Origin of the sequence: Mycobacterium sp. 852014-50255_SCH5639931 (assembly GCF_001665605.1) — a bacterium.
In the GTDB taxonomy this organism is placed as follows: Bacteria; Actinomycetota; Actinomycetes; order Mycobacteriales; family Mycobacteriaceae; genus Mycobacterium; species Mycobacterium paraffinicum.
Genome location: NZ_LZSV01000009.1, coordinates 1 through 57,671 on the forward strand (window position 1 = coordinate 1; position 57,671 = coordinate 57,671).

Annotated in this window: 50 protein-coding genes, 1 tRNA gene and 2 pseudogenes (1 of these 53 running past the window's edge); 27 read left to right on the forward strand and 26 right to left on the reverse strand. The window is 64.2% G+C overall.

What is annotated here, in order from left to right:
- Both A5758_RS04135 and A5758_RS04140 read right to left on the reverse strand, forming a co-directional pair.
- Positions 1-303 (reverse strand): annotated as a pseudogene (locus tag A5758_RS04135) (ABC transporter); the annotation flags it as partial.
- Positions 304-383: 80 nt separating this feature from the next.
- The gene (locus A5758_RS04140; RefSeq protein WP_067736844.1) at positions 384-857 is read right to left on the reverse strand and encodes a MarR family winged helix-turn-helix transcriptional regulator; all 474 of its coding nucleotides are present in this window, start codon (positions 855-857) and stop codon (positions 384-386) included.
- A gap of 116 nt (positions 858-973) precedes the next feature.
- Here A5758_RS04140 and A5758_RS04145 point away from each other — a divergent pair, with 116 nt between their 5' ends.
- From A5758_RS04145 to A5758_RS04160, 4 genes are read left to right on the forward strand one after another with little or no spacing between them, the layout of a single operon-like run.
- Entirely contained in the window at positions 974-3,022 is a 2,049-nt protein-coding gene (locus A5758_RS04145) for an ABC transporter ATP-binding protein (RefSeq protein WP_082939571.1), read from the forward strand.
- Complete coding sequence (locus tag A5758_RS04150; RefSeq protein WP_067736851.1) at positions 3,019-3,870, forward strand: CbiQ family ECF transporter T component; 852 nt, start codon at positions 3,019-3,021, stop codon at positions 3,868-3,870. The genes A5758_RS04145 and A5758_RS04150 overlap by 4 nt, the downstream gene beginning before the upstream one ends.
- A gap of 21 nt (positions 3,871-3,891) precedes the next feature.
- A complete protein-coding gene (locus A5758_RS04155; protein ID WP_067736855.1) occupies positions 3,892-4,353 on the forward strand; it encodes an SRPBCC family protein in 462 nt (153 codons plus the stop codon).
- Positions 4,346-6,163: a sulfatase-like hydrolase/transferase gene (locus A5758_RS04160; protein ID WP_082939580.1), complete on the forward strand. Its 1,818-nt coding sequence runs from the start codon at positions 4,346-4,348 to the stop codon at positions 6,161-6,163. The genes A5758_RS04155 and A5758_RS04160 overlap by 8 nt, the downstream gene beginning before the upstream one ends.
- Before the next feature lie 66 nt (positions 6,164-6,229).
- On the opposite strand, the gene A5758_RS04165 is transcribed toward A5758_RS04160, so the two are convergent.
- A complete protein-coding gene (locus tag A5758_RS04165; protein WP_067736863.1) occupies positions 6,230-6,676 on the reverse strand; it encodes an Lrp/AsnC family transcriptional regulator in 447 nt (148 codons plus the stop codon).
- A gap of 111 nt (positions 6,677-6,787) precedes the next feature.
- On the opposite strand from A5758_RS04165, the gene ddaH reads away from it, so the two are divergent.
- The 4 genes from ddaH to A5758_RS04185 are packed head-to-tail and all read left to right on the forward strand — an operon-like array spanning position 6,788 to position 11,212.
- Positions 6,788-7,633: a dimethylargininase gene (ddaH, locus tag A5758_RS04170; RefSeq protein ID WP_067736868.1), complete on the forward strand. Its 846-nt coding sequence runs from the start codon at positions 6,788-6,790 to the stop codon at positions 7,631-7,633.
- A complete protein-coding gene (rocD, locus tag A5758_RS04175; RefSeq protein ID WP_067736871.1) occupies positions 7,630-8,865 on the forward strand; it encodes an ornithine--oxo-acid transaminase in 1,236 nt (411 codons plus the stop codon). Before ddaH ends, rocD begins: the two co-directional genes overlap by 4 nt.
- A 26-nt stretch (positions 8,866-8,891) precedes the next feature.
- Positions 8,892-10,337, forward strand: a complete 1,446-nt coding sequence (locus A5758_RS04180; protein ID WP_156622492.1) for an amino acid permease — start codon at positions 8,892-8,894, stop codon at positions 10,335-10,337.
- Positions 10,334-11,212: a universal stress protein gene (locus A5758_RS04185; protein ID WP_067736878.1), complete on the forward strand. Its 879-nt coding sequence runs from the start codon at positions 10,334-10,336 to the stop codon at positions 11,210-11,212. Before A5758_RS04180 ends, A5758_RS04185 begins: the two co-directional genes overlap by 4 nt.
- On the opposite strand, the gene A5758_RS04190 is transcribed toward A5758_RS04185, so the two are convergent.
- Genes A5758_RS04190 through A5758_RS04200 form a run of 3 tightly spaced genes read right to left on the reverse strand, consistent with a single transcriptional unit; the run spans position 11,209 to position 14,217 of the window.
- Positions 11,209-12,531: a sugar ABC transporter substrate-binding protein gene (locus A5758_RS04190; RefSeq protein ID WP_067737051.1), complete on the reverse strand. Its 1,323-nt coding sequence runs from the start codon at positions 12,529-12,531 to the stop codon at positions 11,209-11,211. The two genes, A5758_RS04185 and A5758_RS04190, sit on opposite strands and share 4 nt — an antisense overlap.
- Before the next feature lie 14 nt (positions 12,532-12,545).
- Positions 12,546-13,361 (reverse strand): carbohydrate ABC transporter permease, encoded by an 816-nt coding sequence (locus A5758_RS04195; protein ID WP_067206794.1) that lies wholly within the window; start codon positions 13,359-13,361, stop codon positions 12,546-12,548.
- Entirely contained in the window at positions 13,348-14,217 is an 870-nt protein-coding gene (locus A5758_RS04200; RefSeq protein WP_156622497.1) for a carbohydrate ABC transporter permease, read from the reverse strand. The genes A5758_RS04195 and A5758_RS04200 overlap by 14 nt, the downstream gene beginning before the upstream one ends.
- 73 nt (positions 14,218-14,290) lie before the next feature.
- On the opposite strand from A5758_RS04200, the gene A5758_RS04205 reads away from it, so the two are divergent.
- The 5 genes from A5758_RS04205 (at position 14,291) to A5758_RS04225 (ending at position 19,605) form a co-directional block, all read left to right on the forward strand.
- Positions 14,291-15,808 carry a TldD/PmbA family protein gene (locus tag A5758_RS04205; protein WP_067737055.1) on the forward strand — a complete coding sequence of 506 codons (1,518 nt, stop codon included), beginning with the start codon at positions 14,291-14,293 and terminating at the stop codon, positions 15,806-15,808.
- Positions 15,805-17,178: a TldD/PmbA family protein gene (locus tag A5758_RS04210; RefSeq protein WP_067736890.1), complete on the forward strand. Its 1,374-nt coding sequence runs from the start codon at positions 15,805-15,807 to the stop codon at positions 17,176-17,178. Before A5758_RS04205 ends, A5758_RS04210 begins: the two co-directional genes overlap by 4 nt.
- A 40-nt stretch (positions 17,179-17,218) precedes the next feature.
- Positions 17,219-18,085 carry a carboxymuconolactone decarboxylase family protein gene (locus A5758_RS04215; protein ID WP_067736894.1) on the forward strand — a complete coding sequence of 289 codons (867 nt, stop codon included), beginning with the start codon at positions 17,219-17,221 and terminating at the stop codon, positions 18,083-18,085.
- Between the two features lie 401 nt (positions 18,086-18,486).
- Positions 18,487-18,909, forward strand: coding sequence for a hypothetical protein (locus A5758_RS04220; protein WP_067736897.1), 423 nt, complete (start codon positions 18,487-18,489; stop codon positions 18,907-18,909).
- Between the two features lie 255 nt (positions 18,910-19,164).
- Positions 19,165-19,605, forward strand: a complete 441-nt coding sequence (locus A5758_RS04225; RefSeq protein ID WP_197503747.1) for a hypothetical protein — start codon at positions 19,165-19,167, stop codon at positions 19,603-19,605.
- Positions 19,606-19,768: 163 nt separating this feature from the next.
- Here the strand turns inward: A5758_RS04225 and A5758_RS04230 are convergent, their stop codons facing one another.
- A complete protein-coding gene (locus A5758_RS04230; protein WP_067736900.1) occupies positions 19,769-22,390 on the reverse strand; it encodes a cation-transporting P-type ATPase in 2,622 nt (873 codons plus the stop codon).
- A gap of 206 nt (positions 22,391-22,596) precedes the next feature.
- On the opposite strand from A5758_RS04230, the gene A5758_RS04235 reads away from it, so the two are divergent.
- A tRNA-Ile gene (locus tag A5758_RS04235) sits at positions 22,597-22,670 on the forward strand.
- A 331-nt stretch (positions 22,671-23,001) separates the two neighbouring features.
- Positions 23,002-23,859, forward strand: a complete 858-nt coding sequence (locus tag A5758_RS04240; RefSeq protein WP_156622493.1) for a site-specific integrase — start codon at positions 23,002-23,004, stop codon at positions 23,857-23,859.
- A gap of 12 nt (positions 23,860-23,871) precedes the next feature.
- On the opposite strand, the gene A5758_RS04245 is transcribed toward A5758_RS04240, so the two are convergent.
- Positions 23,872-25,185 (reverse strand): cytochrome P450, encoded by a 1,314-nt coding sequence (locus A5758_RS04245; RefSeq protein ID WP_067736908.1) that lies wholly within the window; start codon positions 25,183-25,185, stop codon positions 23,872-23,874.
- Positions 25,186-25,406: 221 nt separating this feature from the next.
- Here A5758_RS04245 and A5758_RS04250 point away from each other — a divergent pair, with 221 nt between their 5' ends.
- Positions 25,407-25,997, forward strand: coding sequence for a TetR/AcrR family transcriptional regulator (locus A5758_RS04250; protein ID WP_067737062.1), 591 nt, complete (start codon positions 25,407-25,409; stop codon positions 25,995-25,997).
- Between the two features lie 264 nt (positions 25,998-26,261).
- Here the strand turns inward: A5758_RS04250 and A5758_RS04260 are convergent, their stop codons facing one another.
- From A5758_RS04260 to A5758_RS04290, 7 genes are all read right to left on the reverse strand, one after another.
- A complete protein-coding gene (locus A5758_RS04260) occupies positions 26,262-26,657 on the reverse strand; it encodes a nitroreductase family deazaflavin-dependent oxidoreductase (protein ID WP_067736911.1) in 396 nt (131 codons plus the stop codon).
- 52 nt (positions 26,658-26,709) lie between these two features.
- A complete protein-coding gene (locus tag A5758_RS04265) occupies positions 26,710-27,627 on the reverse strand; it encodes an SAM-dependent methyltransferase (protein WP_067736913.1) in 918 nt (305 codons plus the stop codon).
- Entirely contained in the window at positions 27,624-28,037 is a 414-nt protein-coding gene (locus tag A5758_RS04270) for a limonene-1,2-epoxide hydrolase family protein (RefSeq protein ID WP_067736916.1), read from the reverse strand. Before A5758_RS04270 ends, A5758_RS04265 begins: the two co-directional genes overlap by 4 nt.
- A 132-nt stretch (positions 28,038-28,169) precedes the next feature.
- Entirely contained in the window at positions 28,170-29,285 is a 1,116-nt protein-coding gene (locus A5758_RS04275) for an NDMA-dependent alcohol dehydrogenase (RefSeq protein WP_067736919.1), read from the reverse strand.
- The gene (locus tag A5758_RS04280) at positions 29,282-29,482 is read right to left on the reverse strand and encodes a ferredoxin (RefSeq protein ID WP_067736922.1); all 201 of its coding nucleotides are present in this window, start codon (positions 29,480-29,482) and stop codon (positions 29,282-29,284) included. Before A5758_RS04280 ends, A5758_RS04275 begins: the two co-directional genes overlap by 4 nt.
- A 3-nt stretch (positions 29,483-29,485) precedes the next feature.
- Entirely contained in the window at positions 29,486-31,834 is a 2,349-nt protein-coding gene (locus A5758_RS04285) for a CaiB/BaiF CoA-transferase family protein (RefSeq protein ID WP_067736925.1), read from the reverse strand.
- A gap of 216 nt (positions 31,835-32,050) precedes the next feature.
- Complete coding sequence (locus tag A5758_RS04290; RefSeq protein ID WP_067206739.1) at positions 32,051-32,740, reverse strand: TetR/AcrR family transcriptional regulator; 690 nt, start codon at positions 32,738-32,740, stop codon at positions 32,051-32,053.
- 361 nt (positions 32,741-33,101) lie between these two features.
- Between A5758_RS04290 and A5758_RS04295 the strand changes: the two genes are divergently transcribed.
- The 6 genes and pseudogenes from A5758_RS04295 to A5758_RS04315 all read left to right on the forward strand — a co-directional run bounded on the left by A5758_RS04295 (position 33,102) and on the right by A5758_RS04315 (position 37,189).
- Positions 33,102-34,325 carry a cytochrome P450 gene (locus A5758_RS04295; RefSeq protein WP_067737065.1) on the forward strand — a complete coding sequence of 408 codons (1,224 nt, stop codon included), beginning with the start codon at positions 33,102-33,104 and terminating at the stop codon, positions 34,323-34,325.
- 268 nt (positions 34,326-34,593) lie between these two features.
- Positions 34,594-34,898, forward strand: a pseudogene (locus tag A5758_RS04300) (CbbQ/NirQ/NorQ C-terminal domain-containing protein); the annotation flags it as partial.
- 13 nt (positions 34,899-34,911) lie between these two features.
- Entirely contained in the window at positions 34,912-35,043 is a 132-nt protein-coding gene (locus tag A5758_RS26375; RefSeq protein ID WP_255360824.1) for a hypothetical protein, read from the forward strand.
- A complete protein-coding gene (locus tag A5758_RS04305; protein ID WP_067736929.1) occupies positions 35,040-35,786 on the forward strand; it encodes a hypothetical protein in 747 nt (248 codons plus the stop codon). Before A5758_RS26375 ends, A5758_RS04305 begins: the two co-directional genes overlap by 4 nt.
- A 12-nt stretch (positions 35,787-35,798) precedes the next feature.
- Positions 35,799-36,230 (forward strand): hypothetical protein, encoded by a 432-nt coding sequence (locus tag A5758_RS04310; protein WP_067206735.1) that lies wholly within the window; start codon positions 35,799-35,801, stop codon positions 36,228-36,230.
- 140 nt (positions 36,231-36,370) lie between these two features.
- Positions 36,371-37,189 (forward strand): mycofactocin-coupled SDR family oxidoreductase, encoded by an 819-nt coding sequence (locus tag A5758_RS04315; RefSeq protein ID WP_067736934.1) that lies wholly within the window; start codon positions 36,371-36,373, stop codon positions 37,187-37,189.
- Between the two features lie 72 nt (positions 37,190-37,261).
- On the opposite strand, the gene A5758_RS04320 is transcribed toward A5758_RS04315, so the two are convergent.
- From A5758_RS04320 to A5758_RS04355, 8 genes are all read right to left on the reverse strand, one after another.
- Complete coding sequence (locus A5758_RS04320) at positions 37,262-38,071, reverse strand: SDR family NAD(P)-dependent oxidoreductase (protein WP_067736939.1); 810 nt, start codon at positions 38,069-38,071, stop codon at positions 37,262-37,264.
- 82 nt (positions 38,072-38,153) lie between these two features.
- Entirely contained in the window at positions 38,154-40,007 is a 1,854-nt protein-coding gene (locus tag A5758_RS04325; RefSeq protein ID WP_067736943.1) for an NAD(P)/FAD-dependent oxidoreductase, read from the reverse strand.
- Positions 40,004-41,326 (reverse strand): cytochrome P450, encoded by a 1,323-nt coding sequence (locus A5758_RS04330; protein ID WP_067736946.1) that lies wholly within the window; start codon positions 41,324-41,326, stop codon positions 40,004-40,006. Before A5758_RS04330 ends, A5758_RS04325 begins: the two co-directional genes overlap by 4 nt.
- An 18-nt stretch (positions 41,327-41,344) precedes the next feature.
- Entirely contained in the window at positions 41,345-42,970 is a 1,626-nt protein-coding gene (locus tag A5758_RS04335) for an AMP-binding protein (protein ID WP_067736950.1), read from the reverse strand.
- On the reverse strand, positions 42,967-43,335 hold the full coding sequence (locus tag A5758_RS04340) for a nuclear transport factor 2 family protein (protein WP_067736954.1): 369 nt from the start codon (positions 43,333-43,335) through the stop codon (positions 42,967-42,969). Before A5758_RS04340 ends, A5758_RS04335 begins: the two co-directional genes overlap by 4 nt.
- A gap of 42 nt (positions 43,336-43,377) precedes the next feature.
- Positions 43,378-44,232, reverse strand: coding sequence for an enoyl-CoA hydratase/isomerase family protein (locus A5758_RS04345; protein ID WP_197503749.1), 855 nt, complete (start codon positions 44,230-44,232; stop codon positions 43,378-43,380).
- A 26-nt stretch (positions 44,233-44,258) separates the two neighbouring features.
- Complete coding sequence (locus A5758_RS04350) at positions 44,259-45,431, reverse strand: acyl-CoA dehydrogenase family protein (protein ID WP_067737068.1); 1,173 nt, start codon at positions 45,429-45,431, stop codon at positions 44,259-44,261.
- Positions 45,415-46,413 carry an acyl-CoA dehydrogenase family protein gene (locus tag A5758_RS04355; protein ID WP_067736962.1) on the reverse strand — a complete coding sequence of 333 codons (999 nt, stop codon included), beginning with the start codon at positions 46,411-46,413 and terminating at the stop codon, positions 45,415-45,417. The genes A5758_RS04350 and A5758_RS04355 overlap by 17 nt, the downstream gene beginning before the upstream one ends.
- Positions 46,414-46,474: 61 nt before the next feature.
- On the opposite strand from A5758_RS04355, the gene A5758_RS04360 reads away from it, so the two are divergent.
- Positions 46,475-47,893, forward strand: a complete 1,419-nt coding sequence (locus tag A5758_RS04360) for a MaoC family dehydratase N-terminal domain-containing protein (RefSeq protein WP_231987223.1) — start codon at positions 46,475-46,477, stop codon at positions 47,891-47,893.
- 16 nt (positions 47,894-47,909) lie between these two features.
- The gene (locus A5758_RS04365; protein ID WP_067736969.1) at positions 47,910-49,625 is read left to right on the forward strand and encodes a class I adenylate-forming enzyme family protein; all 1,716 of its coding nucleotides are present in this window, start codon (positions 47,910-47,912) and stop codon (positions 49,623-49,625) included.
- A gap of 56 nt (positions 49,626-49,681) precedes the next feature.
- Here the strand turns inward: A5758_RS04365 and A5758_RS04370 are convergent, their stop codons facing one another.
- Positions 49,682-50,362 (reverse strand): TetR/AcrR family transcriptional regulator, encoded by a 681-nt coding sequence (locus tag A5758_RS04370; protein WP_231987224.1) that lies wholly within the window; start codon positions 50,360-50,362, stop codon positions 49,682-49,684.
- Positions 50,363-50,729: 367 nt separating this feature from the next.
- Between A5758_RS04370 and A5758_RS04375 the strand changes: the two genes are divergently transcribed.
- Positions 50,730-51,737, forward strand: coding sequence for an oxidoreductase (locus tag A5758_RS04375; protein ID WP_067736975.1), 1,008 nt, complete (start codon positions 50,730-50,732; stop codon positions 51,735-51,737).
- Between the two features lie 262 nt (positions 51,738-51,999).
- On the opposite strand, the gene A5758_RS04380 is transcribed toward A5758_RS04375, so the two are convergent.
- Complete coding sequence (locus A5758_RS04380) at positions 52,000-53,619, reverse strand: MFS transporter (protein ID WP_067207886.1); 1,620 nt, start codon at positions 53,617-53,619, stop codon at positions 52,000-52,002.
- Positions 53,620-53,885: 266 nt separating this feature from the next.
- Positions 53,886-55,223, reverse strand: coding sequence for a TetR/AcrR family transcriptional regulator (locus tag A5758_RS04385; protein ID WP_082939576.1), 1,338 nt, complete (start codon positions 55,221-55,223; stop codon positions 53,886-53,888).
- A gap of 599 nt (positions 55,224-55,822) precedes the next feature.
- On the opposite strand from A5758_RS04385, the gene A5758_RS04390 reads away from it, so the two are divergent.
- Complete coding sequence (locus A5758_RS04390) at positions 55,823-57,463, forward strand: nitric oxide reductase activation protein NorD (protein ID WP_082939577.1); 1,641 nt, start codon at positions 55,823-55,825, stop codon at positions 57,461-57,463.
- Between the two features lie 162 nt (positions 57,464-57,625).
- Positions 57,626-57,671: the start of a CbbQ/NirQ/NorQ/GpvN family protein gene (locus tag A5758_RS04395; RefSeq protein WP_067736983.1), read on the forward strand. It continues 806 nt past the right edge of the window; the window shows 46 of its 852 coding nt (coding positions 1-46); it begins with the start codon at positions 57,626-57,628; its stop codon lies beyond the right edge, outside the window.

Below are 57,671 nucleotides of genomic sequence, written 5' to 3' on the forward strand. Positions count from 1 at the left end.
GATGTGTATAAGAGACATCGCCTGACCGTCGCGAATGTTCACCGTCGATGCCCGTGCACCGTCGACGAAGATGCCGTTGTGGCTCAAGTCGATGGCCACCCAGTGGGTGCCGGCGAAACGTAACACCACCTCAGGCCGCGGCGGTGGCGGCGGCGACGCCGGATTCAGGAACCGCTCGAGGGCGATGTCGCTGCCCGGGCCGTAGCCGACGATCACGTCTCGGCCCGGGGCGAAGTCGAACCTCATCGACCCGACCCAAACGGTCAACGGGGAGGCTCTGAACGCGGAAGCCTCGGGCCGCATGGCCGCCACCTTTCGTCACGCCGGTCAGCTCGACCTAGTGTCTACCCGCCGGTCGCCGTCCATCCACCGGGGTCCTGCGATCACAGCGTGTTACGCCGGCCGCCCACCGATGCATTGTCGAGAACCCGGCGCAATACCTTGACCGCGTCCGTCAGCACTTGGCGGTCCACCGGCTCGAGCAACGCCAGTTGCGGTTCGATCGCGGCGGCACGGTCGGCGCGAACCGCGTTGAGCGTGCGCTTCCCCTGGGGGGTGATGCGGATCCGGACGGCGCGGGCGTCGCCCGGGTCCACGGTTCGGGTGACCAGCCCGGCATCCTCGAGCCGGCGCACCTGCGTGGTCATGGTCGGTTGCGAGCAGTGATCGACGGCGGCGAGGTCGCCGATCCGCGCCTCTCCGTGCGCTTCGATCGTGGCAAGCAGCCTGGCCTGGGCCGCAGGCAAGGGCATCTGGATCCGCTGGGTGGCCAGCCGGTTGAGCCGCGCCACAACGGCGAGCAAATCCGCGCCCAGCTGTTGGGCCTCGATGTTTGCGGTCTCGACAACTCTGTCCATGTATCCATAGTTCCATAGCTTTGCTAAGTGAGACGAGTGGCGGCCGACCGAACCGGGTCGAAAGTTACTCAGTGTGATGAAGCGACTTGGCGCCGCGCCCTGGCACAATCAGTGAAGTGAATGCCCGTCGCCCCGTCCGTTCGCGCCGTCGGGGTGGTCCTCTACAACCGGCCGAATTGGCACAGGCATCGGTCATGGGGGCGCTCTGCGCGGTAATCGCGATCATCGCCGGGGTGATTCCGTTCGCCCAGGGATTGGCGCTGCTGGGCACCGTGCCGATAGGGCTGCTGGCCTACCGTTACCGGCTGCGAGTGCTGCTCGCCGCGACATTTGCTGCCGGAATGATCGCCTTCCTCATCTCCGGACTGGGCGGTTTCCTGACCGTCGTCAACTGTGCATACATCGGCGGGTTGACCGGGTTCGTGAAACGCAGGGGCAGGGGCACCCCAACGGTGCTCGTCTCGTCCTTCGTCGCCGGGGTCGCTGTCGCCATCGCAACGGTCGGCATGTTGATGGTGCTGAATCGGCTGCGACATCTGATTTTTCAGGTGATGACGGCCAACGTGGATGGTGTTGTCGCATTCCTCAGCCGGGTGGACCTGCAATGGCTCGGCGCCGACGTGAAGCGATGCTTCGAATTCGGGCTGCATTACTGGCCGTGGCTGCTGCTCGGCTATGTCACCTACGGTGTGATGTTCTCGTCGTTGATCGGTTGGTGGGCGCTTTCGCGCCTGCTGGACCGGATGGGCAACGTTCCGGACGTGCATAAACTCGACGCTCCGGACGAGGCGCCCGGCGCCGCGATCGGGCCGGTGCCGGTGCGGTTGGAAAAGGTGCGGTTCCGCTACCCGCACGCGAAGCAAGACGCGCTGCGCGAAATCAGCCTCGAACTCCAAGTCGGAGAACACGTTGCCGTCATCGGCGCGAACGGTTCCGGAAAGACGACGTTGACGCTGATTTTGGCGGGTCGACAACCGACGACGGGCACCGTGCAGCGCCCGGGCGCGGTGGGCTTGGGCATGTTGGGCGGCACGGCGCTTGTTCTGCAGCACCCGAAGAGCCAGGTCTTGGGAACCCGGGTCGCCGACGATGTGGTCTGGGGGCTGCCGCCGGGCACCGAGGTCGATGTCGACCATTTGCTCCGCGAAGTAGGCCTCGAGGGTTTTGCCGAGCGTGATACCGGCAGCTTGTCCGGCGGAGAACTGCAGCGCCTGGCTCTGGCCGCGGCGCTCGCTCGGGAACCGGCGCTTTTGATCGCTGACGAGTTCACCAGCATGGTCGATCAACAGGGCCGTAGCGTCCTGTTGAATGTGCTCTCAGGGCTGCCCCAACGGCATCGGACCGCGCTGGTGCACATCACGCATTTCGACAACGAGGCCGCGTCGGCGGACCGGATCATCAACCTCAGCGATTCCCCGGATAATGCCGGCATAGTCGAGACGCCCCCGCCCCCGTCGCCGGCCATCGCAGTCAAGCGGGCCTTCACCAAGCCGGTACTCGAAATCGTCGACGTCCGACACGAATACAACAGCGGCACACCCTGGCAGAAGACCGCGCTGCGCGGTATCAGCTTCGTAGTGGAACAGGGCGACGGGATTTTGATCCACGGCGGCAACGGGTCGGGCAAGTCGACGCTGGCGTGGATCATGGCCGGGCTGACCGTTCCCACCGGCGGTGCCTGCTTGCTTGACGGCGAGCCCATCCGTGAGCACGTCGGCGCGGTGGGGTTGTCGTTTCAGACGGCGAGGCTGCAATTGATGCGCAGCCACGTCGGCCTGGAAATCGCTTCCGTGGCAGGGTTTTCGGAGCGTGACGTGAACCGCGTGGCCGCTGCTCTGGGCGCGGTCGGACTGGAACCCGCGATGGGCAATCGCCGCATCGACCAGCTCAGCGGTGGCGAGATGCGACGGGTGGTGCTGGCCGGACTGCTGGCGTGTTCGCCACGGGTGTTGATCCTCGACGAGCCGTTGGCCGGGTTGGACATCGGCAGCCAGCGGGGCCTGCTGCGTCTGCTGGCCGATCTGCGCCGTCACCGGGGCCTGACCGTAGTGGTTATCTCGCATGACTTCGTCGGTTTGGAAGAGGTGTGCCCGCGGGTCTTGCATCTGCAGAATGGCGCGCTGCAGTCTTTGTCGGCCACCGCCGCGGCCGGGGGTGTGGCGTGACCGCAACCTCATCCTCCGCATCAGGTAGAAAACGGCGCAGTTCTCGTCCGGTGGTGCTGCTGGTTCCGGTTCCCGGAAGGTCGGCCATTCACAACTTGTGGGCCGGCACCAAACTGCTGGTGGTATTCGGTGTTTCGGTGTTGCTGACCCTATATCCGGGTTGGGTGACCATCGGGGCGGTGGCCGTGCTCGTGGTGGCGGCGGTCTGGATCGCACATATCCCGCGGGGTGCGGTTCCTTCGATTCCGCGGTGGCTGTGGGTCCTCCTGGCATTGGGTTTTGTGACCGCGGCGTTGGCCGGCGGTAGTCCGATGATCTCGATTCACGGCGTCAACATCTGGGTCGGCGGAGCGTTGAACTTCCTGCGGATCACCGCGCTGTCGGTCGTTCTGCTCGGGCTGGGGGCCATGGTGTCCTGGACCACCAACGTCGCCGAAATCGCGCCGGCGCTGGCCATTTTGGGCCGCCCGTTCAAATGGCTGCGGATTCCGGTCGACGAGTGGGCGGTGGCCTTGGCCCTGGCGCTACGCGCCTTCCCGTTGTTGATCGAGGAATTTCAGGTGCTCTACGCCGCTCGTCGATTGCGGCCCAACCACATGCCGCAGGGTCGCAAGGCTCGGGTTCGGCAGACGACGGGCAACTCGATCGACTTGGTTGCCGCCGCCATCGTGGTGACCCTGCGGCGTGCCGATGAGATGGGCGACGCGATCACCGCTCGCGGCGGCATCGGTCAACTCTCCGCCGATCCGGCGCGGCCGAGATTCGGTGATTGGGCGACGCTCGCGGTCGCCCTGGCGATCGGCGGTGCCGCGGTGGCGATCGAGACGATATTCCACCTGACTCGCTGATCATTCGCGTAGCGTGAGCGCGTGGCCGACATCCACCGGACTCGCACGATCGCGGCTCGCATCGGTGACATATGGGAGACGCTCGCGGACTTCGGGGCGATCAGTTCGTGGGCCGGCAATGTCGACCACTCGTGCATCTTGATTTCCGCACCGGACGGAGGTTCCGTCGGGACCGCCCGGCGGGTGCAGGTCAACCGCGACGCCCTCGTCGAGCGCATCACCGAGTTCGACCCGCCCCGCGCCCTCGGCTACGACATCGAAGGCCTGCCCAGGCGCCTGCGCAGGTTGTCCAACCGCTGGACGCTGGCCCCCGGCGCCGGCGATTCGGCCGCCGCGACGGCGGTGACCCTCACCAGCACCGTCGAAATCGGGCCCCACCCAATGCAAAAGCTGGCCGAACGGGTCCTGTGCCGTGTCCTCGCGCGACAGTCCGAATCAACGCTCGCCGCGCTTGCGAATCGATTGGAGCATGCTGGTGTCTGATCGACCCGATGTCATCGTCGTCATGACGGACGAGGAGCGCGCGGTGCCGCCGTACGAGGCTCCCGACGTGCTCGCCTGGCGCGACCGGGCGCTGACCGGTCGTAAGTGGTTCGACGACCACGGCGTCAGCTTCACTCGGCACTACACCGGCTCGTTGGCCTGCGTGCCAAGCCGCCCAACGATTTTCACCGGGCACTATCCCGACTTGCACGGCGTCACCCAGACCGACGGCATCGGAAAGACCGCAGGCGATTCGCGCATGCGCTGGCTGCGCCAGGCCGAAGTGCCCACGCTGGGCAATTGGCTGCGGGCGGCCGGCTACGACACCCACTACGACGGCAAGTGGCACATCTCGCACGCCGACCTCACCGACCCGAGGACCGGTGGGCCGCTGGCGACCAACGATGAGAACGGTGTCGTCGACGCCGCCGCGGTGCGGCGCTACCTGGAGGCGGATCCGTTGGGGCCGTTCGGATTCTCGGGGTGGGTCGGCCCGGAGCCGCATGGGGCGGCGCTGGCCGACGCCGGTATCCGCCGCGACCCGCTGATCGCCGACCGGGTGGTCGCGTGGCTCGCCGACCGCTACGCCCGGCGCCGCGACGGCGACCCCGCCGCGCTGCGCCCGTTCCTCCTGGTCGCCAGCTTCGTCAATCCCCACGACATCGTGCTGTTCCCGACCTGGTCGCGGCGGAGCCCGGTCAAGCCGTCGCCACTCGACCCGCCCGCGGTGCCCGCCGCGCCCACCGCGGCCGAAGACCTGTCCACGAAACCGGCGGCACAGATCGCCTTTCGCGAGGCCTACTACTCCGGCTACGGCCCCGCGCCCGCCATCGAGCGGACCTACGGACGCAACGCGCAGCGCTACCGCGACCTGTATTACCGGCTGCACGCCGAGGTGGACGGACCGATCGACCGCGTCAGGCGGGCCGTCACCGAAGGCGGCTCGCGCAACGCTGTTTTGGTGCGCACGGCCGATCACGGCGACCTGCTGGGCGCCCACGGCGGTCTGCACCAGAAGTGGTTCAACCTCTACGACGAGGCCACCCGCGTCCCCTTCGTCATCGCGCGCATCGGTGAGCGCTCGACGCGGCCACGGGTGGTCACCGCACCCACCTCACACGTCGACCTGGTCCCCACGCTGCTGGCGGTGGCGGGCGTCGATGTCGCGGCGGCGACCGCCACGCTGGCCCCGTCGTTCTCGGAAGTGCATCAGCTGCCCGGGCGGAACCTCATGCCCATCGTGGACGGTGCCGCGGCCGACGAGACCCGCGCCGTCTATCTGATGACCCGCGACAACATGCTCGAAGGGGACAGCGGCGCTTCGGGATTGGCTCGCCGCCTGAAGCGGACCGTCGATCCGCCTGCGCCGCTGCGCATCCGGATCCCCGCCCACACCGCCTCCAACTTCGAGGGGCTGGTGGTCCGCGTCGACGAGGCGACGGCTACCGGTGGCGCAGGCCATCTCTGGAAGCTGGTGCGCACTTTCGACGACCCGAGCACATGGACGGAGCCAGGAGTGCGGCACTTGGCGGCCAATGGGCTCGGGGGAGAGGCCTACCGGACTTCCCCGCTCGACGATCAGTGGGAGCTATATGACCTCACCGCGGACCCGATCGAAGCGATCAACCGTTGGACCGACCCGGATCTGCACAGCGTGCGTCAGCATCTGCGGACCGAGCTCAAGCAGGCCAGGGCCAGTTCCGTCCCGGAGCGAAACCATCCGTGGCCCTATGCGTCTCGCCGGCCGCCGACGCCGCGACCGTCGAGGCTGAAGCGCCTCGTTCGAAAGGCGCTGACGCCGCGAGCGTAACGGGACTGCGAATGATCGACTGGAATTTCGCCGTGTCGTTACGCGCGCGCTGCGCGCGACCGCGTCTCAAGTTCGCATCCGGTCGATGAGGTTCGACAGCACGACGATGCTTTCGCTGCGTTCGATGTCCGCGCTCGAGCGGATGCGTTCGAGGGCCGCCTCCAGATGACGCATGTCGCGGGCCAGCACGTGCAGGATCGCATCCGACGTGCCGGTGACTGTTGCCGCGCTGACCACCTCGGGCATGTCCACCCACGCCGCCCGGAGCCGATCGGGCTCGATCGTGCCGTGGCAGAACACCTGCACGTAGGCCTCTGTCTTCCAGCCGAGCGAGCTAGGGTCGACGACCGTTGTGAAGCCCCTGATCACCCCATCGTCGAGCATCCGGTCGACGCGGCGCTTGACCGCCGGCGCCGAGAGGTTCACCGTCTGGCCGATTTCCGCGAAGGTGGCCCGTGCATTTCTGGTCAACTCGGCGAGGATGCGCTCGTCCGTCTCATTCAAGCGGTCCATCCGTGACTCCTTAATAAATCGCCGTGACACGCGCTATCGCGCAATAAATCGACTATAGACGCGCAAGAAACGTCGTTTGCTTGTTTGCGGTGGCGGAAATACCGTTGATCTATGACGGATTCGTACGTGTCGGCACCCGCGACTGCCAAGCTCGTGCGAACGCCGCGGGCCCGCCGGTACGCGATGACGCCGCCGGAATTTTTTGCGGTGGAGTACGCGATCAACCCCTGGATGGACATCGCCACGCCCGTCGACGTCGGTGTCGCGGTGGCCCAATGGGATGCCCTGCGCAGAACCTACCTGCGGTTGGGGCACCGGGTGGAGGTGGTCGAGCCCGTGCCCGGGCTGCCGGACATGGTGTACGCCGCCAACGGCGGATTCGTCGCGCGCGACGTCGCGATCGTCGCGAGGTTTCGATTCGCCGAGCGGGCGGGCGAATCACGTGCCTACGCCGAATGGATGTCCTCACTCGGGTACCGGCCGGTGTCCACCCGGCATATCAACGAGGGGCAGGGCGACTTGCTGATGATCGGGGAAACGGTGTTGGCGGGCTACGGCTTTCGCACCGACCGGCGTGCGCACCCGGAAATCTCCACGGCGCTGCGGGTGCCGGTCGTCTCGCTCGAGTTGGTGGATCCGCGCTTCTATCACCTCGACACCGCGCTCGCGGTTCTCGACGACCGCACCGTCGCGTTCTACCCGCCGGCGTTCAGCGCGGCCGCGCAGGACCAACTGCAGGCCCTGTTTCCCGACGCGATCGTGGTCGGAAGCGCCGACGCGTTCGTGCTCGGCCTCAACGTCGTCTCCGACGGCCTGCACGTCGTCCTCCCCGCCGCGGCAACGGGTTTCGCCGCACAGCTGCGTGAGGCCGGTTTCGAGCCGGTCGGCGTCGACCTGTCCGAGCTCCTCAAGGGCGGTGGTTCGGTCAAGTGCTGCACATTGGAGGTGTTTCCGTGACGATCCTCGACGCACGGACTTCGACCCAAACCGAGACGGCGATCGGCCTGGTCGAACGCTATGCGGCGCACAACTATTCGCCGTTACCCGTGGTGGCGGCCAGCGCCGAGGGTGCGTGGATCACCGACGTGGAGGGCCGGCGCTATCTGGATTGCCTGGCCGCCTATTCGGCGGTCAACTTCGGCCATCGCAACCCCGAGATCACCGCGGCGGCCCACGCCCAGCTCGACACCGTCACGTTGGTGAGCCGCGCGTTCCATTCCGACACCCTCGGCCCGTTCTGCGCCGCCCTTGCCCGGCTGTGCGGTAAAGACCTGGTGTTGCCGATGAACTCGGGCGCCGAAGCCGTGGAGAGCGGTCTCAAGGTCGCCCGCAAGTGGGGCGCCGAGGTCAAGGGCGTTGCCGACGGGCGGGCCAACATCATCGTGGCGGACAACAACTTCCACGGCCGCACGATCAGCATCGTCAGCTTCTCCTCGGATCCCGCGGCGCGGGACGGATTCGGACCGTTCACCCCGGGATTCCGCTCCGTGCCCTTCGGGGACGCCGCCGCGCTGGCCCGCGCGATCGACGACGACACCGTCGCGGTCCTGCTCGAGCCGATCCAGGGCGAGGCGGGCATCGTCGTTCCGCCCGACGACTACCTGCCGACCGTGCGTGCCCTGTGCAGCGAGCACGACGTGCTGATGATCGCCGACGAGATTCAGTCCGGCCTCGCGCGCACGGGGCACACCTTCGCCTGCGATCACTGGGGCGTGGTGCCGGATATCTACCTGCTCGGCAAGGCGCTGGGCGGCGGCGTGGTTCCCTTGTCGGCGGTGGTCGCCGACAAGGAGGTCCTGGGGGTGCTGCATCCGGGCGAACACGGCTCCACCTTTGGCGGTAACCCGTTGGCGGTCGCCATCGGCACCACCGTGGTTTCCATGCTGGGCCGCGGAGAGTTTCAAGCCCGCTCGGCGCAGTTAGGCGCGCGCCTGCACGCGCGCCTGCGCGAACTGATGGGCCACGGCGTGCTGGCGGTGCGCGGCCTGGGACTGTGGGCCGGCGTCGACGTGGACCCCGCGCTCGGGAGCGGCAAGCAGCTGAGTCTTCGGCTGGCCGATCGTGGTGTGTTGGTGAAGGACACTCACGGGTCGACCTTGCGGTTCGCGCCACCGCTGGTGATCGGCGAGCAGGAGATCGACTGGGCGATTGAGCAGTTCGCTATGGCGTTGCGGGAGGCTGGCCCATAATCAGCTGATCGAGCAAGGAGGGGCCATTGCCACCCACGTCGATCAGCCTGACAGAGCAGATGCTGCGGCGCCGCCCGGTCGTCGGCACGCCCGTCGCCCATGGGGCCGCGGACCACCTCAAGCGGACCATCGGCACCTTTCAGCTGACCATGTTCGGGGTCGGATCGACGGTCGGGACGGGCATCTTCTTCGTCATGTCTCAAGCCGTGCCGGAAGCCGGTCCCGGAGTGATTCTGTCGTTCCTCATCGCCGGACTCGCGGCCGGACTCGCGGCCATCTGCTACGCCGAATTGGCTTCCGCGGTGCCCGTTTCCGGCTCTTCCTATTCCTATGCGTACACAACTCTGGGCGAGGTCGTCGCGATGGGGGTGGCGGCCTGCCTGCTGCTCGAATACGGGGTGTCGACCGCCGCGGTCGCGGTGAACTGGAGCGGCTATCTCAACAAGCTGCTCAGCAATGTCTTCGGTTTCCAGTTGCCGCATGTCTTGTCGGCCGCGCCGTGGGATGCGCGGCCCGGCTGGTTGAATCTCCCGGCGATCATCTTGATCGGGATGTGCGCACTGCTGCTCATCCGCGGCGCCAGCGAGTCAGCCAGGGTCAACACGATCATGGTGCTGATCAAGCTGGGGGTTCTGGTCATCTTCGCGATCGTCGCGTTCACCGCCTTCGACGCGAGCCATCTCCGCGGCTTCGCGCCATTCGGCGCTGCCGGCATCGGCTCCGCCGCCGGCACCATCTTCTTCTCCTATATCGGCCTTGACGCCGTGTCTACCGCCGGAGACGAGGTGAAGAACCCGCAGAAAACCATGCCGCGCGCGCTGATTGCGGCGCTGGTGACGGTCACCAGCGTCTACGTGTTCGTTGCCCTCGCCGCACTGGGCACTCAGCCGTGGCAGGACTTCGCCGGGCAGCAGGAGGCCGGCCTGGCCACCATCCTCGACAACGTCACCCGTGGCAGCTGGGCCAGCACGATTCTGGCCGCGGGCGCTGTCATCTCGATATTCTCCGTCACCCTGGTCAGCATGTATGGGCAGACCCGCATCCTGTTCGCAATGGGACGCGACGGGCTGCTGCCAACGCGCTTCGCGCGCGTGAACACGAACACCATGACGCCGGTGGGCAATACGGTGATCGTGGCCATCGCAGCCTCTGCGCTGGCCGCCTTCATACCGCTGGAAAAGTTGGCGGACATGGTGTCCATCGGGACACTCACCGCGTTCGTCGTCGTATCCGCCGGAGTGATCATCTTGCGGGTGCGCGAGCCCGACTTGCCGCGGGGCTTCAAAGTTCCCGGTTATCCCGTCACGCCCGTCCTTTCGGTGCTGGCCTGCGGGTACATCCTCGCCAGTCTGCACTGGTACACCTGGATCGCGTTCAGCGGCTGGGTCGCGCTCGCGTTAGCCTTCTACTTCGTGTGGGGCCGCCATCACAGCGCGCTCAACAGCGAAGCGCTCGAGCGGGACGCGCTGTGACCGTCGTCGTCGGCTACCGTGCCGGCAAGGTGGGGCTCTCGGGTTTGCACCTGGGCGTGCGCATCGCGCGGACCCGTGGCACCTCGCTCACCGTGGTGACGGTTGTGCCCAAACCGTGGCTGACGCCGTCGCTCGCCCGCGTCGACGCCGAATACGAGCTGTGGGCCGACGCCATGGCCGACGAGTCGGCGAAGGAGGCCGGCCGCGTCCTGGACACGGTGGCCGACGGCATCGAGGTCACTTACCTGCACCGCGCGCACGGCTCGGTGTCGGGGGGACTCCTCGAGGTCATCCACGAGATTGACGCCGACGTGCTGGTGCTGGGCTCGTTGCCCAGCGGCGGCCACGGCCAAGTGCTGATCGGCTCCACCGCCGACTGGCTGCTGCACGCGTCGCCCGTTCCGGTGGCCATCAGCCCCCGCAATTACCTTGCGCACCAAGGCAAATTGACCCGCCTCACCTGTGCCTACTCGGCCACCCCCGATGCGATCGACGTGGTGAGGCGCTGCTTCGAGTTCGGTCAGCGATTCGGTGTGCCGGTGCGGGTGATCACGTTTGCGGTCCGCGGCAAGACGATGTATCCGCCGGAGGTCGGGCTCGAGGTCGAAGATGAGGTATTGCAGGCCTGGGCGTCGCAAGCGCGCGGCATCCTCGAGGAGCTGAAGACGGACGGGATCGTCAGCGAAGACGTTGCGCTGCAGGTAGTTACCGGCCGCAGTTGGAAAGACGCGCTGGAGCAGGCGGATTGGCAGGAGGGCGAGATCCTGGCATTGGGCACCCGGCCGCGCGGCGACATCCGGCGGGTCTTCCTCGGTTCCCGCAGCGCCAAGATCATCCGGGAAAGCCCCGTGCCGGTGCTGGTGCTGCCGGGCTAACGCTGCGCCGCGGCGTTCGCGGCCGCTTGCGCCCGCTTCAGGGTTGCCGCGACATCGCCACGGCCCAAGAACATCTCGTCGAAATAGGGCCGCAGGGCGTCGTTACCGGCGGCGAAGCCGGCGCCGCCGGGAGCCGCGATGCGCGGGCCGTTGAGCACGGCGAAGAAGGGTGTGACGTCGACGCCCCTCGCGGACCAGTAATGGAAGTAAACCGGCTGAGCCGACAGCACCGCCGGGATGGCCGCACCCTCGCGCCCCAGGAACTCATTGCCCTCCTTGCTGCCCATCCAGGCCAGGACTTGGCGCACCGCGTCGGGATGTTTCGTCGCGGCATTGCCCGCCGCCGCAATGCCGTTGGTGACGCTCACCCGGCCGGCCGGGCCCACCGGCATCATCGCCACCCCCCAGCGGAAGCGGGCATCACGGGCCACCGGCGCCAGGTTGTAGGTGCCGGACTGGAACAGCGCCATCCTGCCGGCCAGGAACTGGTTGCGCGAGAAGTCGCCGTTGTCGTTGGTGTCGGACGCGGGCGGCGAGACGTGGTCGTCGTTGATCAGGCCGACCAGATAGCGGAAGGCTTGCACGGCACCGGAATTGTCGAACGCGAACGTGTCGCCGCGCTGGAAGACGCCGCCGGCCGAGCCGATGTAGTTGAGGTAGATACCCTGCGGGTCGTTGGCGGCGTTGTAGCCCCACTGCCGGACCCGTCCGGCGTCGAAACCCGCCGTGTTTCCGGGGCGTCCGTCGGCGTCCAGGGTGAGCCGGGCGAGCATGGGCCGCAGCGTGTCCCCGTCAGCTGCGCTCCACCGCAACCCGTTCAGCTGGGCGGGGTCGACGCCGGCCGCGGCGAGCAGGTCCGCGTTGTAATACAGCGCGATCCCGGCATCGGTCAGCTGCGGCACCCCCCACAGCGAGCCCCCGCGGGTGAACTGGTCGACGACCGCCGAATCCCACGCCGGGGCGGCCCTGTCGATCTTCATCAGCCGGCCACTGTCGGCGTAGGCGGCCAGATAGGCGTTGGAGAGCCAGAAGATATCGTCGGCACTGCCACCGGCGATATCGGTGCGCAGCGTGTCGAAGTACGTCGAATACGCGACCACGCTGGTGTGCACCGCGATATCGGGATGCGCGCGATTGAACGCCTCGAACGACTGCCGATAGGCCGCGGCGATCTGTTCGGCCCAGACCCGCACCGTCACGACGACTTTGCCGCCGGGTGGCTGGCCGGAGTAGTCCAGCAGCACCGCGGTCGCACCCAACAACACCGCGACCAGCGCGAGCGCCGCGGCCATCACCGTCGAAAAGCGGGGCCGGCTCATGCTGCGCGAACGGGTCACTTGAGCCCCGAGACAACGATCGATGCGACGATGTGGCGCTGGAAGACGACGAAAAGCGCGATCAGCGGGACGATCGCGACCGTCGTCGCCGCCATGACCAGCGTCCACTGGGAGTTGAACCGCGACTGCAGATCGGCCGTCGCTACCGTGAGCACCCGCCACTTGTGCCCGCTGGTGATTACCAACGGCCACATGAAGTTATTCCACTGCGAGACCACCGTGATCAGCGTCAAGGCGGCCAACACCGGCCGGCTGGACGGAATCACCACATGCACGATCACGTCCAAGGTGTTGGCCCCGTCCAGGTGGGCGGCATTGACCAAGTCGTTCGGGATGATCCGAAAGTGCTCCCGCAGCAGGAAGATCGCGTACGGCGAGCCGAACATGAAGGGCAGCACCAGCGCCCAGAACGTGTTGCGCAGGCCGAGCTGGGCCATCATCAGATACAACGGCACCACGGTGACTGTTCCCGGCACCATCAACGTCGCGATGTAGACCCAGAACAGAGCGTCGCGCCCCGGAAAATGCAAGCGGGCGAACGCGTATGCGGCCAGCACCGAAAAGGTCAACTGGCCCACCAGGATCACGGCGGTCATCAACGCGGTCACCGCCGCCGCGCGGCCGAACCCGGCCCCACCGAGGTCGGCGTAGTTGGACAGGGTGAATGGCCGTGGCAGCTGCAGAGGCGTACCGGTGGCGAACTGGTGTGCCGAGGTGAACGAGGTCAACAAACCAAGCAGAAAGGGGACCAACGTGATCAGCGCACCGAGGATGAGTCCGCCGTAGATGGCGAGCCGGCTAAGTGAGGTCATAGCTGATCCGCCGCCGGAAGTAGAGATGCTGCACCATCGTGGCGCCGATCAGGATGGCGAACAGCACCACCGCCATCACCGACGCGCGCCCGATGGCCGCCGCGCCGAAAGCCTCGGCGTAGATGCGGTGGGCCACCAGATCGGTGCTGCCCGCCGGTCCGCCGCCCGTCAACGCGTAGACCATGTCGAAAACCTGTGCGGTGCTGACGATTCCGGTCACCAGCACGAAAAATGTGGTCGGCCGCAACATGGGCAGGGTGATGCGCCAGAACCGTTGCCAAGCGGTGGCGCCGTCGGTGCGCGCGGCGGCGTGAATGTCGTCGGGGATCGCCAGCAGCCCCGCCAGGAACGACAGGGAGACGTAGCCGACGTTGGTCCACACGACGACGGCCGACACGAGCGGCAGCGCGAAGCTGGGGTCCGAAAGCCATTCGATGCTGTGTCCCAGCAGGGTGCTCACGGCCCCGTCGGTCGGGGCCAAAATCCAGCGCCACAGCACGGCGATCGCCAGCGGCGCGCAGATCCACGGCAGCACGTAGAGGGTGCGGAACAGGCCGGTGCCGGGAAGCTGGCGGGCCAGCATGGACGCGGCCAGCAGACCCAGCACCGTCTGCGCCGGCACCACGATCGCCACGAAGAGAGCTGTGACGATCAGCGAGTTGGCGAAGTTGCGATCCGTCAGCACCGACCGCCAGTTGGCCCCGCCCACATAGTGCAGCGGACCCAGCAGGTCCCAGCGGTAGAGGCTCAGCCAAATCACCACGAGGATGGGCAGCAGCAAGAAGGCCACGACGCCGAACAAGCTGGGCGCCAGCAGGGCATAGCCCAGCGCGGTGGAGCGAGGCTGTGTCCTCAGGGCGCCGCTGGCCATGGGGTAATTAAAGCGGGCGGGGCCTGGGTTTGGGGTGAACGGCCGTTACGGTGGATCCGTGACACCGAACCGGGGGATCGATGCCGACTTCCTGAGCCTGCCGCGCCACCAGTTGGCCGAGGCCGCGCTTTCTTCGGCTACCGCGGCCGGCGCCAGCTACGCCGACCTGCGGGTTCACCGCATCGTGACCGAGATCATCCAGCTGCGCGACGGAGAGCTGGAGACGGCAGTCGTCAACCGCGAGGTCGGTCTGGCCGTGCGGGTGATCGTCGATGGCACGTGGGGATTCGCCTCGCACGCCGAGCTCGCGCCCTCGGTCGCGGCCGAGACGGCGCGTCGCGCCGTGCAGGTCGCCACCACCCTGGCGACGCTGAACAGCGAGCGCGTCGAGCTGGCGCCCGAGCCGATATACGCCGACGCGACCTGGGTTTCCGATTATCGGATCGACCCGTTCAGCGTCCCGGCGAGCGACAAGATCGGCGTGCTGGAGGAATACTCCGGCCGGCTGCTCAGTGCCGACGGCGTCGACCACGTGTCGGCCGTGCTTACCGCCGTCAAGGAGCAGACGTTCTACGCCGATACCTTCGGATCGTCGATCACCCAGCAGCGGGTGCGGGTGCAGCCGTCGCTGGAGGCGGTGACCGTGGACGCCGAGGCGGGCAGCTTCGACTCGATGCGCACGCTGGCCCCGCCGACTGGGCGCGGCTGGGAAGTGCTCGCCGGCGACGAGGTGTGGAACTGGACCGACGAGCTGGCGCAGTTGCCGTCGCTGCTCGCCGAAAAGGTCAAGGCGCCCAGCGTGACGGCGGGGCGCAAGGATTTGGTGATCGATCCCACCAACCTGTGGCTGACCATTCACGAATCGATCGGGCACGCAACCGAATACGACCGCGCCATCGGCTACGAGGCCGCCTACGCGGGAACGTCTTTCGCCACGCCGGACAAGCTCGGCACCATGCGGTACGGCTCCCCGGTGATGAACGTGACCGCCGACCGCACCGTCCAGCACGGGTTGGCCACCATCGGTTACGACGACGAGGGCGTGGCGGCGCAAAGCTGGGATCTGGTGCGCGACGGGGTGTTCGTCGGCTATCAGCTCGACCGGGTGTTCGCTCCGCGTCTGGGGCAGCCGCGGTCCAACGGGTGCTCGTATGCCGACTCGCCGCATCATGTGCCGATTCAGCGGATGGCCAACGTGTCGCTGCAGCCGGCGCGCGAGGACGTCAGCACCGCCGACCTGATCGGCCGCGTCGAGGACGGCATCTACATCATCGGCGACAAGTCTTGGTCAATCGACATGCAGCGCTACAACTTTCAGTTCACCGGCCAGCGGTTCTTCCACATCCGCGACGGTCGGCTGGACGGTCAATTGCGAGACGTCGCCTACCAGGCCACCACGACCGATTTCTGGAATTCCATGGAAGCCGTGGGCGGCCCGTCGACCTGGCGGTTGGGCGGCGCGTTCAACTGCGGCAAGGCGCAGCCCGGCCAGGTCGCCCCGGTCAGCCACGGCTGCCCGTCGGCCTTGTTCCGCGGCGTCAACGTGCTCAACACCCGGACCGAGGGCGGCCGATGATCACCCCGCAGCATGTCGTCAACCTGGTCTTGGAGGAGGCCGCCAAGCTCGGCGGCGCCAGCGAGACCATGGTGCTCGTCACCGACAAGGTCGAGGCAACGTTGCGCTGGGCGGGCAATTCGATGACCACCAACGGTGTTTCGGTCAACCGCAGCATCACGGTGATCTCCGTCGTCCGCGCAGGGTCCAGCGCGCGGATCGGCACGATGGTCTCCGCCGAGGTGGATCCGCGGGTGATCCCCGAGTTGGTGGCGGCGTCCCAGGAGGCGGCCCGCTCGGCGCCCGAGGCCGGTGACGCCGCGCCGCTGTTGACCGATACCGGGGTGCCGGTCGATTGGGACGCGCCGGTGCCCGGTACCGGGCCGTTGGTGTTCGCCGATGTCGCCGACTCCTTGAGTCGCGGGTTCCGCGGCACCGACCGGCTGTATGGCTTTGCGCACCACAGCGTTTCGACGACGTTCCTGGCATCGTCGACCGGAGTGCGCCGGCGCTACACCCAGCCCGCGGGGGCGGTGGAGATCAACGGCAAGCGCGGCGACGCTAGCGCATGGGCCGGTATCGGCACGCCCGACTTCGTCGACGTGCCAATGGATTCGATGCTCGAGGAGCTGTCGATGCGGCTCGGCTGGGCCGAGCGCCGCGTGGAACTGCCCGCGGGGCGCTACGAGACGATCATGCCGCCGTCCACGGTGGCCGACATGATGCTTTACCTGGCCTGGTCGATGGCCGGCCGGGGCGCCCGGGAGGGCCGCACCGCGTTCTCGGCGCCCGGCGGCGGGACGCGGGTGGGGGAGCGGCTCACCGAATTGCCGCTGACGCTGTTCTCCGATCCGATGGCGCCGGGCCTGGCGTGCACGCCGTTCGTCGCGGTGAGCAGCTCGTCGGAGACGGCGTCGGTGTTCGACAACGGCATGGAGATCGGCCAAGTGGACTGGATCCGCAACGGGGTGATCAACGCGCTGGCGTACCCGCGCGCGACGGCGGCCAAATTCGATGCCCCCGTCGCGGTGGCCGCCGACAACCTGGTGATGACCGGCGGGTCGGCCGAGCTTGCCGACATGATCGCGGCCACCGAACGCGGCCTGCTGCTGACCACGCTGTGGTACATCCGCGAGGTCGACCCCACCACGCTGCTGCTCACCGGGCTGACCCGCGACGGCGTCTACCTCATCGAAGATGGCGAGGTGACCGCCGCGGTCAACAACTTCCGGTTCAACGAGAGTCCGCTGGACCTGCTGCGGCGGGTCACCGAGGCCGGGGCGAGCGAGAAAACCCTGCCGCGGGAGTGGGCGGACTGGGCCACCCGTGCCGCCATGCCGTCGCTGCGGATACCGGACTTCCATATGTCTTCGGTGAGCCAGGCACAATAGGCGATTGCCGCTGAGCCGGCCGCGTTCTAGCGTGTGACGAATGGCGGCTCCGGTTTCGGTCCAAGAAGATCAGCTGACGCGGTTGGTGGCCCTGGCTCCGGGCTCGCCGGCGGACGCGCGCATTGCGGCCCTGGTTCGGCGGACGTGCGCCCAGACGCTGTCGCTGCCGCCACTGCCCAGTCCCGTCGAGGTCGGCGCGCCCGAGTCGGAGGCCGAAGCCGTCGCCACCGAGTTCGCCGAGCAGTTCAGCGCGGACGTCTCCGCGATCACCGACGGGCAGCGGTCCCGGCTGATCAAGCACCTGGGCGACAGAGCCTTCGGCGTGGTGGTCCTGATGTATATCGCCGACTTCGTGCCGCGGGTGCGGGCCGGGCTGGAAGCGCTCGGCGTCGGATCGGAGTACTTGGGCTGGGTCGACGGCGCCATCGAGTGGGATGGCACCACCGAGCCGTCGGGCCCGGTGTTCAACGACTTCTTGCCCGCGGTGGCCCGGATGCGTGCGCTGGACCCCGTCACCTCCGAGCTGGTCCGGCTGCACGGGGCGGCTCAGCACAATTGCCGGTTGTGCAAGTCGCTGCGCGAGGGCACGGCACTCGATGCCGGCGGTTCGGAGACGCTCTACGAAGAGATCGATCGCTTCGAGTCGTCGGCGCTGCTCGATGACCGCGCGAAAGCGGCCCTGCGCTACGCCGATGCGTTAATTTGGACCCCTGCGCACCTCGCCGCCGACGATGCCGCCGAGGTGCGCTCCCGGTTCTCCGATGCCGAGGCCGTCGAGCTCACCTTTGACATCATGCGGAATGCAAGCAACAAAGTTGCCGTCGCTTTGGGCGCCGACGCCCCCAGGGTCGAGCAGGGTACCGAGCGATACCTGCTCGGAGCCGACGGCAAGACCGTCTTCAACTGACGATCGCGGGTACGGCCCGAGCGGCCACTGACCGCCCCTTGCACGGCGCTTAGCTACTGGTCAAGGGCGACGCCGGCCTAGCCGACCCTGCCGTGACTGCCGGGGCGCCATCGATGCGCGAAAGGCTCCCGGCCGGCACGAAGTAGGAAATGTTAACCATCCGTACACGACCACGCAAACAAGAGTTCGTCCCTCGGGGGACGATTCTGGCTAAATTCATATCTCGGCACCGAAACTGACACATGACGGTGATCTCGGATGGCAGCGCCGCCTGAGTTGACGACCATCGACCGCGTGACTGTTAACGGTGGCCCCGAATCGCTGTCTCGGTTAGCAGTTACCACCAAGGCTTGGTTCGCGTCGGAGAGCAACACCGCTCCCACGCAGAGGGAGGACCGGAGATGACAACCACCCGTGCACGCTCGCGCATGCGAGTGTCATCGGTCTGGGCTGCCGGCGTCGCGCTGGGGGCCTCGATGCTCGGCGGCGCGGTGCTGTCAGCACCGCAAGCTTCGGCGTCCTGCAACTTGAGCCCCAAGGACGACCAGTACATTCAGCTGCTCGCGCAGAACAAGATGGTGCACAACGCCGATTTCAGTGATTGCACCGAGGCCGCCGAGGGACGTTGGTTCGCCGACCAGGTTCGGAACCACCCCAATCCATTTGGGGAGGCCCAGGAGCTGGTCAACATGATCACGAACACGACGTCGATGAACCAGGCCCAGGCCGAGTGGGAGGTCGAGTCGGCGATCTACGTGTATGCGCCAGACGTGATCCCCAAGATCAAAGACCAGGCCACGCACGCGAACTGGCCGTCCGCGTAGCGGGTCGGCTCTGGTGCGCTGCATCAGCTAACTCAGAGTAAGGCACCGGCACGGCTGAGTGCCTGCGGGTGCGTGATTGCCGGATGGCGGCGGCCGTTCATCGCGTGGGTGTCACCTGCCTTTTGGATACTCAACGCGCACTGGTGTTTTGGCTAACCGCTGTTCATTCATTGTTTGACGAGCCGGCCGTTTGTCGCGCTCGTCGACGGTGGTACCCGAGCGTTAGCGCGAAAGGGGAAGTAGCAAATTTCCACGATGAGGGGGTCTGGAGAAGTGACGATTACACGATCGCGCGCGCAGGTGCTGGCGGTGGCGGCAGCCGGCGTTGTGGGGGCCGCAATGTTCGGTGGTGCCGTGCTCGCGGCGCCGCACGCCTCGGCGTCGTGCAACATGAGCCCGGCTGACGATCAGTACATCAAGCTGCTGGCGCAGAACAAGATGGTTCACAACGCCGATTTCAATGACTGCAGCGAGGCCGCCGAGGGTCGCTGGTTCGCCAGCCAGGTCCGGGCCAATCCCAATCCGTTCGGAGAGGCCCAGGAGCTGGTGAACATGATCACCCGTACGACGCCGATGAAGCAGGCCCAGGCCGAGTGGGAGGTCGAGTCGGCGATCTATGTTTACGCGCCGGACTTGATTCCCAAGCTCAAGGATCAGGCCGCGCGGCAGGTCCCCGGGCAGCCCGCGCCCGTGTGATGCCTTAAAAGCCCGCCGCCCGGTCGGCGGCGAACTTCACGGGCGTGAGCTGGTCGGTGCCGACGAACGGGTGCTCAATGGGTCTGCGCGTCGGGGATATTGAAGGGCCGAAAGGGTTTTGGCTCTTTGCGTTTCGCAATGCACTGAAACTGCTGCACGAAGGTCAGGGATGAAGTCGCTCCCGAACCCGTCCTGGGCGTGCTTTCGAGGACGCCCGCGGCTGTCGGCGATGCGACCGCCGGTACTTGTCGAGCGCGTCGACGCCGAACAGGATCGGAACCGCGGCCAGGGCGACGGCCCAGCCCCACAGGGGTGGATTCCATTGACCGAGCAACCGTGCGATGGGTGGCACCCACAGTTCGACAAGTGAAAAGGCCAGCCCGATGAACGCCGCGGGCACCAGGAGCCGGTTGGTGACCCAGCCCAGCGCTCCCGGCCAGCGCGATGAGGACCGGCACGCGAAGACGTTGGCGGTCTGGGCGAAGACGACGGTGATGAATGCCGCGCCTGATGCCATTGCCAGGTTGTGCCCAGTCGGGAACGGGTTTGCGGGACGCCAGCCGAGCGCCATCAGGGACACCACGAAGGCGGTGAGCGAGACGACGGCTTCGAGCGGTCCCAGCACCCCGAAGGCCCGGCGCAGCACCGTGCGATTCATTAACCGGCCGTGAACCGGGGGTCCCTCGAGCAGGTGCTTCGCGGGCGGCTCGGCACCGAGTGCGACCGCCGACAAGGTGTCGGTGCCGATGTCGAGCGCGATGATCTGCAGAACACCCAGCGCGAGAGGGAACTGGCCGCCCGAAAGCGCCCAGACCAGGAAAGGTGCCAGCTCGGCAACATTGTCGGTCAGGTGGTACGTCAGGAACCGGCGGATGTTGACAAACGTGGCGCGTCCTTGCTCGATGCCGGCCACAATGCCGGCGAAGGAGTCGTCGAGCAGAACCAGGTCGGCCGCCTCGCGTGCGACGTCGGTGCCGGAGCGGCCCATCGCCACACCGATGTCCGACTCGTGCAGTGCCGGCGCGTCGTTGACTCCGTCGCCGGTCATCGCCACCACGTGGCCCCGGGAGCGAAGGGCACGGGCGATGCGGAGTTTGTCCTCGGGACAGACCCGAGCGATCACCACCCCGTCGTGGTCGAGGACAGCGGCGAGATGCTGCTCGTCCTCCGGTAAATCCGCTCCCAACAGCACGGCAGAGTCGGCGGACCGTAGCCGCACCTCGTTGCCGATGGCCGTGGCGGTGGCCGGATGATCACCGGTCACCATCGCCACCTTGACACCCGCCTTGCGGCACGCGTCGAGGGATGTGGAGATGTCTTCACGCGGCGGATCCTCGAGCGCCACCAGGCCGAGCAGGCGCAACCCCTGGTCGCATTCCTGCTGGTCCCGGGGTGTACGACCGTTCCTCGGGCACGCGGCGACGGCGAGTACTCGAAGCCCCCGGGCGGTCAGGGTGTCCACGGCTTGGTGCGCCGCCGGGTCGTCACCGCAGAGCGGAAGCACGGCGTCCGGCGCCCCCTTGACAACGATCTCGTCGGCCAGCGCGACAGCCATGCGGCGCAGCCGGGGATCGAAGGGGAACCGCAGCTCGGCGTGGGCGGTACGACGGTCGTCGACGGTGTCGATGCCCAGTCGTCGGGCGAAGGTATCGAGGGCAGCCTCCATCGGGTCGCCGTGGGCCCGCCACTGCCCGTCGACTTCTTCGGCGTATCCAGTGGAGCAGCGTTCCCCGGCCAGGGCGAGCCGGCGAATGGGCTCCTCCGCGATCGGCGAGGACCACGTGAGCCGCGCTGTGGGCCCGTAGCCGGCGCCGTCGATGGCCAACGAGCCGGCCGGCGACCACGCTTCGACCACCGTCATCTGGTTGCGAGTGAGGGTTCCCGTCTTGTCGGTGCAGATGAACGTCGTGGACCCGAGCGTCTCGACGGCCTCGAGGTTGCGGACCAGGATCTGTCGCTTCGCCATCTGCTCCGAGCCCCAGGCGAGGGACAACGTCACGGTGGGCAGCAGCGCCTCCGGGACCAGGGCGACCGTGACCCCGATCGCGAACACGAAGGCCTGCTGGATCGGGTTGCCCACGAGCACAGAGACGAGCAGGAACAGCACACCCACACCGATTGCGATCGCTGCGATGAGGCGGACGACACCACGCAAACCGCGGGTCAGTGGCGTGTCAGGCTTCCTGGTGGAGGTTGTCAGCCGGGTGATGCCGGCCAGGCGGGTCTGTTGGCCTATAGCGGTGACCAGGGCACGCGAATCTCCTTCCACCACAAAAGTGCCCGCGAACAGGGGCTCGCTTGCTGCGACTGCGCCGGCCTCGCTCTCGCCGGTGAGCATGGACGAGTCGACCAGCAACCGGTGCTGGCTGAGCACCACCGCGTCGGCGGGAACGCGGTCGCCGCTTTCGAGTAGCAGCACATCGTCGACGACTACGTCCTCGGCCTCGATCACCCGCCGAGCGCCGTCACGCAAGACCGTGACCCGCGTCGGCAACATCTCTTGGAGCCGATCGGCGGCCCGGTCTGCCCGCGCTTCTTGGATCAAGGAGAAGACCCCGTTCAGCACGATTACCGCGACGATGGCGATGCTGAGTTGCGGCAGCTTCGCCAGGAAGGCGAGCACTGCGGCCGCCCAGAGCAGCAGGGCGAAAAAGTGCGTCAGCTCCCCGAGCAGCCGGCGAGCGATCGACGGCCGCCTCGCCGCGGGGAGCTTGTTGGCACCGCCCTCCGCGCGCCGCTCGGTCGCCTCGGCGGTCGTCAGGCCGTACGCCATGACGTCGGCCATGGCTCTCCTCTCCGCTGAGCGCGACGCGTGATCTCTCGGCGGCGATGGCAAGTGCTCTTGCAGGGACCCCTCACAATTCGTCGCCGGCAACCGACGAAATGCTATAACCGGCGCGGTCGAATGGCCGAACACCTGATCTGCCCGGGATCCCGCCCGACGGACATAGACGTCGGCGTTCGGCTACCGTTTCCTACGGAACATCGCTAGGGGCGGTAGCTCAGTTGGTTAGAGCCGCGGACTCATAATCCGTTGGTCGCGGGTTCGAGCCCCGCCCGCCCCACGTTAAACATCCCGGTCAGAGGCGATATTGCCCGACTGTGGCCACGCAGGGAACACCGATTTACCGGCGCTTTACCGGCGGGCAGGAGAGCGCGTTGGCGGCGAGCGAGCAGCGGCCCCCCCTGGGGGGATAAGGACGGGTTTTAGATAGACGCGCAGCTCTATCTGCCGAACCAGCTCCCATACCGCCGATACGCTCGCACCGTGGCCGCCGTTGGCGATTGGGAAATCACGCATGAGGGTCGGCGATTACCCCGCGCGACTGTGAGCAGTTCCTCGCCGCGCTCGTGGGACGCGGGTTAACCCCGGCCACGCTGAAGCACCATTGGTCGGTGCTTCGTAACGTGTTCGTGTACGCCCTGCGCCATAGGGCGATCACGGCTAAGCCTGTTGACGGCGTGGACTTCTCGGCCAACAGCGCCGAGCGCCGCAACCGTCGCCACCACCCGCTAACCGCCGAACAGGTTGCCGCCGTAGCGAACAGCATTGGCGAGCGGTACCCAGTGTATGAGCTGATGACCTACTTCGCCGCGTACACCGGCCTCCGCGCGGAGGAGCTGGCGGGGTTGGAGGTTGGTGACCTCGTGTTCGCGCCGGGGCCGAGTTGCACCGTCCATGTGCGCCGCGCTAAGAAGCGACAAGCAGGGGAGTGGACCACCGACACACTCAAGAGCGCGCGGAGCCGCCGCGATGTGGCCTTACCGCCCTGGCTAGCCGCGAAACTTGTGGATTACCTGGCTAATACGCACCCGCGGGGTACGGAAGCCCTTGCGCCGCTGTGGCCTAACCGGGCGCTGGGTGGGGCGCGGCGACGTGGTTGTAAAGCTGTTGCGCCCCTGGACTTTACGGAGCCGTGCGATATGGGCGCGTACTACAAGAACCTGCTGAAGCCCGCGCTGGAGGCAGTAGGACTGCCCGCGAGCAGGCCCGCCACCGCCGACACGCCGGCAGTCGAAGGTGTGCGGCTGCATGACCTTAGGCATACGTTCGCGGTACTACAGCTATCGGCGGGTGTCCACTTCATGCAGGTTAGCCAGTGGCTAGGGCGCGCCACGTACTCGCTGACGCTGGACGTGTACGGCGGCTATATACCCACGGAGGATGGCGGCGCGGCGAACAACCTACCGGAGCCGACCGCCCCCGCGAAGCCTACCGAGGCCGTGAGCAACGTTGTCAGGTTGTTTGGTTGAGCTCCAGACGAATTAATTGCGGGCGCCCGCGCGTGTGTGGAGAACGATGGGTAGATGCGTGGGGCCGCGCAGTGAGCTGTTGGTTGACCACTTCGTAGATCCGGTAGCGGAGATTCGTGAGACGCGGTTGACGAGTTCTCGGAGAACGGCGTGAGCTTCCATTCGCGCCAATGGGGCGCCCAGGCACAGATGCGGGCCGTAGCCGAACGCGACGTGTGTTCGCGGGTCGCGGTCGGCACGGAACGTATTGGGATCGTCGAAGGCTAGCGGATCACGGTTGGCCGCCCCCAATGAGATCAGCAGCCGAGAACCTGTCGGAATAGTGACCTCTCCGACTTGGTGCGGAGCGCGCGTGTACCGGTAAACGTGCTGAACTGGGCTCGTGTAGCGAAGGTGCTCCTCAACGGCCTGTGGGATGAGTTCGGGGTGGGCGCGGATCATGTCGTACTGATCAGGAAATCGAGCGTAGGTGTCGATCATTCCCCCGAGGAGATTGGTGGTGGTTTCGTTGCCGGCGACCAACAACGTGATGGCGATGTAGAACAGTTGGTCGTCGGTCAGGCCGCCGTCGGTGCGATGCTCCAGTAGTCGCCCGAAGACGGTGTTGGAACCCTTCAACTCCCCGGCCGCCAGATGCGCTTTGAAGTAGCGGCGCAACGCCACTGCGGCGCGCATCGCTCGCGCCCCGTTGACGACACCGTTCGGCGTCGGTGTGACATTGAGGAATTGGCAGCATTCGTCAGTCCAGTGGCGAAATTCGGCAACATCGGCTTCTGGGACGCCGAGCATCGCGGCGATCACCCTAACCGGCAGCGGCACAGCCAACCGCGTCACTGCGTCTTCGCCGGGATTGTTGATCATCTCGTCAACGAGTTCAGCGGCAAGCCTGTCGATGATGGCGCGCCAATTGTCCAGCGCGCCTTTGGTGAAGGCTGGCTGCACTTGTCTGCGTAGTCGGCTGTGCTCGTCGTCGTCGGTGATTACAACGAGGGCGGCGACCATCCGTACCCGCGTGACCCCCTGGCTGCTGGTGACTTGGTCGGTCGCGCGCAAGGCTGCCCGAACGTCATCGAGGCGGTGCAGTATCCACGTCGCCCGGCGAGGGTTGTAATGCACACGTCCGCCCCGGTGCAGCGCGTCGTATGCAGCGTAGGGCTGCGCTGCGATGGATGGGTCCAGCGGATCGTAGTCAGTGTTGACCGCGCCGGTCCAGGCACTGTACCCACGACGACGCACCTGTACAGCCGCAGCGACGTTCAACCGGCCCGCCGCAAACACCGGAGCCAGCAACGAAGTTGCACCGCGAGCGGTCTGCGCGATGGTCATGAGGCACGCCCTTCTCGAGACAATAACTTTGAGAGTCGCCAGTACTCTCGAAGCCGTCAACGACTCACGCCGAAGTTGAAAGCTCCGGCAGACGTTCACGGTGACCACACCCCGAATCAACTGGTCCCGACCTGCACATTGTTGCGAGACAAATGCTAAAGAGTGTCTCACGGTGATAGAACTGATTTTTCTCTATCTCATGGGTCAGGAAGCGAGGCGTGATGGCGCCGAAGGATTGGGTTCTTGGTGTGGATCGCAGCGCCGAGGCGCTTGATCGGATCCTTGCCGCGGCCTCCGAAATCGTGTCGCGCGAGGGATTCGATGCATTCACCATCGACGCTCTGGCGGCGAAGCTGCATTGCTCGCCCGCAACGATCTATCGCCGCGCGGGTGGCAAAGCGGCGATCATCGAACGCCTCATATCCATGTTTGCCGATCGCATCATCCGCCTGATGCATCGCGAGATAGACGGGCTGGAGGGAACGGAGCGCATCGCCACCGCCATTCTCGTCGGGTTGGATTACATGCGCGCGGAACCGCTCGGAAAGCTGATCATGGGAGTGACTCGACCAGATCAAGACAGCCGGGCGGTCACGGCTTCACCGCTTGTCGCCAAGATCACCGAAGAAATGATCGGACACCACGATCCTCTTGCAGCGCAATGGGTCATCCGCGCCACCTTCTCCCTGTGGTACTGGCCGGTCAAAGACAAAGAAATCGAGCGCGAAATAGTGAATCGGTTCGTCGGACCGTCCGTAACGCAGGGTCTCCTTCAAGGTGCGCCAGCGACGGGCGGCGATGGAGCGATGTAGCTGATACCGGCGTTTTACCGGCGACCGGGGGCGTTTTGTAGCCGTACCGAAGCCGTACCGCGCACGTACCGGCAACCCTCCAAAGTGGTCTCTAGCAGGCAATTCAAGGTCCTTCAGCTAACCGTTTCGCCTGGTCGTTCGCGCGCAGAATAGGGACTCATAATCCGTTGGTCGCGGGTTCGAGCCCCGCCCGCCCCACCTTAAGAATCCTGTTCGGCTCCAGTGAGGTGGCTAGGAGGTCTACCGATAAGAGGCGAACGGTGGTCACTGCGTGGAATTGACTTTGGTCAACACCAGCGCCGCTTCGTTGTACGGAAACAGGCGGTAGAACACACCAGATGGCCCTGTAACGAGCGTTGCGGCCTCAGCCTTACTCAAGAGGCGGGGATTGGCTAGCGCGATACTCTTGCCGCGCTTGTGCAGCACCGCCTGTCCACCGGCGAATACATTCTGCAACCAGTCCGATTTCAGCCCGTACCCGATGAGAACGACGAAGCCGTCGCGGATGGGAAAAACCAACAGCGGCGTTCGATAACGCTTGCCTGATTTGCGTCCGACATGTTCGAGTGTCCCTTGGCCTGGAAGCCATGGCGTGATCGACCGAGCCGCTGGATTGGTGACTCGACGATTGAAGTTTGCGACGGCCCTTGGCACCCGCATGGATCCCCCTCGTTCACAACCAAGCTCGAAATGACCAGTATCCGTTGGAACGCTACGGCCCGGAGCGGATCGCTGTTACCAGCGAACTAGCTGGCGCGATGTCGCGGAGGTCCGGTGGGATCGGCCTGCCGAGGCGCGACATCATTTCGCGGCTGTCTAGGGAATCCACCCTCCATCCGTGCTGGGACAGCCATGATGCCGTATCGCTCGCATCGTGGTTCTTGATGAAGGCCGTTACGTCCACGTCTACGCCCAGTGCGTCGTCTATCTCGGCTGCTCCGTCGCGCCAAGTGCTCAGCCGTTTGTCGCCAAAATGCATTGTCGAGTGGTGATAGACCTCGGCGGCCAGCCGGCTACCCGGTGCGCTTAGCGCAGTGAGCGCGTCGAAGAGCGCGTTGTGCTCGGTTGACGATATGTAGGGCAGTAGGCCCTCGACGAGCCAGGCGGTCGGAAGCGACTTGTCCCATCCCGCCTCCATCAAACTCAGCGGCCAACGCTCATCGCGCAGATCGACAGGAACCGCGCACAGGTCGGCCAGCGGAGTAGCTCCATGCGCTGTTAGGGCGGCGTCCTTGAACACCTGGACTGCGGGCTGGTCGATTTCGTACACACGCTTGCCGGTGAGAGGGACTAAGCGATAGGCACGGGCGTCGAGGCCGGCAGCGAGGATGACGAATTGGCTGACTCCTAAACTCGCTGCGTCAGCACAGAACTCGTCGAAGAAGACCGTCCGTGTGGCGACGTACTCCCGGCCCGTTCGCGCGACCCGCCGCCCCACATCATCCTCCGCGCCCATCCACGAAAGGTCCCCACACGCGATCCGTTGCCAACCCGGTTCATCGGCCGCCGCCACCAACACCGCCGCAAACTCGTCGTGGATCAACGGGTCATCTTGTGCTGTTTCTGCTGCCCGTTGGGCAGCGACTGCAAGCGCCGTTGATCCCAGATCGGTGGTGATGTCCCAAGTCATGCGGTCGCGGGCACCAGGGCGCTAATGTCCTCGCCCTGAAGGAGCTTCATCGTCAGATTCAGGTCGAAATAGTCGGTCCAGCGAGTGATCCGCCCATCGTCATCGACGACGAAGGTCCCCATTACCGGGATGGCCGGCTTGCTTCCGTCCGGAGCCTGGATGTAGTCCAGGCGTTCGGTGAGCACCACGGAACCCTCGCTGGCGAGGTTGACGATTTCGAAGGCGTAGGCGTCCGGGAACATCGCGAACTGGGCGGCGATGTTCTCCACGATGGCGTCTGGCCCGGTGAAGGCGGGCATTCCCACGTTCTGATAAATGGCCCCTTCGGCGAGGAAGGGACGCAACGCTTCGGCGTCCCGCTGCTCCATCAAGGCACAGAAGTCGCGGACTACATCGGCTGGCGAAGACATGAGTGAAATCCCTTCATGGCGAGTGAGTGAATCAACTAGGGCATTACCTACAGGTGGTATGTGACATTCAGCGCCTTCTCTCTCCCGGTCGCGCGGGCTGGATACGATGCGGATTCGCCTTTGCCCAAAGACTCAGTGCTCGTGGACTATTACCCCGCGGATGTTGCGGCCGGCGAGCATGTCGTCGTAGGCCTCATTGATGTCGTCGAGTTTGTACTCCGCGGTGACGGTTTCGTCGAGCAACAGCTTGCCGCTTCGATAGAGGCTTATAAGCCGAGGGATGTCGGCCCGCGGGTTGGCTTCGCCGTACAGGCTGCCCAGGAGGCGTTTTTGGAACAGCGTGAACAACGTCAGCGGCAGCGTCGGCGTCACGTCGGACATCGATGCCAGGGCGGTGACCACCACGGCACCACCCTTCCGCACCGCATTGAGCGCGTCGTTGATCATCGCGCCCTCGAGCACGCCTGGCGTGAGGATGGCCGAGTCGGCCATGACTCCACGCGTAATCTCGCCGGCTAACTGGGTTGCTTCCTCCATCGAGGTGGCAAAGTGAGTGGCTCCGAACTGAAACGCTTTGTCGCGCTTGCTCGGCTCAATATCGACCACGACGATTTGTTCCGCTCCCGCCAGCCGCGCGCCCTGAATGGCACCGCTGCCGATCCCGCCGCAGCCAACCACGAGCACCACGTCGCCGGGACTGATGTTCGCGGTATTGACGGCCGAACCCCAGCCGGTGGTTACGCCGCACCCGAGAAGACATGCGCGCGACAGCGGCACATCGTTGTCGATCTTGACCACTGAGGCTTCCGACAACACGCCCCATTGCGCGAAACTGCCGACGCCTGAGAGGGCTCCGATGCCCCGTCCTCTGGCTCGGCGCCGGAAGGTGCCGTCGGCCTGGACTCCCGCGAGGATGGTCGCGCCGAAATCACAGAGGTTCTGATGACCCGTGGCGCACCAGCGGCAGCGACCGCACGCCGGTAGGAAAGATGTGACCACGTGGTCTCCCACCGCTACATCGCGCACTCCCGGACCAACCTCTTGAACGATGCCCGCCCCTTCGTGTCCACCTATCAGGGGAAAACTCACCCCGAACATGTCGCCGGTGCGGATGTGGTGGTCGGAATGGCATAGACCGGTGGCTTCGAACTCGACGAGTACCTCGCCTTCCTGCGGCGGATCGAGTTCGATCTCTTCCACCGACCACTTCTCGTTCAGCCCCCACAGAACTGCCCCGGTGGTCTTCATGGCGACTCCTTCACGATATGTATGGCACGCTCGGGGCAGTTCGCGATTGCGTTGTGCGCCCGGACTTCCCATTCGGGAGGAATGGTTTCCATGGTGACGAAGGCGATCCCTTCGCCGTCGATGTCGAACATCTCCGGATATGCTGCGTAACAACGGCTGTGGCCCTGGCACATTTCTGCGTCGACACGAAGCTTCACCGTTCAGTCCAATCCGCCCGGTCGCGTCCCGATGACGTCCTGCTCTGTGAGCGCCGCAATGGATGCGGCGTCGAGACCGAGTAGGTCGCCGAGGATGCTCGCGTTGTGCTGTCCCAACGTCGGTGCCGGTGACCGATACCACTTGTCAACGCTGCGGTACTTGAAGGGAAGTGCCGCCACGTGATGCTGTCCCACAACGGGATGGTCGAGACTTTCGAAGAAGCCGCGGGCAGCCAGTTGTGGGTGCATCGAACCGACCCTGGCATCTGCCAAATCCGCTGCGGGGACGCTGTATTCGATAAGCAATTCAGCAGCGGCCGAGGACTCTCGCCGGCCAGCCCATTGCTCGAGATGCTTGTCGATCACATCATGTGCCTCGACACGCCCTTCGTGGGTATCCAACGCGGGGTCGTCTGCCCAATCCGGGTTGCCCAGAGCCGACTTGAGTCGGCGCCATTGCTCGTCGTTCGCGACCGAAATGGCCAGCCATCGCTCAGTTCCCGCGCACTCATAGAGCCCTTGTGGTGCGGCGTCACGGCTGCGATTCCCCCGGCGCGATATCAGACTTCCGTAGGCGGTGAATTCGACGACCTGCTCGGCGGCCGCGTTGAGTGCGGCCTCCGCCATCGAGACCTCGATGAACGACCCGCGCTCGGTTTGATCCCGTTGCCGGAGGCCGGCGAGCATGGCGAATGCGGAGTGCATTCCCGCCAGGGGGTCACACGGGCCGCGGGGGATTCGCGGCTGGTCGTACTCATGGCCGGTCACCCACGCCATCCCGGTCATCTGTTCCATCGTCTGCGCGAAGCCCACGTTGTTGCGCCACGGTCCGTCGAGCCCGAATGCGGGCATTCGAACCATGACTATTCGAGGGTTGAGTTCACTGACGGTTTCCCACGTGATGCCGAAATTGTCGAATACGCGTGGCGAGAAGTTTTCAACCAAGATGTCGGAGCGCTCGACGAGTCGGAAGAAAAGCTCCCGCCCTCTCTCAGAGGACAGGTCGAGGGTGAGCCCGCGCTTGTTGGCGTTGGTCGCCAGGTACATCCCCGACCGCTCCCACCACTGAGACTGATTGGCGAACGCCGCGGCCGCCATCCGCGCGCCGTCAGGGTGGTCCTTCGATTCTAGGTGAACGACCTCAGCGCCCAGTGCGGCAAGAATGTGGGTCGAGGAGGGGCCCGCCCACCACGCTGTCGCGTCCAGGATTCGCACGCCGTCCAGCGGAAGGCTTGGGGCGCGGTCGGCGACGGCCGCAATCCTGCTGTGGGCGGGCACTTTTGTCATTTCGCCGAGCGGGGGAGCGCCGGCGGTTGGGGCGGGCCGTCGGCCATTGATCTGGTAGGGCGCCAACGGGTGGGTAAAGCTGCCGTCGGCATACGTGCCCCACACGCCCCGCGACGCGAACTGAGGGTGGTCCAACACGGTCTGGCCATTGTTGACGGGAGAGACGGGGATCCGCAGATCGGAGGCCAACGCGACGATCTCGTCTGTGGAATGTCTCGTCGTCCATTCCCGCACAATCCGATTCCACTCCTCCCGGCGTTCCCAGCGCGTCGTTGCGAGGGCCCACGCCGGGTCATCGTCGAGTAGTTCCAACCGGCCGATCATCGCGAGGAATGACTCGAATTGTTGACGGGTATTGGTGTTGAAGCCCACCCATCCGTCCGCGGTTGGTTCGATGGAAGGGATTTCAACCTGTCGCGCCGGCATGGTCAAAGGGGGACGACCGGCCAACTCGTGGTAGAGGTCGGCGAATCCGCTGGCGCTGAGGTGACACGTCTCCAGCAATGAGCAGTCAACGATTTCGCCTGCGCCGCCGAGTTGAACTGGCCGCAATGCGCCAAGCGCCGCGACGGCGGCGTAGCTGGCCATCACCCATTCGAATACTCGGCCACCGGCTTGAATGGGCGGTTGGTCTGGACGACCTCGCAACGCCAGGGTTCCGCTCTCGGCCTGGATCGTGAACTCCGTCGAGGGTCGGTCCCGGTACGGTCCGGTCAACCCGTAGGGAGACAACGCCACGATCACCAGGTGTGGCGCTCGCCGTAGGAGGGCCTCGCGGTCGAGTGCCCCGGGGCCGAGAGAATCGACGAACACATCCGCGGAAACGATCAGAGGCTCCAGGTCTGCCAGCGAAGTGCCAACGACCGAACGCTTGCCGGCGTTCAAGAATTTGAACAGCGCGTCAGCGTCGTGCCGTTCGCCAAACGTCCTGCGGCGGAACGGATCCCCGTCGGGAGCTTCTATCTTGATGACCTCCGCTCCGAGGTCGGCGAACAACTTGGTGCAGTACGGGCCGGAAATTTCCGTCGCCCACTCGACAACACGAACCCCACGCAGAGCGTTCATCGTCTTGCGGCTTTCCGCGTCAATGTCTTCGGAAGTGAGTTACCCGCGCCGATGAGTGCACACACGCCACTTCCTGTCCTCACCCTCGTGCCGATCGAGCAGGGTGTTCTGCATCCGCATGGTTGCGGCTTGGCTGGCAACGACGCTAGCGACGGGAAAGCTAACGTGTCAAGTGCGACTCGATAACCCTGGCCGCGGTTGAGTCCGTCGGAGCTTTTAGTCGGCCGCACGCACCTTCGGGGTCCGTTGCACTCTTCCGCGTCGCTTGGCGGGCGGCTTCGTAATTGACGTGCTTACACCCTTGGCGAGGATCTGCGAACCCAGTTCAATCTGCGCGCGGATGTCTGACTCGCCCGTTCCAAACCAGCGAGGTCCGAGGCTCGTTGTGAAAATGATGAAATTAGCCAGCAGCTCGGCGAACAGGTCGGCGTCGACGTCGGCCCTGATCTGCCCCTCAGCTTGGTAGTGGCGGACGCCTTCGGCAATGACGGCCGTACGGCGTGCGTGATTGGGTTGCAGCACCCGCAGGGAGAAGTCCGGATCTGATAACGCCCGCCCGGAAATGTCCCAGCCGGGAACACCGCTGTCCCGGTCATCGATTTTTAGTCTCGCAAAGAAAAGCTGCTCGATATAGTCCTCGAAGCGCGCAGGCAGGGCCGCCACGACTTGCTCTTCGGCCTCACTGACGAGGTCCGCGATCTGTCGAGAAACGACTTGCTCGAAGATGCCTCGCTTGTCCCCGAAGTAGTGGAACAGCATTGCCTCCGAGCAGTCGGCGCGACGGGCGATCTCCTTCGTCGCCGCGGCCGCGTATCCCGCTTCGGCAAAGACCTCAGCGGCCGCTTCAAGGAGGGCTCGTTGTTTGCCGTCCTTGTCGCGAACTCGCCGCCGCGCGCCTGTGGTCATCACACATACTTTAGCGAGCACCCGTCGACTGAGGGGAAGCCTGCACGCGCGCCGCCCCAGTCCACCTCAGACTTTCTCGGCCCCAGCCTATTAGTGCGCGCGCAAAGCGGCCTCGCGGATTGTAGTCGCCAGGGTAGTTATCGAGTGTCGCTTGACTCCCTGCAATCGACGATTTACTGTGTGCCAAAGACAATTTCGGCATACGCGAGGAATTCGAGGGCCGGCGGGGACGGCACAGGGACGGTGCCACGATTGCGGTGTGACGGAACTGTGGGCGGCCCGTCGTCCGGTGCTGTCTGCCCAAGCCGATCGCCGGCGTTGCGCCGATCTCGGCGCGCCGGTGCGGAAAGGACTGTCCATCGTGAGCAGATCGCCGGAGGAACACGCCCGCAACCTGGATCTTCGTCACGAGGACTTCAACGACCCGGAGTTGCTGTACCAGGTCTACGAAGTGATGCGCGAGAGCGCGCCGTTCACCCATCAGGATTCTCCGTTCGTGGGTCCGACGCCCGGGGGCGCGTGGGTTGCCACCCGCTACGACGACTGTTACGAAATCGCACGGAACTGGGAAAGCTTCTCCAGCAAGCCGCTGACGATGGAAGGCTCGCTGATGTGGTTCGGCGACATCGTGATCACCATCGATCCACCGCGCCAGCAGCAGATGCGCAAGTTTTTGAACCCGTACTTTTCGCCGGGCCGGATGAAACAGCTCGAGCCCCAGGTGCGCGCCGTCACTGATGAATTGATCGACACATTCATCGAGTCGGGCCGCGGAGACCTCGCCGACGTCGCGTGGCAGCAGCCCGGCATCGTGTTTTTCCGGTACCTGCTCGGTATGCCGGTAGAGGACGTCCCGTTCTACCTCGAGACAACCGACGTCGCGGTCAATGGTGAGACCGAAGACGTCCGCAACGAGGCGATGACGAACCTGTACATGCGGGTGCGCGACGAAATCGACAGGCGTCGTGGCGAACCGCCGCGCGACGACCTCATCGACGTTCTGCTTGCCGTCGAAATCGATGGTGAGAAATTGAGATTCGACGACGTGGTCGCCAATGTCATGCTGCTGGTGCAAGCGGGACTGGAGACAACCTCGAGTGCGATGTCATTCGCCTTCTTCCACCTGGGCACCAACACCTCCGAGCGCGACCGCTTGATCAGCGAGCCAGAGCTGATGCCCACCGCGATCGAGGAATTCATCCGCTACGCCGGGTCGATCCACGGACTCAATCGCTCTGTCACCGAAGAGGTCGAACTCAGCGGACACCAGTTCTGTCCCGGGCAGACGGTTGTGGTGAACTATGCCGCCGCCAACCGCGACGCGCGCGAGTTCGACCAACCGAACAAGTGCATCCTGGACCGCCAGGCAAACCGTCACCTCGGGTTCGGAGCCGGCGTGCATCGTTGTCTTGGCTCCAATCTCGCCCGTCTCGAATTTCGGGTGGGCGTCGAACAAGTCCTCAAGCGCCTGCCCGACTTCACAATCCCGTCCGAGACGCACGTCGACTTCCACGGCGCCTCGGTCACCCGCGGCTACCGCGCCCTCCCCGTCGTCTTCACCCCGGGTGCCCGAGTGGACCCATGAGCGAGGGCACGCTGATTCTTCGAGTATCGCGACATCGGAAAAGAGAGAAGGTCGAGCATGCTGGCTTGGATCTGGGAGATCGCGCGTTACATTTTCGCCTGGGGCGGCGTCGTTTTGATCATCTGGTTCTGGTATTGGATCTTCGCCAACATCGGAACTTTCTGACCGGCCCGGGCGGGTCAGAAGCCGGAGCCAGGCCTCGTGGATGAGACCTCCTGCGGACACGCAACAGCTCTGGAACGGAGCTGTTCGTTGACGGCAGTGGCGATATCTGCCCCCGGATCAAGAAGCCGAGGTCATCATTGCCGATTAGGCGTCGCTGCCGGCGTCGCATCGCGGCTGGTCTCCTGCGCCACCGCCATCAGGACAGCCGACGAGGCTTTTCATTTCGAACCACCCTCGACCCGCGTCCTTGTCACCGCAGCGCAGTTGATCGCCGCCGGGGCCGGCGAACTGGAAGCGGCTGAATCGTGTTTGCTCGCACCGCTGTCGATCGACGGTGCGATATCTGACGGGCTGCGCGAGATCACGCTCGCCAGCTTGGCCCCATCACGGACGTCCGGCACCCACTGAAGGAGGAGTATCGATGGTTGATCAGAGGGAACGTCAGCGCAAAAAGGCGTTGATCATCTTTCAGCTCGTGATCTACGGATACCTGGCGTTGATGTTCGGGATCCAGCTCTACATGTCCTTCGCACGTGGGTGGTGGGACCTGTGAATCTGCCTCTTTCCGACCGGCTTTCACGCCCAAAGTCATCTGGCGCGCCGGCATCAGGGCCGGGCTCGCGCGAATTCGGCAGCCTTACCGAGCACGACGAACAGTCACGTCTTGCGCAACGCCGTGCCGACAAATGGATGATCATCGGCGCCGGCCTCATGGGGTGTTGGGCACCCGGCATTTTCGGTTTTCCCATTTTCATGCGCGGCATCTGGCTGCAGCGCCAAGCCGCCCGCGAGGGCTTGTCGATGCGGCCGATGATCGTGACGCTGATCGGCTATCTGGTGATGATCGACGGGATGCTGAACACCCTGGGCTGGGGTCTGGACTGGATCGCCAATCACACCCTGATCAACCGGGTGTTGACCGCCGGCTGGGGTTACCTTTTCGACGGCGGCTACTACTGGCACTACAACGAGCTCTGGCTGGGTGGTGCCGGGGGGCCCGGTGAGAAGTCCATGGTATTCGGTTTCATCTTGACCGTCTTCGCGATGCGCGTGTCCGCGGCGATCGGCTTCCTGCAGATGAAGCGGTGGGGCCACCAATGGATGATCATCACCTGCTGGATGGGTGTGGTGATCTGGGTGACCTACGTCTTCAACATGACGCTCTACGCCGATGTCCGTTACGCGGGAACCATTTTCCCGGTGGTGGGGTGGTGGATCTTCGACATCTTCTACATCACCCCGTTCCTGGCCATCCCGTACCTGCACACCGTCAATCGCGAAATTTTCTCCGACTAGAAGGGCCCAGGGATGAACACCTCATCGTCTACAGAAGCCACGGATTCCGCGGAAGATCTTCCCCCCGGGACCACGCCCTACTACGCGCGGATGCACAAGTGGATCAAACGTGCCGTTGTGGTGTGCCTGATCGCCTTGGTCATCGAAGGTGCTTTCACGCTGCCGTTCATGGCGGTCTACTACGGTTACCCGACGTTGAGTCTCACCGAGATCTGCAGTGAGCTCCTCAAGGTCCGGTACTCCGACGACACCCTGGAGTGCAAAGTCCCGTACCCGATGTTCGGCCCCCCGGAGGGCGCGCAGCCCAAACACACCGCGCAGGACGTGTGGGGCATACAGCCGGTACCGAAGTACAAACGCATCGGCTTCCGTGAACTCGTCCGAATCCACCAAGAGCGGGAAGCGCGCAAAGCGGCCCAAACACACACAGCCCCGCCGCCATGAGGCCGAGGGCTCCGAGAAGACGGCCCGTCGGGGGGGTGACCTCGGGAGATTGAGCGGCCGGAGTTCGCCGGTCGCCGACTGCAGGTACTCGGTCACCCCGGTCTGCAGAGTGCCTGTGCCGCAACGGAAAGGATCGACCTGTGACGCAACCGCGGGGGGGACGGGCTGCCGGTAAGCGGGTGTTGATCACCGGTGCCGCCCGGGGGCTGGGGCGGAGCCACGCCTTGCGGCTCGCGCAAGAGGGAGCCGACCTCATCCTCGTGGACATCTGCCGGTCGCTGCCACAGCTGGACTATGAGTTGGCGACCGAAGACGAACTCGCAGAAACGGTGGCTCTGGTGGCCGAGTACGGCGGTCGCTGTGTCAGCCGGGTCGTCGACGTCCGCGACGAGGCTGCATTGCAGCGAGCCGTCGACGACGGTGTCGACGAACTAGGCGGCCTCGAGGGTGCGGTGGCCAATGCCGGTGTCCTCACCGTTGCTTCGTGGGACAAGACGACAGCACAGCAGTGGCGCACCGTGGTGGACGTGAATCTCATCGGCACATGGAATACCTGCGCTGCCGCGATTCCGCACCTGATAGCTCGTGGCGGCGGCAGTCTAGTGAACATCAGCTCGGCCGGTGCGCTGAAAGGTTATCCGCTGCAGCTTCCCTATACGGCCGCCAAACAGGGTGTGGTCGGTCTGACTCAAGCACTGGCCAACGAGCTCGCCGCGCAGAGCATCAGGGTCAACTCCGTTCATCCCACCGGTGTCCCGACCGGCATGATTCCCACTGCGTTGGGTGATCTACTCGGGGGCGAGCGCGCGGATCTGGTTCCGAGCTTCATCAACGCTATGCCGACTCCGTGCATCGACACCGTCGACGTCAGCAACGCGGTGCTTTTCCTCATCTCCGATGAGTCGCGTTTCGTCACCGGCTTGCAGTTCAAGGTCGATGCGGGAGTCACGATCAAGTGACGGCGCAGCGGCCGGCCGGCTGTCGCTGATCAGACGCCGGCTACTCGGTTGCTGTGCCTCGTGCAAGGCCGGTCAACGCAGCCAATCACATTCGGTCAGCTCAGCCGAGAGCTCCCACAGCCGTCGCGCGGTGCGCGGATCCCTGGTCTTTTTGCGCGACCTGGTGACCCGTGGTTTGCCGAACTGCAGAAGCGTGGGTGCGAGATAGGTGCCTGGCGCGAGATCCTGCGTCGCGGCGATGACGCTGGACCGCGCTGCGGTATGTGCGCTCTGCGGAAAGTCCTTCAGCCACCACTGATTCGACGACCATCGCAGAAATCCCCGGTCGTAACGGACGATGTCGGTGTCGGCACCCCCGGGGTCGACGGCAACGGCGGGCATTCCGCGTCGTGCCATCTCGCTGGTGAACAGCATCACCGCGAGCTTGGACTCGCCGTACGCTGACCACTTCGAATAACGCCGGGTTTGCCAGTTCAGGTCCTCGAGGTGCAATCGGCTGAACATGTGACTCAGGCTGGTCACCGAGACCACCCGGGTGGTGATCCGGTTGCTGAGAAGACATGTCAGCGCGTAGTGCCCCAGGTAGTTGATGCCCATGTGCATCTCGAAGCCGTCGGCCGTTCGGCGCAGCGGCAGACCGAGGACTCCGGCGTTGTTCACCAAAACATCGACCTCGTCAACAGATTCGGCGAATTTGCGCACACTCGTCAGATCCCCGAGGTCAAGTCGAGCAACCGCAACGTCGCCGCCGATAGCGGCTGCTACCCGCTCAGACTTCTCCATGTCGCGGGCAGCGATCACGATCTGGTGCCCTTGGGCGGCAAGCGCGGTCGCTGTCTCTTTTCCCAACCCACTGTTGCCGCCGGTAACGATTATCCGCACAATCCGGGGATCCTCATGCGATCAATCGACCTTATTGTGGCGTGGTCTGCGCCACGTCACCGTGATGCGGCGAGCCCTGCGTTCACGGTGTCGTGATCGTGACACCTGAGAGGTCCCCGGCGTCGCGCCAATCCTGGAGAAGCTTCTCGAACGCGTAATAGCCCAGGCCGTACAACTCACCGGTATAGGAGCGTGGCCGTAGTTCACCCGTCCCATCGGCGATCTCCTGACCGTCATTGTTGAAATAGCCCGGTGTGCATTCGCGTATGAAGTCGGTGGTGTCGACAGCGACACTGCGGACATGGTCCACGTATGCGTCCTGAGCGTCCGATGTGGCCTCGACCGTCGCGGCATTGCGCTGCGATGCCTGCTCGATGATCCAGGCGATGTGGCGGGCCTGATTGTTGAACGTCTCCGTCGTCGAGGCATTGAAACCGCCCTGGAAGAAGCCCATGTAGAACGAGTTCGGGAATCCGTGTGTCATCACGCCGTGCAGCGTCCGAAACTCGTGCGCCCAGTTGTCGTAGAGCGATCGGCCGCCGCGCCCGGAGATCTTGTCAATTCCCCACCTCCGCTGTAGGTCGCTCGTCACTTCGAATCCGCTGGCGAAGATCATGCAGTCGATCTCGTATTCGGTGTTCTCGTGAATGAAGCCGCGCCTGGTTATGCGCTCGACACCTTGTGTGGGTGAGACGTCGAGAAGCGTGACGTTAGACCTGTTGAACGTGGGGTAGTAATCGTCGCTTGACGCCGGCCGCTTGCACATGTGGCGGTACCACGGCTTCAGGATCGCCGCTGTCTTGGGATCTTTCACCGTTTCGTCGACGCGCGCCCGCAGTCGCTCCATCACGCGATAGTCCATGACTTCACGTACCGCGAGGAACTCCTCCGGTGATTGCGGCCATCCGGTCTGCTCGAACTGCGCTGAGAGATTGCGGTTGATCTCGGTCCATATGTCGCAGATCCGGTCTGGCTCACCAGGCAACAGACCGTCGAGCGCAGCCCGGTGGAAATTCATTTGGCGTTCCCGTTGCCAGCCGGGTTGCAGGCCGGCGATCCAGTCCGGATCAGTCGGGGTGTTGTGACGCTCGTCGACAGTGGAAGCGGTGCGCTGGAGGACGAACAGCTGTTGTGCGTATCGCCCCAGAAACGGAATCGCTTGGATTGCCGAGGCGCCGGTACCGACGATTGCCACCCGCTTGTCGCCCAGCTTGTCTAGAACCGGCTTTTCTTGACTGCCGCCGGTGTAGCCGTAATCCCAACGGGCGGTGTGAAACATCTGGCCCTCGAAGTCGTCGAGACCCGGCACACGCGGCACCTTGGGCGTGTTGATCGGCCCCATGGCAACGATCACGAACCGGGCCCGTAGGTCGTCACCCCGATCGGTTCCGATGCGCCATCGGCAGATGGACTCATCCCAGCTCAACGCAGTGACGCAGGTATGGAACAAGGCACCGTCGTACAGATCGAAACGTTTGGCGACACTCTGGCAATACGTTCTGATCTCGAGGCCTTCGGCGAATTTCTTCGACGGGACGAAATCCATCTCTTCCAGCAGCGGAAGATAGCAGTAGGAGTCGTTGTCACACGACAGGCCGGGATAGCGGTTCCAGTACCAGACCCCGCCGAAATCACCAGCCTGTTCGATGATCCGACAGTCTTCGACGCCCGCCTTGCGCAGATGGTAGCCGGCCAAGACACCGGCCCAACCACCGCCGAGGATTGCCACATCCATCTCGTCGTTGAGCGCCGGGCGTGACACCCGCGGCAGGTGTGGATCGCTGTAGTCGAGTCCGGCGCTCGTTTCCGATGCCGGGGCATACTGGGCCTGCCCTTCGGGCCGGAGCCGGCGGTCGCGCTCCCACCGGTACCGCTGGCGGAGGGTGGGGATGTCCACATCTTCTGGGTCGGGCAGAGTTGTCGGTTCACACGTCATCGGCGTGGCTCCTCTGTCGGTCGGACGATGAACACCAAGGGGAGGCTTTCCATCGCCAGCAGCGCGGCGTTGGGAAGGTATCTGATGTCCTCGACCGGCACGGCCAGGCGTAGGTCGGGGAGTCTCAGCGCGGTCTGTCGCGCCGCGACCAGCAGCTGCATTCGTGCCAATGCGATTCCCAGACACAAATGAGTGCCGGCCCCGAAGGTCATGCTTTTCCTGAGGTTGATGCGGCTGGTGTCGAATTGCCGCGGGCATTGGAAGACGGATTCGTCGTCGTTGGCCGAGGCGAACAAGATGAGCAGATGTGCGCCCTGCGGTAACTCGACGTCACCGAGGTGCACTGGGGCCGTGGTGACCCGCGACAGGGCACGTACCGGAGGTTCGAGTCGCAACAGCTCCTCGATGAGTTTGCTCATCCGCGCGTCGTCGTGGCCGGCCGCGTAGAACTGCTCGCCGATCTCCGCGTTGGTCGCGACCTGGAAGAGGATGTTGGTGAAGGCTGTCGACATCGAGTCGTGGGTGTTGATCAGCAATGCGCGCGCAGTGGCGACCAGCTCTTCAAAACTCAACGGTTCCTCGTCGGAAGCGGGTGCCGTGATGATGTCGGAGAGCATGTCATCTTCCGGCTCGTCGATGCGCCGGCGAACCAGATCGATGAGATAGCGCTGCATCTCGGCAAGGTCATGCGCCGCGGCGATCATGTCTTCTCGAGTGTTCTGCAGACTGAATTGGGACAAATAGGCACTGCCCCAACGCTTGATGGTGGCCATGTCGAGGTCATCGACCTGCAGTTGCTGCTGGCTGAAAGCGATCGCCATAGGCAGCGCGAGATCGTGCAACCCGTCGACGCGTCCACGGTCGACGAAGCCGTCGATCAAGCCGTTGACGAGAGCCTCGAATTGCGGTTGAAGGGAATTCATCCGCTTCCTGCTGAACGCCTGTGACAACAGCCGGCGCACCCGGGTGTGCTTGGGCGGATCAATGTTGGCGACGTCGGGAAAGAACCCACCGCCCTCGCGCTCTAATACTTCTTTGATCGCGTCGAGGTGGCCGCTCGCCATGTGCTTGTAGTAGCCGAGCTCCTGGGAGAACACCACAGGGTCGCGAAGTACCGTCATCAGGTCTTCGTGACGCGACACCAGATACATGCCTAGGTCTTCTTCGAAGTGGACCGGGTCACTGTTGCGCAGCGCGCGATAGTAGTCGAACGGCTTCTCCTGCACGGCAGGGTCGATGAAGGACACCTTCTCTAGAAGGTCCGAATATCCGCCGCCGGCGGGGCAATTCGTTGCGCCTTCGGAATGTTCAGTCGTCACGGGTGTGCCTTCTTTCGATCACTTGTTGGCAGCTGCGCTCGCCGACATGCGAGCCGTCTGGTTCTGGCTGTCCCAGGTGTGCGGGCCGATTCCGCGTTGCCGCAGATCGGCCTTGATCACGCGCAACGTCGCTTGGGTCTTGGGCAATTCGTCGATGAACTCGATGTAGCGAGGCACCATGAAACGCGTCATCCGGCTCGCGAGGTCCGCTGCCAGCTCGGGCGCGGTGATCGACGCACCCGGACGGCGCACCGCAAATAGAAGAACCTCGTCTTCCACCGAGCCCGCCGGGACGGCGACCGCGGCGCACTCGACGATCTCCGGATTCTGCAGCACGTCTGCTTCGACTTCGAACGACGAGATGTTCTCTCCTCGTCGCCGGATGACGTCCTTGAGCCGATCAACGAACGTGTACTCGCCGTCGGCGTTACGGACGAGCGCATCTCCGGTGTGGAACCAGCCGTTGCGCCACGCTGACACGGTTGCGCTGTCGTTGTTCAGGTATCCGGCGTTCATCACCCATGGCTCTCGCGCCCTGATCGCGCATTCTCCGGGGGTACCGTCGGGGACCTCGTAATCGTCGGCGTCCACCAGCCGGACTTCGAAGCCCGGGTAGCCCTGCCGGAGCCGGCCCACGGTGTGCTCGTTGGCGGGGTTCCACCCCGAACGAATCGCCACGCCCCCTTCGGTGCTGTTGTACACGGTGCAGATGCGCACGCCGAATCTCTCGCTGAACTGTCGATAACTGTTGCCCAGCGGAGCCATGAACAAGTTGGTCAACGTGGTCGCGCCGCCCGGGCTGTTGGGATCGCGCAGCAACACGTCGGCCATCGAACCGACGAGCATGCCTGTGGTGACACCGAATCCGCGTATGTCGCTCCAGAAACTGCTGAGGGCGAATCGTGGTCGGATGACGACCTGGCCACCGACCATAGCCGCGTTGTAGGGGATGGATTTGGAGCCGAAATGGGCGTGTGACGTCGTGCAGTAGAAGACGTCGTCTGACGTGAGGTCTTCGAGCGGGAAGGTCCCGGAATTGATCGAGTGGAGCTGACCCCAGGGCAGACGTACGGCCTTGGAGGGCCCGGTGGTCCCCGACGTGTAGGTGATACAGGCAATGTCATGGAACCGGGGCTCACTCATCACCCCGCGCGCCTCGGCGACGTCGGTATCGATATCGCTCGGCCGGGTCGGGGCGGGCAGCGCGGTCACCGGGATGGACGCCTCGTCATGGTCGCCGATGACGAGAACCCTTTTTACATTCTGTAATTCAGCTGCGACGGAGTCGAGTACGCTGAGGTGGCGCGCGGCGACAACGAGCAGCGTTGGTGCGCAGTTGTTGATGGCGTAGGCGAGCATACGGCCACGAAATTCCGGGTTGGTGGCCGCGTCGACCGCGCCGATGCTCGCCAGGCCCAGCCACACGGCCACCGAGTCCAGGCCGGCGTCGAGGACGGTGACCACGACATCCCCGCGGCTGACCCCCAGTGCGAGGAAGCGCGCCGACCACAGGGTCATCGACTCCTGCAGTTCGGCCCACGTTGCCGCCTTGCCGTCGACCGTTCGGATGAAATGCCGACGCGGATCCGTCACGGCCATCCGATTGACGATGGCCGGCAACGTTTCCTGTGTCGGCAAGGTCACGCGTACTTCCAAAAGGCCCGCATCATCGAGATCTTGCCGGCGTCGTTGAAAGTGAAGTGGTCGATCAGCGGACCCACGTGCTGCAAGGCGCCGTTGCGGGTGACAACACCCTGCAAGATGGCGATCGCCTCGTTGCCGCAGATGACGACGTCACGCTCGAGCCACAACTTCATCGGAGACAAGTCAGATACCATGCCCCAGAATGTGGTTCGTAAGCTCTCGATTCCGCTGTAGGTGTCGACTCCGACCGGGTCTTCGAGAACGGTGTCATCGGCCCACAACGCCAGCCAGCCCTCTTTGTCGTGATTGCTCAGCGTTTCACAGTGGCTGGTGATTGCTGCCCCAATCGCTTCAGCATCGGGCATGGGTATTCCCTCTCTCGAGATTCATTCAGTGTCGGGACATGGTCAGACTTTGCTCACTTCGTCGCTCCAGCCCGAGTCGCGCTCCTGCACAGCAGCTTTGACGCCCTTTTCGTGGATGATGCGAAGGTGGTGCTCTTTGGCGACGGCTGCTTCTGCGTCGGGTACGTAGGGGTCTCGGCCCACGTCGACCATCGCCGACAGCCCGGCCGCCTCGTAGAGGCGGTGTGTACCGCGCTTGTTGGCCACGAGGTCGCCGGTTTCCATTCGCGCGATCTGCTCGGCGAAGCGCATCGCGACGGCTTCCTCCTCGCCCAGCGGGACCACCCGGTTCACGTAGAACAGTTGGCGCGCGGTCTGCGCGTCCAGCCATCCCCCCGTCATCCACAACTGCTTCATCACCCGGATGGGGAAGTGGAACGGCATCAGTGCATAGGGGCCGTACGGAGCGCCGACCCCCACCCGAGACTCTTCCCAACTGAAGCGCGAGTTTTCGGCGGCGATGACCACGTCCGCGGCGAGCAGGAATGTGTTCGCGTGGGGCCCGACAAAGCCCTTGGTGGCCACGACGAGGCCCTTGGTGAACCGCCACGGAGGTAGCAAGTCGCCGGTGTGGACCCAGTACTTGTCCTCGATCGTCGCGGGTTCCTGTCCGCCAACGGTTTCGCTGGCGACTTGTTGGATGTCGTGTCCCGACGAGAAATTAGGTCCTTCTGCGGACAACAACACGCATTTGACCGCGTCGATACGGTTACAGTCGGCGAGAACGAAGTAGAACTCCTTCTCCATTCCACTGTTGATGGCGTTCATCTTCGTAGGCCGGTTCAGACGTACCGTGACGATGCTGCCGTGCCGCCGTACAACCAGGAACTCCATTCGTGGCCAATCGGTTTCAGACACCGTCATCCCTCCGTCCCGCAACGTGTTCAGCCACGGGGAAGACCGAGAACATGTTGCGCGATGATGTTGCGTTGAATTTCCGACGTTCCGCCCGCGATAGTGGCCGCGACACCCCGGGTATAACGCTCGAAACCGCTCGCGAAATACTCGTCATTGTTCATGTGCTGGTAGCGGCCGGTTAGGGGATGAAGCAGACCTTCGATCCCGGATGTCGACAGCACAACATCGGCGGCGCGACACTCGGCTTCAGAGCCCAGAAGTTTGAGTAACGAGACCGACGATGTGTCGGTTTCGCCCCGCGCGGCCCGGGCCAAAGCGGCTGATCCCAATGCACGCAGGGCGTGATAATCGATGATCATCGACGCGTACTGGTCCTGGCCGACCGGTGACTGAGGTTGACAATCGGCGATCAGGTTGTCGAGCCGATCGGCGAACAGCAACCACATCATGGTCCGCTCGTGGCCGAGCGAACCATTAGCCACTCGCCAACCCTGATTCAGCTCGCCGACAAGGTTTTTGGCCGGAACACGGACGTCGGTGAAGAAAACTTCGTTGAAGTCGAGATTGTCCGCGCTGGCGATGTCGCCGAAGGGCCGGCAAACCACGCCCTCGCTCTCGGTCGGAATCACCAGCGCTGAAATGCCCTTGTGCTTGGGTGCATCGGGGTCGGTACGCACGAAGGTCAGCAGGAAGTCGGCATCATGCGCCCCCGACGTCCACACCTTCTGGCCGGTGACGATGAAATCGTCGCCGTCGCGGACAGCGCGCGTCCGCAGGGAGGCAAGGTCAGAGCCGGCGTTGGGCTCGCTCATCCCCAGCGAGGCTGTCTTCTCGCCCCGCAGCACCGGGATGGCCCACTGCTGTTTCTGTTCCGGCGTACCGAACGAGATCAACGATGTCGCAACGATGTTGACGCCTTGCGGATTGAAGCTGTGGAAAATTCTGCGTCGGCACAGTTCGTCGAGATGGACGAATTGCTGTAGGACGGTGGCGTTGCGCCCGCCGAATTCGGGTGGCTGGGCGGGCAGCAGCCAACCCTGATCGAACAACAGGCGCTGCCAGTCCCTGGCCCATTGCGGCATGTGCGACACCGAGCGAGGCCGCTCCCGTGTGAGGGCTTCCGATGGGGTGTGCTCGTCGAGAAACGCGGCGAATTCGGCCCGAAAGGCTTCGACGTCGTCGTCAAATGTCAGCTGCACCATACTCCTTCGCGACGAATGTGCGGTGCTCTTCGGCGCTGCCGAGCAACAGCTCGCCTGCTCGCGCGCGCTTGATGGCGAACTGCAGATCGTTTTCCCAGGTCAAGCCCATCGCGCCAAAGCACTGCATTCCGTGACGGACAACCCGCGACTGGGCTTCGCCCGCAGCGGCTTTCGCCATGCGGGCAAGCAGGCGGCGGCGGGGATCGTGGCCGGCAATGGTGAGCGCCGAGAAGTAGGCCAACGCGCGGGCTCGCTCGACCGCTACGTACATGTCGACGGCCTTATGCTGCAGCGCCTGGAAAGACCCGATCACAACCCCGAACTGCTCGCGCTGTTTGAGGTGATCCAGGGTGAGGTCGAGGATGCGTTGGCAAGCTCCGACAGTGGTGATCGCCATGGCGGTAAGCGCGACTTGAAGCGCCCGTTCGCGGTCACCAACGACACGGTCATCCTCAGCGACGCGCACGCCGTCGAACCATAGGTCGGCGACATGCAGAACGGGATCGAACGTCGCCAGCCGGCGAGCAACCACCTGGCTGGCGTCGACGATGAACACCCCAGATGCGGTGGTAACCGCGAGCCGATCTACGCGATCACCGTCGAGGACGAACCGGGCCACGCCGTCGAGTAGCCACCCGTCACGCGCACGCCGTGTTGTGACTCCGTCCCAGACGGCCGTGCCGGAGCCCGCCGCGTCATACCGATCACCCACCAACGGAGCGAACTGCGTGAGGGACGCCAAGAAGGGCGTCGGATCGGTCACGCGACCCAATTCTTCTAAGACGAGGATGAGTTCGATCAAATTGTCCGGATCGCTCAGTTCAGTCCAACCCTGATCCCGGTACCACAGCCAGAGGTCATCCGCGTTCGCGCGTCCTTCTGCGATCTGTCGAACCAGCGCCGGCGGACACTGTTTGTCTACCGCCTCCCGAACCGTATTGCGCCAAAAGCGCTGGTCGTCGTCGAGTTCAAGAAGCACGCACGCTCCGTCTCCGTTGAAGGGTTGCGACGAGAATACTATTCTCCTTAAATGAAAGTCAATGTTGGCGATGGTTGACAATCACTATAATCAGATAGCAACATTCAGCATTGGCGGAGCACGTCGATGGTGGTTACCCCGGCCTTCGAGCATCGCCCACGTCGGCGATCGCACCGCGGTCGGTCACGAAAGTCGCGCGAGCACCCGGCGCCCGACTGGGCGGCTCCGCCGGACATCGCGGCGGCCGCTACCACCGAACAGGAGAAGCATCATGGCAAGGCAGCCGAGTTCGGCAGCAGACGAAGAGTCGCGCGTCGAGCTGGACGTGTCCGACGTCGACCACCGGGTCGGCAAGCCCATCGGTGGTGGACAGTTATGGGATCCGTGCAGTTCGTCGGATATTCGCCGCTGGGTCATGGCAATGGACTATCCGAACCCCTTGCATTGGGATGAGCAGTTCGCTCGCGACTCGGCTTTCGGCGGCCTCATCGCTCCGCAGTCCATTGCGGTCGCGCTCGATTATGGGCACGGCGCGGCACCTGCCTGTGTCGGTCACATCCCGAACAGCCACTTGATCTTCGGCGGCGAGGAATGGTGGTTCTACGGCTGTCCGGTGCGCCCGGGCGATCAGCTTTTCCAGCAGCGGCGTTTTCACGACTACAAAGTGGTGGAGACGAAATTCGCTGGACCGACGATGTTTTCGCGAGGGGACACCGTTCACAAGAACCAGCATGGGGTCTTGGTGGCGCGCGAACGGTCCACCGCAATTCGCTACCTCTACGAAGAGGCGACCAAGCGTGGAATGTTCGAAAGCCAGCTCGGGGAGATCAAGCGGTGGACGCAGTTGGAACTCGAGGAGATCGACCGAGTGCGCCGGGATTGGCTGGAATCCAATCGGGCCGGCGTTTCCCCACACTTCGATGAGGTCAAGGTGGGCGATACGTTGCCGCGCCGGGTCATCGGGCCGCACAGCATCGCCACTTTCACCACCGAATACCGTGCGTTCGTCTTCAACACGTGGGGCTCGTTCTATTGGGTCACGCCCGAAGGTGTCGACGACCCATGGGTGTATCAGGATCCGGGCTTCGGGAAAGACTTCGCATTCGACGAGGAAGACGCGTTCATCGATCCGCGCAAGCGAGACGGCCTGTACCTCGGTCCGTCACGAGGCCACATCGATGCCGATCGCGCGAGCGAAGTGGGTATGGCCCGCGCCTACGGCTACGGCGCGACGATGGGGGCATGGTGCACCGACTACCTCGCCTACTGGGCAGGCCACAACGGAATGGTGCACCACAGCAAAGCCGATTTTCGCGGCCCTGCCTTCGAAGGCGACGTGACGTACTTCGAGGGTGAGGTCATCGACAAGCAGTCCGAGTCGGCGTGGGGCATGCCTCTAGTTCAGGTGAAGGTGCACCTGAAGAACCAAAACGGCGAGGAACTCGTCAAGTGCACGGCCGAGATCGAATTGCCGTTCTGAGCGACTCCGGCATTTGATGACGACCAACATTGCACCGGCGCCGTCGATCTCAGCAGGTCCGCCGTTGAGCGAGGAGCCGGGGCTCGGGGCACTCACACTGCCCGGCTTCCTTCGCGAAGTCACATCGATGTACGGCGATCGTGAAGCCCTGGTATTCCACTCGGCGGACGGGGCTACCCGTTGGACGTACGACGAGCTGTGGGAGCGGGCCGTGCAAGTGGCGGCCGCCCTGCGAGCCAGTGGTGTCGGCAAAGACACCCGGGTGGGTCTGCTGATGACCAACCGTCCCGAGTGGTTGGCGGCGTTCTTCGGCATCTCGATGGCCGGCGGCGTTGCTGTGGCGCTGAGCACCTTTTCCACACCTGCCGAGCTCGAGTATCTGCTCACCGCATCGAATGTTGCGCTGTTGCTCTTCGAACGGCAGGTGCTGAAGACGGATTTCCTGGCGGTGTTGTCCGATCTCGTACCCGAACTGGGTCAAAGAACCTCCGCGCCATTGCAATCCGAGAAATTTCCGTTCCTTCGCGAGCTCGTGCTGGTTGGCCAGCCAGGCCCCGGTGCCGATGACTGGGCCACCTTCTTGGCCAGCGGCGCTCGACAGCCGCGTCAACTGGTCTTGGCAACGGCGGAGGCGGTGAACCTCAGCGATGCAGGAGCGTTGTTCTTCTCGTCGGGTTCGACGAGCAAGCCCAAGGGCATCCTCAATGCGCATCGCGGCATCACCATTCAGATGTGGCGTTTCCGAAGAGTGTGCGGCTTCGAACCGGGCGACAACATTCGATGCTGGTCGGCCAACGGATTTTTTTGGTCGGGCAATTTCGTCATGTCGCTAGGCGCGACGCTCGCTGCCGGCGGGTGCCTGGTGTTGCAACCGACGTTCGTCGCCGCCGAAGCGCTTGAGTTGATGGCATCCGAGCGGGTGAATTATCCATTCGCGTGGCCGCACCAGTGGGCCCAGATTGAGGCTGCGCCCAACTGGCACTCCGTCGATCTCAGCAGCATGAGATTTGCCGACGTTAAGACGCCGGTCGCACGTCACCCAACGGTTTCCCACGAATGGCATCTGCCGGACCACGCCTACGGCAACACTGAAACGTTCACGATAACAACTATTTTCGACGTCAACGCATCGCCAGAGCAGCATATCGACAGTTGGGGGGTCGCCCTTCCGGGCGTGACGTTGAAGGTCGTCGATCCCGTGACCGGCGACGTTGTCCCACGAGGTACGAGCGGCGAAATCTGTGTCAAGGGGCCGACCCTCATGCTCGGCTATATCGGGACGCCGCTTGATGAGACGCTCGACTCCGAAGGTTTCTTTCACACGGGTGACGGGGGGCACCTTGATGAGGCCGGGCGGCTGTTCTGGACGGGCCGGCTCACCGAGATCATCAAGACCGGCGGCGCGAATGTCTCACCGCTGGAAGTCGACGAGATCCTGGCCCGGCACCCGGCCGTCAAGGTGGCCAAAACCGTTGGTGTCGGGCACGAGACGCTCGGCGAAGTCGTCGTGGCCTGCGTTGTGGCACATCAGGACTCGAGTATTGAGGCCGAGGAGATACGAACATTTCTCCGTGAGCACCTCGCAAGTTACAAGGTGCCGCGTCACGTACTGTTCTTCCACGATGACGACATCTCGCTGACCGGCAGTGACAAGGTGAGAGTCGGCAAGCTACGTGAACTGGCCGCGGCGAAACTTCAGTCGCAACAGCGATCAGCCCCCGTCGGAAGTTGACGTCTCACCCCGATGCGATCAGCTCCCGGGCAGCTAGCCTTCGTCTGACGTCGCGGTCAAGGTGCGACCGCCTTTCGGCACCACGACCAGACGACGTCTTCCGTCAAGCCCGTTTCCCCGATACCGCCATGCAACGCGTTGTACTGCCCCAGGGAAGTCATCGTCGAACCCAGCAACGACGTCAACTGCTTTACCGTAAGATCTTGGCGGATCAAGCCGGACCGCGAACACGTGGTCAGGATCTGCGTCAGCAACTGACGATGGGGTTCCCACACTTTGGCGAACGCCTCAGGGTTCTCCAACTCCAGACTTAGGTTGTATATCAGCACCAAACGGCCGCCCACCTCCTGCGACGCTCCCGGCCGCGAAAGAACGGCGCGGCACCACGCCTCGAGTTGCGCCATGGGTCCGTCGGCAGCCTGCACCTGAACTCGTATCGCTTCGGTGTACTGCGCGGTCAGGTCTTCGTACAAGGCCAGCAGGAGTTCGTCCTTGCCGGCGAAATGTTGATAGAAGGTGCGAAGACTGAGATTGGCTCGATCGGCGAGAGCCTGGAGTGTGAAGTTGGCTTGGCCCGATTCCTGGACCAATTCCAACGCGGTCGCCATGAATTGCGTGCTGCGTTTCACCGCCAACGCGCGAGCTTCGCCGAGCCGACGCTCGATAGCTCGTTCCTGCCAGCCCTTTGCGGCATCTTTGGCCGCAGGCGTCTCTGCGGGCGGTTCGCCTGAAGTCACGGTTGTTCCCCTCTCCAAGAAAACGCCATAGGGCCACCATATTGGCACCGGCTCCGCGGTTACGACGGGACGCCACCGCGTCAGCCCGCCGCACACGGCCTGCCCGTCGGCCGAGTGAGAATCGCCCTCTCATTATCGGAAGCGTTACTGTCCCATTTTAGGATTGCGAATGTGCAGGAACCAAGTATTGACGTTACTCAAAATGTTAGGCTCGCGATGCTCGCGATCGTGCGTCCCTGCCGCGCCCGCCGAAATCGGCGCCGGATGGGGTGCGTCGTTGCTCGGGCCGGCGAAGGGGCGAGCTGCGCCGGAGAACCGCCCGGAGCGAACGATTGTCCTCACCGATCACCGATAAGGAGACGTAGTGATGAGTCACAACAGCATCTTTCAGGCGCTCATTGCGCGGAAGAACGAAGACCACATTGACACGGCGGTCGAAACGCTCGGCATGTCCGAGCTGCCGCCCGGCGAGGTTCTTGTGAAAGTGCATTATTCGAGCGTCAATTACAAGGACGCCTTGGCGCTAACGCCGAACGGCGGGGTGGTACGCAATTATCCGATCGTGCCCGGCATCGATCTCACCGGTGAGGTAGTGGAATCGGATTCAGACGACTTCTCCGTGGGTGAGCTGGTGTTGGCTCACGGCTATGAGATCGGTACGGGCAGGCATGGGGGCTACGCCGAATACGCGCGGATTCCCGCCGACTGGGTGGTCAAACTCGGGTCACTCAGTCCGCACGAGGGTGCTGCCATCGGCACCGCCGGCTTCACCGCCGCCATGAGCGTGGCCGCCCTGCAGCGGTATGGGGTCAGGCCCGATGACGGGCCTGTGGTGGTGACAGGCGCGACCGGTGGCGTCGGATCGGTCAGCATCGACCTGCTGAGCGCAGCGGGCTACCACGTCGTGGCGTCGACCGGCAAGCCCGGTGCCGCTGACCGACTCAGAGCGCTGGGTGCAGCCGAAGTCATCGGACGGCTGCCCGAAGACCCTGATGCGAAGCCGCGGCCGTTGGGCAAGACCCGCTGGGCCGGAGCGGTCGATTGCGTCGGAGGCGCTACCCTCGCGGACGTTCTCAGCACCGTGCGGTACGGCGGTGCCGTTGCTGCCAGCGGGTTGACGGGAGGCGCGGGTCTTAAGACCACGGTCATGCCGTTCATCCTGCGCGGAGTGGCATTGCTGGGCATCGACTCCGTGCAATTGCCCATCGGCGCCCGCCGCGAATTGTGGGATCAGTTGGGAGGATCGAGCAAGCCGCGGTATCTGTCCGACGTCGTGCACGACGTCCCTGTCAAGGATGTGATCGAGGTGCTCGACCAGGTACGCGCCGGGAAGTTTTCGGGCCGCGCGGTAGTACATATCAAGGAAGGCTTCTAGTCGACGAAGCTCTCCCGAGCTGCGCGACCGTGTGGCGCGTCCTCACGGCGGACACTGTGGCGGTCTGACGTCAAGCACTCGTCGCCCCATCCCCCCAGGACCGCAGTGACGAGGGAAGCTCATCCTCGGGGCCCATCCAAGACGGATCACCCCGCGGCGTGGTCATCCATCCCACCTCGTTCACGGCTGCTACCAGAAGCGCGGCGAACTCGTCGCGTACGAGGGGATGTTGTGCAGTCGCAACAGCGCTAGGCGGCAACAGCTAACGCTGTTGCTCCGAGATTGTTGGTACGTCCCGGCTTTCGCGCGCATCCCCAGTTGATGCGTCGGATGGGTTGTTGTCGGCCATGGGGTTCTGAGCTCGGTTGGTTGTGAAGCGCCGGACGATTCGCAATTGTCGCCCCTCGCGTCCGGGTCCCCAGATGGCAACGGCGGCAGCAGAAATCAATACGACCAAGCCCAGCATCAGTAGAGATGAGTGCATCGCGAGCATGAAGGCGTCTTTCGCGTGCCTGGACAAATCGCGTCCTTGCGGTCCCAGACGGTCGGCGATCGTCAGCGCTTGTGCAAGCGAACCGAGAGCCGGTTCCCTGATCGTCGGTGGCAGAATCGCGACGTTAGAGACGAGTGCGTGGCTGTATCCCGCAGCGAGGATTGATCCGGCGAGGGCAATGCCCAGCGCACCGCCAATCTCCCTCGTCGTGTCGTTGATTGCAGAGGCTACGCCTTGCTTACCTAACGGGACCGATCCTGTTATGGCGGTGGTTGAGGGCGCATTGCAAATGCCCATGCCGGTGCTGAGGACGAACATCGGCCATGCCAGGTCAAAGTACGTCGAGTCGACATTGAGCAGGCGCATGCATAAGAGTCCTGCTGCCAGTATCGCGAGTCCCGCTGCTACGGAAATACGTAACCCTAGGCGGGGTAGGTACCACTGGGTGAGCGCGGCACAGACGAGGAGCGGGATCGCCAGGGGGCATAGCGCCATAGCGGTTTGCAGTGGGCTGTAACCCATCACGAGTTGCATGTACTGCATGATCAAAAAGAAGAACCCGAAAATAGCGAAGAACAAGGTTGTCATGCTGATGGAGCCGGTCAGCATGTCAGGTCTTCTGAATACACGGATGTCAAGCAGTGGATGCTTGCGGCGCAGTTCGACTAAACCGAAGAAGACGGCGAGCAGGATTCCACCGGCGAGGCAGCCATACACACTGGGGTTGCTCCATCCGCGAAGGGGAGCCTCGATAACGCCGAAGACGAAGACTGCTACCGCTGAACCGATAAGCAGGGCGCCCAACCAGTCGACAGGGGTTGCCTCCGGATCCTTCGAAGACGGGATGGTGAGGGCGAAGGCGAACAGCAGAGCGGCTGCTCCGACGAATGCCCAGAAGATGATCTGCCACGGACCGAACTGCGTGAGTATCGCGGTCCCCATGAAGCCGACTATCGCACTCGACGCGCACACGCCGGCCCAGATGCCAATTGCCTTATTGCGCTCTTCCTCCGGATAAGCCGCAGTCAGCAACGAGAGGGTAGCGGGCAGTATGGCTGCCGCGCCTACTCCTGTGGCACCGCGCGCAATGATGAGGGATGTTGGGCTGCCGAAATAGAGGGGCGCCAGCGATGCGGAGGCGAAGATGACGAGTCCGATCAGGAGAACCGTGCGCCTCCCGTACCGATCCCCCAATGCGCCGGCAGGCAGCAGCAGGCAGGCCATCACCAGCGTGTAACCGTCGACTATCCACGTCAATTGCGATTGCGTCGCAAGGGTTTCCTTCGCGATAGCGCCCAACGCGGCGTTCAGCGCCACCATCGACGAAATGACCAGTAGTACGCCCATCGAACAGACCACGAGAAGCCAGATTCTGGCACGTCCCGACATCAGGTTTGTCTCGGTGCGCCCAGAGTCGGCGATTGTTTTCGACACTTCCTCGTCAACCTCGTTGATCGTCGCGTTCCGCGTTCTGCGTTCCGTCGATACTCGGCCCGGTACCCGTCGCCCTTCAGTCACGTCGGGACGCGGCTGAAACCATCACGCTGATGTCTTCGCCTTGAAGGAGTTTGAACTGTGAGGTCGAGATCGAAGTAGCCCCCCATCGGGTGATCCTGCCGTCATCGCCAATCACGACGATTTCGTAGCAGCGAAGCTCACTTGTCGCGGACAGCGATTCCCCGCAGGGTGGTATCTCGAGCGAGAAGAAGCGATTTCCGCGTGCCGATGTCTCGAAGAATGTTTTCTGGAATCCACTGTTCTCCAATGATGCATCGAGCCAGTTGCTCCGTTGCTGTGCGCTCGGTCCGTATCTCGCCTGCACGAACACCTTTGGCAAGAAGCGCTTTCATCTGTCGAATCCGCGTGGTGAAAGACCATGCCGGGTTGGACGTGTCGGGAGGTGTTTGGCGCAGCCAAGCCAACTGAATCCGGAACTCGTCGGGGAATTGGTCCAAGGCATTGATGTTCAGCCAACTCAACGCGTCGAGTTTCTCCACGGTCGTCGAATCCGAACGGACGATGTCCGTCCAGGCACCGCCAACCTTGCGTCCGAACTCGAGCATGATGGACAGCAACAGCTCGTCCTTGGAACCGATCAACCGGTAAACCGTCCCGGTGCCCAATCCCGACGCGGCGGCGATGTCGCGAACTGTCGTCATTTCGTATCCGCGCCGACCGAATTCGGCGCGCGCGACCGCCCGCAGGTGAGCAGCCTTGAGATCGCTGTCGTCGTCGGTGTCGATCCAACTCTCGATGACGTCCTTCGCCATAGTGAGTGCCTCCGACTTGTCGAGGTCGGCGTCGGCAGGGGAGTTGATTGCAAGGCCTTCCAGCAGGATCCGACTCTTCAGTTTGGCCACCTCGTCGACGGATGCGTTATGTCGGACGGGATCGAGACCAGCGTGCAGCATGCTCTGGCAGATGCGGTCGGCCAAAGTCGGCAAATCGAAGTCAGGTCGGATATAGCCGCTCCAAAGGCCAGCGCGGAGCGCCTGCACCATCGCGGCCTGGATCTTGGCCGGCGGGCGCTTAGCCAGTTGGACAAGCTCGGGATCGTTACTGGGGCCCTCGTAGAACGACATCTGAAGCGCCGCACGATGTTCCACAGCGCAGCGTGCGATTTCACACGCAAGTGTGGTGATCTGGTCTGCCACTGGACGACGGTCTGGTTCGTCGACACGTTCGAGGGCAACGTCACCGATACGATCCAAATCGGCATGATAGCGCCGGATGAGTTCGACGAAGATAGCCTCTTTTGACTCAAAATGGTGATAGAGACTGCCGGCCAGAATGCCTGCGGCGTCGGCGATCTCTTGCAGCGATGTCCTTAGACCCTTAGCGGCGACGACGGCGCTTGCCGTTCTCAGGATTTCGGTGCGGCGGGTGGCATCGACCGACTTTTGGTCCGCGACCGAGGCGAGCTGGCCATTGCGACGGATGTTCTTGCTTCCGGACCGGCTACGGGTGGAGTTGCGCTCCAAGGCGTCCGCCATCGCAAAGTCCTCCTTCGCCGATCATCACGCTGGTATACACCTTGGAGCATCTTATCGAACGCGACCCGAGCTGCGACGATGCTGCTATCTGACGTCCAGTGTGCCGACTGGGGCACGGCCTCATGTCGGTGAGGTTGACCGCGATGCCCGGAGGGGACGGTCGTAAGAAGGATCAGTCCGGTCGTGCGTTGCGACCTTGATGGTTCCGGCCATCATTGTGATCACTTCGGAAGTTGGGCCGCGTCCACCATCTTGGCGAGAAGGAGGACCTGCAGCTCCGTCGGCAACGGCGATCATTGCGCTCCGCGCGCGCGGACTGTCGATCGCCTCGCGGTGATTGCTGCGCTGTGCGCCGGCATCGATCCCGGGCGCGGTGAGACGGGCGGACAGCCATCCGCGTGACTTCGGGCATAACCCCTCAGCCTCTTGCGGGTACGAGAAATCCACGTTGTTCGAACACCCTCATCCGGCCTGACGGTTGATTGACTCGACTGATATCGGACCCTACGGTGTAACAATTATTAGGTCAAGACGCATGGTGCGTGGAGGGTTGTCGGGTGAGAGGGGTCGTCGACGACGAGCGAGTGCAGTCGCTCGGTATGTTGGCGTCGGCGCTCGCGGGGCGCCCAGTGGCCGTAGCCGCTGGTAGCGCCGGTGACCTGTCGTGGACCGACGGACGGACCGTGTACGTGGACCCGTCCGCAAAATCTCGCGCCAATGTGGAGGCGGTCGCCGTTCACGCGTCGATGCTTGCGGCGAACAGCCTGACGCAGGATATCGTCAGCCGGCTGATCAGGCATCCCAAGCTTGCTCGCCGCTACCTTGCCGTCGAAGCGCATCGGGCATTGGTCGCCAACGACGACCTGCTGCCTGCGATGTTGACTACCCTGGCTGATCGCGAGCTCGCGGCCCTGAGCTGCTCAGCCGCGAACTCGCTGGCCATTGCCGCTGCCAAAGATGTAGTCGCCGCGCCGCCCCTGAATTTCGGAGTCATTCGCGCGAAGAACCTGATCGCGACCACCAATCATGCCGAGCTGCCTGACGCGAGCCCCGGTCACGTCGCACGCAGAGAGGCTAAGGGCGTACTGGAAGAACTCGCCGACGATGCGGTTGACGACAGCGACGATCCCGACATGTTCACCAGCACGGTCGGCGGTGGTGGCTTCATCGGTAAGTGGCTCAAGAAGATGCTTTCGTCTTCGCGAAAGTCGGGGAAGGGCGGCGGCGGCCCGCCAGGAGCAGATACGCCGACTCACCACACGAACGCGGCCAACCGCGGCGCCAACGCGGTGTTGTCGACAGCTGCAAAGGCTGCTGCGGCCTTCACGGACGTGAAACACGATGGTGTGAAGCTGCCAGAGTGGGACGCGACCCGCGGCGCATATCGTCCGGACTGGTGCACCGTTCGCGAGATCGAGCCAACAGTCAAGCCTTTCGCGACGCAGAGCATCGAGGGTTCTATCGGGGTGCGGCGGCCTCTCGCGAGGCTCGGCATGGGCTTGCACCGGCGGCATCGTCAGTATCAGGGCGACGACATCGACATTGACGCGGCCGTGGAAACGCGGGTCGAGATATTGGCGGGATCAGCGCCCTCCGATGCGGTGTATCTCGACAGCCTGCGGCGGCAGCGCGATCTGTCAGTCCTTGTTCTGCTGGACATTTCAGGTTCGGCCGCGGAGCCCGGGACGCTGGGGCGGACTGTTCACCAACAACAGCGAACCTCGGCGGCCCACCTCGTCGTCGCGCTGCATGATCTGGGTGACCGAGTGTCGTTGTACGGCTATTATTCCCAGGGCCGGGCGGCGGTGAGCCTGGTGCCTATCAAGCGTTTCGACGACCACATCGATGCAGGGCTGTTCAGGCGCTTGAACAGTCTCGAACCTGGCGCATACTCGCGCCTGGGCGCAGCGATACGGCACGGTTCAAACGTGCTCGAGCAGCGCGGCGGAACACCGCGACGATTGCTCGTCGTGTTGTCCGACGGGCTCGCCTACGATCACGGTTACGAACGTGCCTACGGTGCGGCCGACGCTCGCCGTGCGCTCGACGAGGCTCGGTGTCGTGGAATCGGCTGTGTCTGCCTGACTGTAGGGGCGGCGACGGCCGTCGGATCACTGAGGAAGATTTTCGGCAGCACAGCGCATGCGGCGGTTGGCCGGCCCGAACAACTCGCAGGTGTCATCGGACCGTTGTTCAGATCGGCGGTGCGGGCCGCCGAAGTGCAGAAACGAGTGTCATGAAGAGCGCCTCATCGGATCGCGCTCGCCGTGGTCGTCGGTTCGGCATGGGTCAAGCCCTTGGCGAGTGGTTGAAAACAAACATCTGTTCCGATTAAGCTGCATGTCTGGGTCCGAGGGTGCTCGGCGACGTGGCCGCAACGGTGCGGACGAAGGAAGGGTCGGATGAACGACGAGGCCGGGCTCGCGCAGCGGAATGGTGCCGGGCCAC

What these genes read in the sequence shown, in the direction of transcription:
- A5758_RS04225 (WP_197503747.1), top strand. Translation starts at nt 19,165, where the DNA reads ATGAGGGGGTCTGGAGAAGTGACGATTACACGATCGCGCGCGCAGGTG.
- A5758_RS04360 (WP_231987223.1), top strand. Translation starts at nt 46,475, where the DNA reads ATGTTGGCGATGGTTGACAATCACTATAATCAGATAGCAACATTCAGC.
- A5758_RS04190 (WP_067737051.1), bottom strand. Translation starts at nt 12,531, where the DNA reads ATGAGCCGGCCCCGCTTTTCGACGGTGATGGCCGCGGCGCTCGCGCTG.
- A5758_RS04260 (WP_067736911.1), bottom strand. Translation starts at nt 26,657, where the DNA reads ATGCGGGTGCCAAGGGCCGTCGCAAACTTCAATCGTCGAGTCACCAAT.
- A5758_RS04210 (WP_067736890.1), top strand. Translation starts at nt 15,805, where the DNA reads ATGATCACCCCGCAGCATGTCGTCAACCTGGTCTTGGAGGAGGCCGCC.
- A5758_RS04165 (WP_067736863.1), bottom strand. Translation starts at nt 6,676, where the DNA reads ATGGACCGCTTGAATGAGACGGACGAGCGCATCCTCGCCGAGTTGACC.
- A5758_RS26375 (WP_255360824.1), top strand. Translation starts at nt 34,912, where the DNA reads ATGGTTGATCAGAGGGAACGTCAGCGCAAAAAGGCGTTGATCATCTTT.
- A5758_RS04380 (WP_067207886.1), bottom strand. Translation starts at nt 53,619, where the DNA reads ATGTCGGGACGTGCCAGAATCTGGCTTCTCGTGGTCTGTTCGATGGGC.
- A5758_RS04230 (WP_067736900.1), bottom strand. Translation starts at nt 22,390, where the DNA reads ATGGCCGACGTCATGGCGTACGGCCTGACGACCGCCGAGGCGACCGAG.
- A5758_RS04390 (WP_082939577.1), top strand. Translation starts at nt 55,823, where the DNA reads ATGTTGGCGTCGGCGCTCGCGGGGCGCCCAGTGGCCGTAGCCGCTGGT.
- A5758_RS04275 (WP_067736919.1), bottom strand. Translation starts at nt 29,285, where the DNA reads ATGAAGACCACCGGGGCAGTTCTGTGGGGGCTGAACGAGAAGTGGTCG.
- A5758_RS04310 (WP_067206735.1), top strand. Translation starts at nt 35,799, where the DNA reads ATGAACACCTCATCGTCTACAGAAGCCACGGATTCCGCGGAAGATCTT.
- A5758_RS04285 (WP_067736925.1), bottom strand. Translation starts at nt 31,834, where the DNA reads ATGAACGCTCTGCGTGGGGTTCGTGTTGTCGAGTGGGCGACGGAAATT.
- A5758_RS04220 (WP_067736897.1), top strand. Translation starts at nt 18,487, where the DNA reads ATGACAACCACCCGTGCACGCTCGCGCATGCGAGTGTCATCGGTCTGG.
- ddaH (WP_067736868.1), top strand. Translation starts at nt 6,788, where the DNA reads ATGACGGATTCGTACGTGTCGGCACCCGCGACTGCCAAGCTCGTGCGA.
- A5758_RS04265 (WP_067736913.1), bottom strand. Translation starts at nt 27,627, where the DNA reads ATGACTTGGGACATCACCACCGATCTGGGATCAACGGCGCTTGCAGTC.
- A5758_RS04250 (WP_067737062.1), top strand. Translation starts at nt 25,407, where the DNA reads ATGGCGCCGAAGGATTGGGTTCTTGGTGTGGATCGCAGCGCCGAGGCG.
- A5758_RS04375 (WP_067736975.1), top strand. Translation starts at nt 50,730, where the DNA reads ATGAGTCACAACAGCATCTTTCAGGCGCTCATTGCGCGGAAGAACGAA.
- A5758_RS04270 (WP_067736916.1), bottom strand. Translation starts at nt 28,037, where the DNA reads ATGTCTTCGCCAGCCGATGTAGTCCGCGACTTCTGTGCCTTGATGGAG.
- A5758_RS04325 (WP_067736943.1), bottom strand. Translation starts at nt 40,007, where the DNA reads ATGACGTGTGAACCGACAACTCTGCCCGACCCAGAAGATGTGGACATC.
- A5758_RS04215 (WP_067736894.1), top strand. Translation starts at nt 17,219, where the DNA reads ATGGCGGCTCCGGTTTCGGTCCAAGAAGATCAGCTGACGCGGTTGGTG.
- A5758_RS04290 (WP_067206739.1), bottom strand. Translation starts at nt 32,740, where the DNA reads ATGACCACAGGCGCGCGGCGGCGAGTTCGCGACAAGGACGGCAAACAA.
- A5758_RS04365 (WP_067736969.1), top strand. Translation starts at nt 47,910, where the DNA reads ATGACGACCAACATTGCACCGGCGCCGTCGATCTCAGCAGGTCCGCCG.
- A5758_RS04140 (WP_067736844.1), bottom strand. Translation starts at nt 857, where the DNA reads ATGGACAGAGTTGTCGAGACCGCAAACATCGAGGCCCAACAGCTGGGC.
- A5758_RS04385 (WP_082939576.1), bottom strand. Translation starts at nt 55,223, where the DNA reads ATGGCGGACGCCTTGGAGCGCAACTCCACCCGTAGCCGGTCCGGAAGC.
- A5758_RS04245 (WP_067736908.1), bottom strand. Translation starts at nt 25,185, where the DNA reads ATGACCATCGCGCAGACCGCTCGCGGTGCAACTTCGTTGCTGGCTCCG.
- A5758_RS04340 (WP_067736954.1), bottom strand. Translation starts at nt 43,335, where the DNA reads ATGCCCGATGCTGAAGCGATTGGGGCAGCAATCACCAGCCACTGTGAA.
- A5758_RS04195 (WP_067206794.1), bottom strand. Translation starts at nt 13,361, where the DNA reads ATGACCTCACTTAGCCGGCTCGCCATCTACGGCGGACTCATCCTCGGT.